Origin of the sequence: Paenibacillus sp. FSL K6-1096, from assembly GCF_037977055.1 — a bacterium.
Taxonomy (GTDB): Bacteria; Bacillota; Bacilli; order Paenibacillales; family Paenibacillaceae; genus Paenibacillus_AQ.
The window spans coordinates 6631215-6688885 of sequence record NZ_CP150274.1; the positions used below are offsets into that span (position 1 = coordinate 6631215).

General features: G+C 55.7%; 54 protein-coding genes and 1 other annotated feature. Of the genes, 43 read left to right on the plus strand and 11 right to left on the minus strand.

The window, feature by feature from the left end:
- The first annotated feature begins 129 nt into the window (after positions 1-129).
- Positions 130-1077: an aldo/keto reductase gene (locus tag MHI24_RS29050; protein WP_340023035.1), complete on the plus strand. Its 948-nt coding sequence runs from the start codon at positions 130-132 to the stop codon at positions 1075-1077.
- Positions 1078-1111: 34 nt separating this feature from the next.
- Here MHI24_RS29050 and metG read toward each other — a convergent pair whose 3' ends face one another.
- The gene (metG, locus tag MHI24_RS29055) at positions 1112-2824 is read right to left on the minus strand and encodes a methionine--tRNA ligase (protein WP_340023036.1); all 1713 of its coding nucleotides are present in this window, start codon (positions 2822-2824) and stop codon (positions 1112-1114) included.
- Between the two features lie 4 nt (positions 2825-2828).
- Positions 2829-3095: a binding site (T-box leader), on the minus strand.
- A gap of 169 nt (positions 3096-3264) precedes the next feature.
- Between metG and MHI24_RS29060 the strand changes: the two genes are divergently transcribed.
- The 6 genes from MHI24_RS29060 (at position 3265) to MHI24_RS29085 (ending at position 6575) form a co-directional block, all read left to right on the plus strand.
- Positions 3265-4302, plus strand: coding sequence for a site-2 protease family protein (locus MHI24_RS29060; protein WP_340026830.1), 1038 nt, complete (start codon positions 3265-3267; stop codon positions 4300-4302).
- Positions 4303-4376: 74 nt separating this feature from the next.
- Positions 4377-4586 carry a hypothetical protein gene (locus MHI24_RS29065; RefSeq protein WP_340023037.1) on the plus strand — a complete coding sequence of 70 codons (210 nt, stop codon included), beginning with the start codon at positions 4377-4379 and terminating at the stop codon, positions 4584-4586.
- A gap of 90 nt (positions 4587-4676) precedes the next feature.
- Positions 4677-5120 (plus strand): GNAT family N-acetyltransferase, encoded by a 444-nt coding sequence (locus MHI24_RS29070; protein WP_340023038.1) that lies wholly within the window; start codon positions 4677-4679, stop codon positions 5118-5120.
- A gap of 89 nt (positions 5121-5209) precedes the next feature.
- Entirely contained in the window at positions 5210-5446 is a 237-nt protein-coding gene (locus MHI24_RS29075) for a DUF3892 domain-containing protein (protein WP_340023039.1), read from the plus strand.
- A gap of 167 nt (positions 5447-5613) precedes the next feature.
- Positions 5614-6168, plus strand: a complete 555-nt coding sequence (locus tag MHI24_RS29080) for a copper amine oxidase (protein ID WP_340023040.1) — start codon at positions 5614-5616, stop codon at positions 6166-6168.
- 83 nt (positions 6169-6251) lie between these two features.
- Positions 6252-6575, plus strand: a complete 324-nt coding sequence (locus MHI24_RS29085; RefSeq protein ID WP_019911532.1) for a DUF1292 domain-containing protein — start codon at positions 6252-6254, stop codon at positions 6573-6575.
- 116 nt (positions 6576-6691) lie between these two features.
- Here the strand turns inward: MHI24_RS29085 and MHI24_RS29090 are convergent, their stop codons facing one another.
- Positions 6692-8167: an aminotransferase class I/II-fold pyridoxal phosphate-dependent enzyme gene (locus MHI24_RS29090; protein WP_340023041.1), complete on the minus strand. Its 1476-nt coding sequence runs from the start codon at positions 8165-8167 to the stop codon at positions 6692-6694.
- Positions 8168-8312: 145 nt separating this feature from the next.
- Here MHI24_RS29090 and MHI24_RS29095 point away from each other — a divergent pair, with 145 nt between their 5' ends.
- The 4 genes from MHI24_RS29095 to MHI24_RS29110 all read left to right on the plus strand — a co-directional run bounded on the left by MHI24_RS29095 (position 8313) and on the right by MHI24_RS29110 (position 12797).
- Positions 8313-9602 carry an MFS transporter gene (locus MHI24_RS29095; RefSeq protein WP_340023042.1) on the plus strand — a complete coding sequence of 430 codons (1290 nt, stop codon included), beginning with the start codon at positions 8313-8315 and terminating at the stop codon, positions 9600-9602.
- 237 nt (positions 9603-9839) lie between these two features.
- Entirely contained in the window at positions 9840-10436 is a 597-nt protein-coding gene (locus MHI24_RS29100) for a hypothetical protein (protein ID WP_340023043.1), read from the plus strand.
- Between the two features lie 266 nt (positions 10437-10702).
- The gene (gene gndA, locus MHI24_RS29105) at positions 10703-12115 is read left to right on the plus strand and encodes an NADP-dependent phosphogluconate dehydrogenase (protein WP_340023044.1); all 1413 of its coding nucleotides are present in this window, start codon (positions 10703-10705) and stop codon (positions 12113-12115) included.
- A 175-nt stretch (positions 12116-12290) separates the two neighbouring features.
- A complete protein-coding gene (locus MHI24_RS29110) occupies positions 12291-12797 on the plus strand; it encodes a shikimate kinase (protein ID WP_340023045.1) in 507 nt (168 codons plus the stop codon).
- A gap of 44 nt (positions 12798-12841) precedes the next feature.
- On the opposite strand, the gene MHI24_RS29115 is transcribed toward MHI24_RS29110, so the two are convergent.
- Positions 12842-13144, minus strand: coding sequence for a rhodanese-like domain-containing protein (locus MHI24_RS29115; RefSeq protein ID WP_340023046.1), 303 nt, complete (start codon positions 13142-13144; stop codon positions 12842-12844).
- Positions 13145-13283: 139 nt separating this feature from the next.
- On the opposite strand from MHI24_RS29115, the gene aroA reads away from it, so the two are divergent.
- The 9 genes from aroA (at position 13284) to MHI24_RS29160 (ending at position 23918) form a co-directional block, all read left to right on the plus strand.
- Positions 13284-14576 (plus strand): 3-phosphoshikimate 1-carboxyvinyltransferase, encoded by a 1293-nt coding sequence (gene aroA / locus MHI24_RS29120; protein ID WP_340023047.1) that lies wholly within the window; start codon positions 13284-13286, stop codon positions 14574-14576.
- Positions 14573-15136, plus strand: coding sequence for a GNAT family N-acetyltransferase (locus tag MHI24_RS29125; RefSeq protein ID WP_340023048.1), 564 nt, complete (start codon positions 14573-14575; stop codon positions 15134-15136). The genes aroA and MHI24_RS29125 overlap by 4 nt, the downstream gene beginning before the upstream one ends.
- Positions 15137-15236: 100 nt before the next feature.
- The gene (locus tag MHI24_RS29130) at positions 15237-15671 is read left to right on the plus strand and encodes a CoA-binding protein (RefSeq protein ID WP_340023049.1); all 435 of its coding nucleotides are present in this window, start codon (positions 15237-15239) and stop codon (positions 15669-15671) included.
- A gap of 206 nt (positions 15672-15877) precedes the next feature.
- Positions 15878-16549: a hypothetical protein gene (locus MHI24_RS29135; protein ID WP_340023050.1), complete on the plus strand. Its 672-nt coding sequence runs from the start codon at positions 15878-15880 to the stop codon at positions 16547-16549.
- A gap of 274 nt (positions 16550-16823) precedes the next feature.
- Positions 16824-17927: an IS4 family transposase gene (locus MHI24_RS29140; protein ID WP_340020563.1), complete on the plus strand. Its 1104-nt coding sequence runs from the start codon at positions 16824-16826 to the stop codon at positions 17925-17927.
- Between the two features lie 261 nt (positions 17928-18188).
- Positions 18189-20075: a glucose PTS transporter subunit IIA gene (locus MHI24_RS29145; protein ID WP_340023051.1), complete on the plus strand. Its 1887-nt coding sequence runs from the start codon at positions 18189-18191 to the stop codon at positions 20073-20075.
- Positions 20072-21835, plus strand: a complete 1764-nt coding sequence (gene ptsP, locus MHI24_RS29150; RefSeq protein ID WP_340023052.1) for a phosphoenolpyruvate--protein phosphotransferase — start codon at positions 20072-20074, stop codon at positions 21833-21835. Before MHI24_RS29145 ends, ptsP begins: the two co-directional genes overlap by 4 nt.
- A 156-nt stretch (positions 21836-21991) precedes the next feature.
- Positions 21992-22516: a sigma-70 family RNA polymerase sigma factor gene (locus MHI24_RS29155; RefSeq protein WP_340023053.1), complete on the plus strand. Its 525-nt coding sequence runs from the start codon at positions 21992-21994 to the stop codon at positions 22514-22516.
- Position 22517: 1 nt separating this feature from the next.
- A complete protein-coding gene (locus MHI24_RS29160; protein ID WP_340023054.1) occupies positions 22518-23918 on the plus strand; it encodes a DUF4179 domain-containing protein in 1401 nt (466 codons plus the stop codon).
- Positions 23919-23983: 65 nt separating this feature from the next.
- On the opposite strand, the gene MHI24_RS29165 is transcribed toward MHI24_RS29160, so the two are convergent.
- Positions 23984-24508, minus strand: a complete 525-nt coding sequence (locus MHI24_RS29165; RefSeq protein ID WP_340023055.1) for a type 1 glutamine amidotransferase domain-containing protein — start codon at positions 24506-24508, stop codon at positions 23984-23986.
- 184 nt (positions 24509-24692) lie between these two features.
- Between MHI24_RS29165 and MHI24_RS29170 the strand changes: the two genes are divergently transcribed.
- From MHI24_RS29170 to MHI24_RS29180, 3 genes are all read left to right on the plus strand, one after another.
- A complete protein-coding gene (locus MHI24_RS29170; RefSeq protein WP_340023056.1) occupies positions 24693-25178 on the plus strand; it encodes a hypothetical protein in 486 nt (161 codons plus the stop codon).
- 222 nt (positions 25179-25400) lie between these two features.
- Positions 25401-26411, plus strand: coding sequence for a catabolite control protein A (gene ccpA / locus MHI24_RS29175; protein WP_238649723.1), 1011 nt, complete (start codon positions 25401-25403; stop codon positions 26409-26411).
- 85 nt (positions 26412-26496) lie between these two features.
- The gene (locus tag MHI24_RS29180; RefSeq protein WP_340023057.1) at positions 26497-27192 is read left to right on the plus strand and encodes a 5'-methylthioadenosine/adenosylhomocysteine nucleosidase; all 696 of its coding nucleotides are present in this window, start codon (positions 26497-26499) and stop codon (positions 27190-27192) included.
- Positions 27193-27200: 8 nt separating this feature from the next.
- On the opposite strand, the gene MHI24_RS29185 is transcribed toward MHI24_RS29180, so the two are convergent.
- The gene (locus MHI24_RS29185) at positions 27201-27833 is read right to left on the minus strand and encodes a GNAT family N-acetyltransferase (RefSeq protein WP_340023058.1); all 633 of its coding nucleotides are present in this window, start codon (positions 27831-27833) and stop codon (positions 27201-27203) included.
- A 174-nt stretch (positions 27834-28007) separates the two neighbouring features.
- Here MHI24_RS29185 and acsA point away from each other — a divergent pair, with 174 nt between their 5' ends.
- Positions 28008-29732, plus strand: coding sequence for an acetate--CoA ligase (acsA, locus tag MHI24_RS29190; protein ID WP_340023059.1), 1725 nt, complete (start codon positions 28008-28010; stop codon positions 29730-29732).
- Between the two features lie 68 nt (positions 29733-29800).
- Here the strand turns inward: acsA and MHI24_RS29195 are convergent, their stop codons facing one another.
- Complete coding sequence (locus MHI24_RS29195; protein ID WP_340023060.1) at positions 29801-32824, minus strand: transglycosylase domain-containing protein; 3024 nt, start codon at positions 32822-32824, stop codon at positions 29801-29803.
- Positions 32825-32971: 147 nt separating this feature from the next.
- The gene (gene rpsD / locus MHI24_RS29200; protein ID WP_340023061.1) at positions 32972-33571 is read right to left on the minus strand and encodes a 30S ribosomal protein S4; all 600 of its coding nucleotides are present in this window, start codon (positions 33569-33571) and stop codon (positions 32972-32974) included.
- 383 nt (positions 33572-33954) lie between these two features.
- Here rpsD and MHI24_RS29205 point away from each other — a divergent pair, with 383 nt between their 5' ends.
- From MHI24_RS29205 to MHI24_RS29225, 5 genes are all read left to right on the plus strand, one after another.
- The gene (locus tag MHI24_RS29205) at positions 33955-35961 is read left to right on the plus strand and encodes a sensor domain-containing diguanylate cyclase (RefSeq protein ID WP_340023062.1); all 2007 of its coding nucleotides are present in this window, start codon (positions 33955-33957) and stop codon (positions 35959-35961) included.
- A gap of 110 nt (positions 35962-36071) precedes the next feature.
- Entirely contained in the window at positions 36072-36929 is an 858-nt protein-coding gene (locus MHI24_RS29210) for a hypothetical protein (RefSeq protein ID WP_340023063.1), read from the plus strand.
- A 104-nt stretch (positions 36930-37033) separates the two neighbouring features.
- On the plus strand, positions 37034-38149 hold the full coding sequence (locus MHI24_RS29215; RefSeq protein ID WP_340023064.1) for an aminopeptidase: 1116 nt from the start codon (positions 37034-37036) through the stop codon (positions 38147-38149).
- 132 nt (positions 38150-38281) lie between these two features.
- A complete protein-coding gene (locus tag MHI24_RS29220; RefSeq protein ID WP_238649783.1) occupies positions 38282-38524 on the plus strand; it encodes an HPr family phosphocarrier protein in 243 nt (80 codons plus the stop codon).
- 181 nt (positions 38525-38705) lie between these two features.
- The gene (locus tag MHI24_RS29225; RefSeq protein ID WP_238649784.1) at positions 38706-39008 is read left to right on the plus strand and encodes a YlaN family protein; all 303 of its coding nucleotides are present in this window, start codon (positions 38706-38708) and stop codon (positions 39006-39008) included.
- A gap of 79 nt (positions 39009-39087) precedes the next feature.
- On the opposite strand, the gene cax is transcribed toward MHI24_RS29225, so the two are convergent.
- On the minus strand, positions 39088-40158 hold the full coding sequence (gene cax / locus MHI24_RS29230; RefSeq protein WP_340023065.1) for a calcium/proton exchanger: 1071 nt from the start codon (positions 40156-40158) through the stop codon (positions 39088-39090).
- Positions 40159-40312: 154 nt separating this feature from the next.
- Here cax and MHI24_RS29235 point away from each other — a divergent pair, with 154 nt between their 5' ends.
- A complete protein-coding gene (locus tag MHI24_RS29235; protein ID WP_238649786.1) occupies positions 40313-40678 on the plus strand; it encodes an Asp23/Gls24 family envelope stress response protein in 366 nt (121 codons plus the stop codon).
- An 84-nt stretch (positions 40679-40762) separates the two neighbouring features.
- On the opposite strand, the gene ftsW is transcribed toward MHI24_RS29235, so the two are convergent.
- On the minus strand, positions 40763-42010 hold the full coding sequence (gene ftsW, locus MHI24_RS29240; RefSeq protein ID WP_340023066.1) for a putative lipid II flippase FtsW: 1248 nt from the start codon (positions 42008-42010) through the stop codon (positions 40763-40765).
- 5 nt (positions 42011-42015) lie between these two features.
- Positions 42016-42363, minus strand: a complete 348-nt coding sequence (locus tag MHI24_RS29245) for a YugN family protein (RefSeq protein ID WP_340023067.1) — start codon at positions 42361-42363, stop codon at positions 42016-42018.
- Between the two features lie 238 nt (positions 42364-42601).
- Between MHI24_RS29245 and MHI24_RS29250 the strand changes: the two genes are divergently transcribed.
- From MHI24_RS29250 to MHI24_RS29310, 13 genes are all read left to right on the plus strand, one after another.
- A complete protein-coding gene (locus MHI24_RS29250; protein ID WP_340023068.1) occupies positions 42602-43786 on the plus strand; it encodes an amidohydrolase in 1185 nt (394 codons plus the stop codon).
- Positions 43787-43864: 78 nt separating this feature from the next.
- Positions 43865-44296, plus strand: a complete 432-nt coding sequence (locus MHI24_RS29255) for a CBS domain-containing protein (RefSeq protein ID WP_340023069.1) — start codon at positions 43865-43867, stop codon at positions 44294-44296.
- 98 nt (positions 44297-44394) lie between these two features.
- Positions 44395-46116 (plus strand): DNA repair helicase XPB, encoded by a 1722-nt coding sequence (locus MHI24_RS29260; protein WP_340023070.1) that lies wholly within the window; start codon positions 44395-44397, stop codon positions 46114-46116.
- The gene (locus tag MHI24_RS29265; protein ID WP_340023071.1) at positions 46107-48047 is read left to right on the plus strand and encodes a helicase-associated domain-containing protein; all 1941 of its coding nucleotides are present in this window, start codon (positions 46107-46109) and stop codon (positions 48045-48047) included. The genes MHI24_RS29260 and MHI24_RS29265 overlap by 10 nt, the downstream gene beginning before the upstream one ends.
- A 45-nt stretch (positions 48048-48092) precedes the next feature.
- Entirely contained in the window at positions 48093-48530 is a 438-nt protein-coding gene (locus MHI24_RS29270; RefSeq protein ID WP_340023072.1) for a YlbF family regulator, read from the plus strand.
- Positions 48531-48574: 44 nt separating this feature from the next.
- Positions 48575-48838 (plus strand): YlbG family protein, encoded by a 264-nt coding sequence (locus tag MHI24_RS29275; RefSeq protein ID WP_340026831.1) that lies wholly within the window; start codon positions 48575-48577, stop codon positions 48836-48838.
- A gap of 89 nt (positions 48839-48927) precedes the next feature.
- The gene (locus MHI24_RS29280) at positions 48928-49425 is read left to right on the plus strand and encodes a MarR family transcriptional regulator (protein WP_340026832.1); all 498 of its coding nucleotides are present in this window, start codon (positions 48928-48930) and stop codon (positions 49423-49425) included.
- A gap of 185 nt (positions 49426-49610) precedes the next feature.
- Complete coding sequence (locus MHI24_RS29285) at positions 49611-50963, plus strand: MFS transporter (protein WP_340023073.1); 1353 nt, start codon at positions 49611-49613, stop codon at positions 50961-50963.
- Positions 50964-51089: 126 nt separating this feature from the next.
- The gene (locus MHI24_RS29290) at positions 51090-51998 is read left to right on the plus strand and encodes an EAL domain-containing protein (protein ID WP_340023074.1); all 909 of its coding nucleotides are present in this window, start codon (positions 51090-51092) and stop codon (positions 51996-51998) included.
- Positions 51979-52947: a GGDEF domain-containing protein gene (locus MHI24_RS29295; RefSeq protein ID WP_340023075.1), complete on the plus strand. Its 969-nt coding sequence runs from the start codon at positions 51979-51981 to the stop codon at positions 52945-52947. The genes MHI24_RS29290 and MHI24_RS29295 overlap by 20 nt, the downstream gene beginning before the upstream one ends.
- Positions 52948-53055: 108 nt before the next feature.
- Positions 53056-53502 (plus strand): hypothetical protein, encoded by a 447-nt coding sequence (locus MHI24_RS29300; protein ID WP_340023076.1) that lies wholly within the window; start codon positions 53056-53058, stop codon positions 53500-53502.
- 78 nt (positions 53503-53580) lie between these two features.
- Positions 53581-54483: a LysR family transcriptional regulator gene (locus tag MHI24_RS29305; protein ID WP_340023077.1), complete on the plus strand. Its 903-nt coding sequence runs from the start codon at positions 53581-53583 to the stop codon at positions 54481-54483.
- 64 nt (positions 54484-54547) lie between these two features.
- Entirely contained in the window at positions 54548-55453 is a 906-nt protein-coding gene (locus tag MHI24_RS29310; RefSeq protein ID WP_340026833.1) for a PHP domain-containing protein, read from the plus strand.
- 204 nt (positions 55454-55657) lie between these two features.
- On the opposite strand, the gene MHI24_RS29315 is transcribed toward MHI24_RS29310, so the two are convergent.
- The gene (locus MHI24_RS29315) at positions 55658-57544 is read right to left on the minus strand and encodes an NFACT RNA binding domain-containing protein (RefSeq protein ID WP_340023078.1); all 1887 of its coding nucleotides are present in this window, start codon (positions 57542-57544) and stop codon (positions 55658-55660) included.
- Positions 57545-57671 lie beyond the last annotated feature (127 nt).

Genomic DNA, 57671 nt, shown 5'->3' on the forward strand with positions numbered 1-57671 from the left:
CTTACAGATCTGCTTCTCCCTGGTAATAATCTTACTAGCATGAACGTACTGTGGCTGCTCTGCGGCTGGGCAGTTAGAATAAGAACATGTTTACAAGATCTTTTACAGGGGAAAGAGGGAGACCATCTTATGCAAACCAGAACACTAGGCAGTACAGGACTGAACGTATCGGCGATGGGGCTTGGAACGATGATGATGCCGGATAATGAGGAGTCGGTTCAGACCATTCATGGCGCTCTTGACCTGGGAGTAACTCTGCTGGACACAGCGGATATCTATGGTGAGTTCCTGCAGCAGCGCTTCGGGGGCAATGAGCGGCTCGTCGGACGGGCGCTTAAGGGCCGGAGAGATCAGGCGGTGGTTGCAACCAAATTCGGTATCACACATACACAAGGACCCAAGGGAGATCCCGCCTATATCAAAAAATCAGTAGACGCCAGCCTCTATCATCTAGGTATGGACTACATTGATCTGTACTATCAGCACCGGCCTGACCCGAATACTCCAATTGAGGACACCGTGGGGACATTGGCTGAACTCGTCAAGGAGGGTAAAATCCGCTATATCGGCTTATCCGAGGCGTCGCCTGATCTGATCCGCCGTGCTCATGCCGTACATCCGGTCACTGCGCTGCAGACGGAATTTTCACTCTGGAGCCGTGAGGTGGAGGACGAAATTCTGCCGCTGGTCAAGGAGCTGGGCATCGGCTTTGTGGCCTATAGTCCGCTGGGCCGCGGGTTCCTGACCGGTCAGATCAAGAGCTTCGATGACCTGCCGGAGGATGACTACCGGCGCTACTACCCGCGGTTCCAGGGAGAGAACTTCACCCGGAATCTGGAGGTTGTCTCACTGATTGAGCAGATGGCAGACGAGAAGAGCTGTACTCCGGCCCAGCTTGCGTTAGCCTGGCTTCTGGCCCAAGGCGAGCAGATTGTGCCCATCCCGGGAACGAAGCGGCTCACGCGGGTAGAAGAGAACCTGGGAGCGCTGCAGGTTACCCTGACAGCGGAGGAGCTCGCCCGGATTGAGCGGATCTCCCCGCAGGGTGTTGCAGCCGGAGAACGTTACCCCACTTGATCTTTTGGATTAACGCAATCCTCCGGTAAGCCTGTCAGTTCTGCCCCGGATCGGCTTGCAGCCGCTCTATCTCCTCCTGAATCCGTTCTACATCGATCCGCTCGAACAACAATTCCAGCCTCGTTACGGGCTGGTGCGCAGGCACAGTGACCGGATGCCACACAGGTTCACCGAGGGACAGGAACTCTCTGATCTTCCCGCAGGAGAAGGGGATGAACGGGTTCAGCAGGTTAGCCAGGTTGCCGATGATCTGTACACAAGTATAAAGCGTGTGGCCGGCAGCAGTCTTGTCTTGCTTCACCTGCAGCCACGGCTGCTGCTGGTCGAAATACTTATTGGCCTCGCGGATGCGGGAGAAGATGAATTCAAGGGCTTCCTTGAAATGACCGGCTTCAATCAGCCGTCCGGCTTCCTTATACAGCTCATCCAGGCTGCCGGCCCAGGCTTCGTCCAGTGTACCGTCTGGAACACTGCCCTCCCAGAACTTGTTCACGAACGCCAGGCTGCGGTTCACGAAGTTGCCGAAGGCGCCCAGCAGCTCGCTGTTATGGCTGTAGATGAATTCTCTCCAGGAGAAATCGGCATCCCGCTTCTCCGGGCCATTCGCAATTAGGAAATAGCGGATCGAATCGGGATCATACCGGCTGAGGATATCCGGCACCCAGACGGCCCAGTTGCGGCTGGTCGAGAACTTCTCCCCTTCCAGGGTCAGATACTCAGAGGCGAAGATCCGGTCCGGCAGATGCAAGCCTTCAGCACCTAGCAGGAGGGCCGGCCAGATCAGGCTGTGAAAAGGGATGTTGTCCTTCCCGTGTACATAGTAAGCGGTTATTGAAGGCTCAGCGGAATCCGCTTGCCCGGCTGAATCAATCCAGAAATCCTCCCAACATCGTCCGGTCTCTGCGGCCCACTGCTTGCTGGCTGACAGATAACCGCTGACGGCCTCGATCCATACATAGATTTTTTTGCCTGCGAAGCCGTCAGCGGGAACCTCCACACCCCAGTCCAGATCCCGCGTGGCGGCACGGTCCTGCAGCCCTTCCTGCAGATATCTCCGGGTCAGCCGGACCGCGTTATCCCGCCAGCCCTGTGCCGAATCCGCATATTCTGTGAGGGCGTTCTGGAAGCTGGACAGCGACAGATAGTAATGCACCGTAGAGCGCAGTACAGGCGGGGCCCCGCAGAGGGCACAGGTGCGCTCCAGCAGGTCGACCGGATCAAGAATGGTTGAGCAATAATCGCATTGGTCTCCCCGGGCCTGTTGTCCGCAGACCGGACAGATTCCCTTCACGTAACGGTCCGGCAAGTAACGCTGGTCCTGCTCACAATAACATTGCAGCGTGGATTTCTGGTACAGATACCCGTGATCCAGCAGCTTCAGGAACAGCTCTTGCACCGTGCTGTGGTGATGCGGCTGATCCGTCCGCGTATACAGGTCATACGTGAAGCCAAGGGCACGGAAGCAATCGGCGAATTCCTCATGATACCGGCTGGCGAATTCACCGGGAGAGACCCCTTCCTTCGATGCCTGCACAGCGACAGGTGTGCCATGGCAGTCGCTGCCCGATACATAGAGCACAGCATCTCCTTTAGCGCGGTGGTAGCGGGCCAGAATATCTCCCGGCAGAATGCTGGCCAGCCTGCCCAGATGCAGGGAACCGTTGGCATACGGCCAAGCCCCTCCAATAAAAATGTTTGTCATCTCTTTATCCTCCTTTATGATGTGGAACGCAAAAAAGGCACTCATCCCCTATAGGGACGAGAGCCTGTGCTCACGTGTTACCACCCAAATTCATCAATGCCTTGCGGCATTCACCTCTTCAGGTACTTCCGCAAAAATAGCGGGTATACCCTAGCACGTTAACGGATGCGGGTTCCGGCACAGCCTACAGCCCGTTCATGGGCTTCGGTGCGCAGCTCTGAGACCATATTCCCGAGGGTTTTCTTTACTCCTTTTCAGCATCCGGAGCTCTCTGTGAAAGAATTGCCAGGGTACTCTTTCTCTTCATAGCCATTGTGGTTATCCTAATTACTGGATATCATATACGGCAGGTGAGGTCTATGTCAACACCCTCCCGATATTTGCCAAACACCATGTTTATGTGCGACAGTAGAGAGGAAGAGACAATAAGGAGATTGAGACTATTGCCGGACAATAAGCAGGAACAAAAGAAAAGCTCAGGAGCCATGGGCTGGCTGGGCAGCGGAGCAGTGCTGCTGCTGCTCAAGGGGAAAGCGTTGCTGTCTCTGCTGAAGCTGGGGAAAATCGCGGGGCCGCTGATCTCCATGCTGGTATCGATCTGGGCCTACGCCCTGGTCTCACCCTGGGAATTCGCCGCAGGCTTCGTGGCCTTATTATTTGTGCATGAAATTGGGCATGTGATTGCTGCCAAGCGGATCGGACTGCCGGTGAGCGCACCGCTGTTTATCCCGTTCATGGGCGCGCTGATTACGATGAAGAAGCAGCCGCTGGATGCCAGGGAGGAAGCTTATGTGGCTTTTGGCGGACCGGTGCTGGGGAGTATTGGCGCAGCGGTTGTCTTTGGAGCTGCCTATTATTATCATAGCCCGCTATTATATTCACTCGCCTACATCGGGTTCTTCCTGAATCTGATCAATCTGCTGCCGATCCACCCGCTGGACGGGGGGAGAATTGCGACGGCGGTCTCGCGCTGGCTGTGGCTGGTCGGACTGGTGGGAGGCTTCGTGGTCATACTGTATCTGAAGTCGGTGCTGTTCTTCATTATCTGGCTGCTGTTCGCTTATGATCTGTACAAGAAATACATCAGCCAGCGGAAGAGGAATCAGGGTCATGCGGTGTTAAAAAGCTTCCTGATTCCGATCGAGAATCTTCAGGAGCAGGGCTATCTGATCCCGGGGCCTGAGCATAGACGGGACTTGCCTTTTACCACCTACAGCGATCTGGAACGCCAGCAATATGTAGGTGTGCACTGGGAGAACCTGGACTATTACGGGACGACAACGATGCCGGTGCAGTCCCTGATCCGCAAGGTCAGGATTGCGCAGCTGGAGCAGATCTATGTGGATATGAAGCTGCATCTGAAGATGCAGTGCGAGATCAGCTTCACGGTGTACGACAACGAGAAATATTATGAGGTGCCGGCAGCCTCGCGCTGGAGATACGGGATTGCCTATTTTGCTCTGGCCGGAATTCTCGGGGGCATGATGTATCTGGTTCATGTTGTGGGGAATGTAAATTTATAAATATTCGTTTATGAGCCTCCCGATTCGTCAAAGCTGGATAGCAGCGGAATGAAGAAGGGGGCATTACAATGCGCATGACAAAATTAGCTCTTCTGTCGATGGGGGCCTGTCTTCTAATTGGATCAGCAGGCTGCGGAGGCGGCAAGGAGCTTCCTGAATATACGGGAGTTCAGCTTATGCCGGGGCTGGATGGAGGATTGGGCCTGCAGGATCGCCTGAATTCGCCGGTGCTGCGGGATGTGTATGACGGCTCGATTCCAGAAGAGGTCTACGATACGCCGTAAAAGGCTCAGAGGCTTCAGGCTCTATACAGAATATTAATAATTCTGTATAATCCTCAATATTGATTGGAGCTACAGAGAGGAGCCGGAAGGATGGCAGCAGAGATCGTTCATATCACAACTGAGGAACAGCTTAAGATGGCACTGGATATCCGCAAGCAGGTGTTTGTGGAGGAACAGAAGGTGCCGGTGGAAGAAGAAATTGACGAATATGATGTAATCAGCGATAACGTGCATCATTTCCTGCTCATGGATAACGGGCAGCCGGTAGCGACCGGACGGCTGATCTACTATAAGGCGGGAACCGCCAAAATGCAGCGGATTGCCGTCCACCGTGACTACCGTACCAAGGGATACGGCCGGATTCTGCTGCTGGCGATGGAGGAGCGGGCCAGTGAGCTGGGACTTGCGGCTTCGGTCCTTGACGCGCAGTGTCAGGCGGAGGCTTTTTACCGCAAGCTGGGGTATGAGGTGATTTCCCAAGAGCCCTTCTATGATGCGGGGATTCTCCATGTAAGAATGCAGAAGGCCCTGTAATCGGCCGGGGTACATACTCTTTCAACCTTATGGACATGCTAGAGGTGAGCCTGATGGAGGCTAATCCAAGTGTGAAGGAGAGATTCTGCGTGATGAATAATCAACGGGAACGCTTTACTGCCGCTAAGCGCAACGGTGACGGAGACCTGACCCAGTTCCAGACCTCGTCCGGCCGTGTGCTGGATTATCAGCAGGCGCTTCAGGAGGTTCAGTCCGGAAGCATTGAAGGAGTTAATGTGTTCAAAGGCAAAGACGGCGAAATGTATATCCGCGGTGATGCCGACGGTGATCCGACGAACAATCTGGATCAGCTTCCGTCCTTTTAGCCGGGCATAAATAACAGCAAACAGCCGGACAGGCGTCTTACTGACGCTGTTGTCCGGTTTTTTTAATTCTCCTTCTGCAAAAAGAAATAATTCCCTGAATTCTGCGCAACTTGTCGCCCGGTTCGCAGTATACATTAACAGCATGAATTACTTGGAGGGGCATTACAATGAGATGGAGAAAAATTGCACTGTGCGTAATCGTATTTTCCATGATGGGCGGGTCATATTTATTCGCTGACGCGGTGAATCAGAGGATCAAAGTGTCCAGTAACGGCAGAGAGCTGGCTGACGGCGGTTATCTGATTGACGGCAAGGCCTATATTCCGGCGCGGGAAGCAGGCGGCATCGTCACCTGGGACGGCTCTGGCCGGGTGACAATTATGAAGCCTAATGTTCATATTGTGCTGTTCAAGGGCGACACCGTATTCGGCAATGTTAATACCGGCAAGCTGAAGATGAAGATTCTGACCCAGGTGGACAGCCTGAAGGAGAGCATCTCGGCTGTGAAGGTAGCGATCACCGATCCGTCAGGGAATGTGAAGGATATTCTGGAGGATTCCGGCGGGTCCAAGAATGAGGATTTCTGGTTCTCCACTCCGGAATTCACCTATGACTTCAAGGAATCCGGCAAGTACAGTGTAGGCTTCTTCATGAAGGCCTCGAAGAACGGAGATTACATTCTTGTGTCCGAGAAGGTCGTTACGGCCTCATCGAAGAATTAAGCCGTCTTCCGCAAATTGACCTGCTTTATCTTACGTGTTACGATACCAAATGTAGGATAATTCAATCAAAGTGAGGTATTTCAATGAGCGATCACAAACATGAGCATGGCCATGAACATGGTGAAGCATGCGGTTGCGGACATGATCACGACCATGAGCACGAGGAGTTTGTGCTGACCTTGACGAACGAGCAGGGCGAAGATGTGGAAATGGTACTGGTGGAAACGTTTGATGTAGGTGAGAAGTTGTACGCCCTGCTGCTCGAACGCGAGAATCCTGAAGCCGACGGGATCATTCTTCGTATGGAAGAAGAGGACGAAGAGATGGTTCTGTACAACATTGAAGATGAAGCTGAATGGAAAGCTGTCGAAGAAGCTTATAACGAGCTGCTTGCCCAGCAAGAATAGATCCCAGTCACTCCTTCATTTGGGTGTGTGCCGGACAAGCTGCCGCCCCAAAGGCAAAACCCCGATCCGCTTAGGCGGATCGGGGTTTTGTATTGCGCTTGCCGGGGTTGTCCCGCTTAAGAGATCGGTTCAGCCTCGACAATGACTTTGATATTGGTAATGCTGCGGTCCTCGGGCCCCTTAACCGGCAATCCGATTTCTACATGGTCAATGATATAGTCAATGTTATCCTGGGTAATTACTTCTCCAGGGAGAAGAATCGGAATTCCCGGCGGATAGACATAGATGAACTCAGCAATAATGTAGCCGGCTGATTCGCGGAACGGAACGAGCTGGGTATCGGCGTAGAAGGCATCTCTGGGAATTAGCGCCAGCTGCGGAATATTCGGCACCTGCACCTTGAGCTCATAGATTTCGCCCTTGCTGTAATGAATCGCCGAGAGCACCCGCAGCGCCGCGATCAGCTTATCTACGGACTCCTGGGTATCTCCGGGGGTAATCAGGCACAGAATATTATACATGTCGCTCATTTCGACTTCGATGTTGTACTTCTGGCGTAGCCAGTTCTCGGTCTCATAGCCGGTGACTCCCAGATGGCGGACATGGATACTCAGCTTCGTCGGGTCCAGATTAAATGTGGCTTCCGTGCCGAGAATTTCTTTGCCGAAGCTGTACAGGCCGTCGATTTCGTTAATCTCCTTGCGGGCATAGTTGGACAACGCAATGGTTCTCGCCGCCATCTCATGGCCGTGCAGGGCCAGGTTGCGTCTGGAGGTATCCAGCGAAGCAAGCAGAATATAGGAAGTTGACGTTGTGGTGAGCATGCTGAGCATGGTCTGTACCCGCTGCGGGTTGACCAGACCGGTCTTAGCATTAAGGTTCAGTACCGAGCTCTGCGTCATCGAGCCGCCCAGCTTGTGGACGCTGGTTGCCGCCAGATCTGCGCCGGCCTGCATGGCCGACACCGGTAAGTCCTCATGAAAATGAATCAGTACTCCATGTGCCTCGTCCACCAGCACGGGAACCCCGTAGCTGTGGGCCAGATCGACAATCGCACGCAGGTCGGCGCATACGCCGAAGTACGTGGGGTTGATGACAAGGACACCCTTGGCATCCGGATGGCGCCTTAACGCCTTTTCCAGCGAGCTGGTAGTAATGCCGTGGTCTATCCCAAGATTCTCATCCTGTACAGGAGAGACAAATATAGGCTTGGCTCCGGAGAAAATAATGGCCGACATCACGGATTTGTGAATGTTGCGCGGCACAATAATTTTGTCTCCTTCTGAGCAAACAGAGAGGATCATTGTCATGATGGCATTGCTCGTGCCTTGTACACTGAAATACGTGTAATCGGCGCCGAAGGCCTCTGCAGCCAGCTTCTGAGCTTCAAGGATCACCCCGTTGGGCTGATGAAGGTCATCAAGCGGTGCAATATTGATCAAATCTATGGATAGAGCGTTATCGCCGATAAACTCACGGAATTCGGCATCGGTTCCGAGCCCCTTCTTATGCCCCGGAATATGGAACTGAACTGGATTTCCGGCGGCGTGCTTTTTGAGAGCGGTGAAGAGGGGAGTAGCTTTCTGATTCATTTAATGCTGTCACAACCTTTCGCGAAGAGTGAATTTATGCTTCCCGCTGAAACGGAAACCTTCCCCCGGGGGTCAGGTTAACCATTTCTACTTGAGCAAGCATCAGTATAACAAATCAATCACCATAATACTAGGATGTGATGAAATGACTGGCAAAGCGGCGCAACGTATGCATATTAATTTAGCCACACCGTTCATTTTGGAAATGTGGATTATTATTTTTCTGGTGGAATTCGTCAAAGGCTCGCTGCTTGTAGCCCTGCTGCCGGTCTACATGGAGAATATTCTCGGGCTCTCCGTCACGGTGGTCGGCTTCGCCTTCGCGCTGCAATATCTGGGCGACAACCTGTTCCGCAGCCCCTTCGGCTGGGTGATGGAGCGGATCGGGTTCCGCTGGACGATGACCGGGGCGCTGCTGCTGCTGGTCGTGGCGGTGGGCCTGATTATCTATGCCAAGGATGCGGTAACCCTGTCCATCGCCTGTCTGATCCTGGGGATCGGCACTTCTCCATTGTGGCCTTGTACGATGACCGGCATTACCGAGCTGGCCGGCTCCACCAGCAGCGGCAGCAGCGGGGCGGCAATGGGGGCGGTGGAGATGGCATCGCTGGCCGGAACCGGGGTCGGTCCGATTATCGTCAATTTCATGATGGACCATGGCGGACAGGGCTACCGCACCGTTTTCCTGGTGCTGATGGGCTTCGCGGCAGCCGTTGTGGCTGTGGCGCTGTTCCTTCCCTCACGCATCGGCGGCCATGCGCCGCGTGTGGTCCGTGAGCTGAACCCTGACGGCACGGCCGTTCCGCGGAAGCCATTCCAGCCGCTGCGGAGCCTGAAGACGACCTGGACCCAGGTGACCTCTTCCCTGAAGGTGAGCCGCCTGTTGTTCCCGGCGCTGTTCCTGCAGGCCTTCGCGATCGGGCTGATGACCCCGGTGGTTACGCTCTTCGCCCGGTCTGAGCTGCATGTGACCCCCAACCAGTTCAGCCTGCTGCTGATTGCCGGCGGAGGGATTACCGTGCTGGCGCTCATTCCGGCCGGCAAGCTGGTCGACAAGATCGGCACCACCGTATTTCTGAATATCGGCTTCCTCCTGGCTGCCTGCTCGCTGACCTTCTTCTCGCAGGTCCGCTGGCTGCCGCTGGCCTTCGCAGCGGTCGCGCTGGTCGGCATCAGCTATGCGCTGATACTCCCGGCCTGGAATGCCTTTGTGGCCAAGCAGGTGCCTAAGGGGGAAAGGGGGACGGTCTGGGGGCTATTTCTGACCCTTCAGGGCTCAGGGATGGTGGCCGGGCCGGTGCTGTCCGGCAGGCTGTGGGATAGGGTCAGCCACAGCGCACCGTTCCTGGCCAGCGCCGGTGTCATGGTTCTGCTCTTCGGCCTGCATCTGCTGATTGTCCGCCGGACGAAGCTGAAGCACGGCAACGCCCATTAATTACACAGGCAGGCCCCGGATGATGCCGGGGCCTGCCGCTTTTATGTTTGGAAAAGCCAGGAAACGGTTAAAAATAGTCAATAAACCAAGTTACCGTTACATAAAATGAAGTATAAGATAATTGTAAGCCGAACACATCATATCACAAGCTGTAAGCGAGGTCCGGCAGTCTGTTCTGCTCTGAAGTTAAGCCTTGAAGCTGACTATGCTTAAACCAAGCAGTTAGGGGGGAGTGCCGTGAACAAAAACGATGAAGTGGAGTACTGCAATCTGGAGCTCCGGTTTGACAGACAACATATCCAGGATCTAATCAAGGATCTGATTAAGGAAGGCTATTCCCTGTACTGGAGTGAGAATGAGACTGTATTTCTGATCTCGGTGCGCACCGGCCGCAAGCTGGTGAAGCTGCGCTTCCAGCGGATTAAGGACGGCTACAAGCTTGTGGGGGATTATATGATCCGCGATGCACGGCTTGCAGAATGGATGGAGAAGCTGATCGGTGATATGAGAGGGCACGCCGTGGTCAAACGCTTCCGCGACCGTCAGATCATTATAGAGAATATCCTGTTCGGTGAAGTCATCCGGCTGGTGGAAATTTCCGGCTACCAGCAGCGGGTATTGTACCAGAAGGGTCCGGTGCTGTCGGATCAGGAGCTGACGAAGCTGTTCTACTCCACCTATGGCGAGGAGCGCATCCTTGACCGCAGGCTGGCGGTGGATGAGCAGCTGGACCGGCTGAATGAGGCCATGCGGAGCAGGGATGCTGAAGCGGCGGCCGCCTGTACGGCCAGGCTGCAGCAGCTGGCCCGGGAGCTGGCTGCACTGGAATGGTGATTACGTAAGCCGAACATCAGGTATGAAGGGCATCCCGTTGCGGGGTGCCCTTCCTTCTGATATTCAACTTGTGGACAGGGGTTCACTTCTGCGCGCAAAACCGTTAAAATAATCATTGTGAGAATTTCCTTGATGCTTGATGGTTTGTCAATGAAATTAATCTCTCTTTCGCAGGCAGAACTTTGCTGTCTCTGACAAAGGGTGGTATTCTTATACTGCGAGAATGGATTTCACAAAAATACAGGGTGCAAAGGGTGGAGAACCAGATGTCAAAACAACAAATTGGCGTAATTGGCTTGGCGGTAATGGGCAAAAATTTGGCTCTTAACATCGAGAGCAAGGGCTTCAGCGTATCCGTGTTTAACCGTTCACCGGAGAAGACACATGATCTGGTGGCCGAAGCAGCAGGCAAGAATCTGGTAGGTACGTTCTCTGTTGAAGAATTCGTACAATCGCTGGAGGTTCCGCGCAAGATTCTGATTATGGTTCAGGCCGGTAAAGCAACCGATGCTACGATTGAGCAGCTGCTGCCATACCTGGATCAGGGCGATATCATTATCGATGGCGGTAACGCTTATTTCCCTGACACTGTTCGCCGCAGCAAATATCTTGAGGAAAAAGGCTTCCGCTTCGTAGGCACCGGCGTATCCGGCGGTGAAGAAGGCGCGCTGAAGGGCCCTTCGATCATGCCTGGCGGCCAGGAGAGCGCCTATAAGCTGGTTGAACCTATTCTTACGGCCATTTCGGCCCAAGTGGGCGGAGAGCCTTGCTGTACATATATCGGACCGGACGGTGCCGGACACTATGTCAAAATGGTGCACAACGGCATCGAGTACGGCGACATGCAGCTGATCGGTGAAGCCTACCACCTCCTGAAGGATGTTCTGGGCCTGGATGCCAAGGAGCTGCACAGCACCTTCGCGGAATGGAACAATGGCGAGCTGGACAGCTATCTGATCGAGATTACCAAGGATATCTTCGCACAGTATGACGAAGAGACCGGCAAGCCGATGGTGGATGTAATCCTGGATGCGGCCGGACAGAAGGGTACCGGCAAGTGGACAAGCCAGAGCTCGCTGGATCTTGGCGTGCCGCTGTCCATGATTACCGAATCTGTCTTCTCCCGCTTCCTCTCCGCCATGAAGGAAGAACGCGTAGAAGCCAGCAAAGTGCTGAGCGGCCCTGAGACGGTAGCCTTCGACGGGGACAAGGCTGAATTCATCGAGAACGTGCGCAAGGCCCTGTTCGCCAGCAAGATCGTATCCTACGCCCAGGGCTTCGCGCAGCTGCGTGTAGCTTCTGACGAATACGGCTGGAACCTCAAATACGGCGAGCTGGCCAAAATCTGGCGCGGCGGCTGCATCATCCGCTCCCGGTTCCTCCAGAACATCACGGATGCCTATGCGAATAATCCGGACTTGAAGAACCTGCTGCTCGATCCGTTCTTCAAGAATGTCATGGATAACTACCAGTCCGCATGGCGTAAAGTTATTGCTTCGGCGGTAACACTGGGGATTCCGGTTCCCGGCTTCGCAAGCGCCCTGGCTTACTATGACAGCTACCGCACGGAGCGTCTTCCGGCGAACCTGCTGCAGGCGCAGCGCGATTATTTCGGCGCTCACACCTTCAAGCGTGTTGACAAGGAAGGCGTGTTCCACCACAACTGGCTGGCAGAGTAACGGACAGCCGTTCTGCCTGCGCAATAGAGGCCCGGTGTGCTTCCCGCTTCCTGCGGAGAGCGCACCGGGCTTTTTTTAATATGCTGCGGGGTAAGATGGAGGCGCCGCTGCCGCCTCTGTGCAAACTTTTCACCCTGTGTTATGATATGACAAATGTCGCGGCTTGGAGGTAGGTATGAACGAACGAAATATCATCCTGGTCGGAATGATGGCTACGGGGAAATCCACGGTAGGCGCTATTCTGGCCGAGGAGCTTGGCTATGAATTGATTGATCTGGATGCATGGATTGTTGAGCGGGAAGGGCGCAGCATTGCGGAGATCTTCGCCGATGGCGGGGAGCAGATGTTCCGGAAGCTGGAATCCGCTGCTCTGAAGGAAATGCTGCAGGGAGAACGTAGGGTGATCTCTACCGGCGGGGGCGCCGTGCTTGCACCGGGTAATGCGGAGATGATGCTGGAGCACGGTTACGTGGTAGCCCTTACGGCCAGCGAGGAAGTGATTATTGAACGGGTTAGCGGGGATGAGAACCGGCCGCTGCTCGCCGGCAATGCCGCAGAAAGAGTACGCTCCATTATGGAGCAGCGCCGTGAGGCATACCGCTTCGCGCATTGCACGGTCGATACAACCGGGCTGAATGTGGCTGAGGTCTCGCAGTATATTTTAATACGTTACCGCGATTGAGCTTTTAAGCATGTTGGCGTACGATGCCTGGCAGCGGGAACCGCTTACTCGGTCTCGTTCCATTCGATCATGCCGCCGCTCAGGTTGGAGCCTTGGATACCGAATTGCTGCAGATATTCACAGACACGCTGGCTGCGGCTGCCGGAGCGGCAGATGAAGATAATCTCTGTATCGGCCGGAAGCGTCTCAGTGTGCTGCGGAATCTGGCCCATCGGAATATGCTGTGCGCCGGGAATCATGCCGGAGGCTACCTCGTCCTCTTCACGGACATCGATCAGTACAAGCTCCTCCCCTGATGCCAGCCGCTTACGCAGCTCCTGTGGTGTAATTTGCGGAATCTCATTCATGGCAGTACCCTCTTTTCTGTCCAGGTTTATTGTAAGGATCTTGTGTAGAATGAAATAATGATAACACAACTGCGGATTACCCTGTCAAACGGGACCGTACATACACTTCACTACTTTTAGGATAAGGAGCGCTTATATTATGGACGTTATTGTTAGGCCAACACCGGAGCTGCAAGGGGAATTCGGAGCTCTGTCCTCCAAAAACTACACCACCCGCTACCTGCTGGTAGCTGCCTTGTCTGAGGGCGTGAGTACGATCTACTATCCTGCACACAGCGAGGACAGCGATGCGATCCGCAGATGTATCGCCGATCTCGGCGCGGTGCTGACCGAGGATGAGGAGAAGATCGTAGTCCAAGGCTTTGGACGCCATCCGCGTGACGTCAAAGAGCTGAATGTCGGGAATGCCGGGGCGGTCCTCCGTTTCCTGATGGCGGTGGCTGCGCTAAGTCCCGAGGTGACCTTCGTGAATACGTACCCGGATTCCCTGGGCAAGCGGCCTCACGACGACCTGATCCTGGCGCTGGGCCAGCTTGGCGTGGAGGTGGAGCATAACAACGGAAGGCTGCCGATCACGATTCGCGGCGGCAAGCCGCAAGGCGGACGCATTACGGTCTCGGGTAGCGTCAGCTCGCAGTATCTCAGTGCCCTTTTGTTCCTGACGCCGCTGCTTGAAGAAGACAGTGAGATCATCGTGCTGGATGATCTGAAATCCAAGGTCGTGATCGGCCAGACGCTTGAGGTGCTGGAGCAGGCCGGAATCGTTGTACATGCTGCTGACGATTATATGTCCTTCCGGGTGCCGGGCCGCCAGGCCTACGCCGCCAAGACCTATACGGTGCAGGGCGACTATCCGGGATCGGCTGCTGTGCTTGCTGCTGCAGCGGTAACGAAGTCGGATGTGACGATTCACCGTCTGGCTGAGCGCAGCAAGCAGGGCGAGCGGGCGATTGTCGATGTGCTGCGGATGATGGAGGTGCCGCTCACCCATGAGAACGGATCGGTGCATGTGCAGGGAAACGGCCGCCTGAAGGCGGTAGAATTCGACGGTGACGCGGCCACTGATGCTGTGCTGGCTATGGTAGCGGCTGCTGTATTCGCCGAAGGGACCTCTCGCTTCTATAATGTGGAGAATCTGCGCTATAAGGAATGCGACCGCATTACGGATTATCTCGCCGAGCTGACCCGGGCCGGGGCGAAGGTTGAGGAACGGCGGGACGAAATTATCGTACACGGCACCCCGGAAGGCGTGGAGGGCGGCGTAACGATCAACGCCCATTATGACCACCGCGTCATCATGGCGCTGACCGTTGTGGGCCTGAGAGCCCGCCAGCCGCTGCGGATCAAGGATGCCCACCATGTGGCCAAGTCATATCCGCAATACTTCGATCATTTGCGTCTGCTTGGCGCGAATGTGGAGTGGGTGGAATGAGCCGTATAGATTTATTAAGCATCACACCGCTTGCCCCTGAAGACATTCCTTCCGTATCAAATGTGTTCAGGATTACGATTAAGGATGCCTTCGAGCGCGAAGGACTGGGGCACCTGCAGGACGACCTCCGGCAGGAGATTGAAGCCAAGAACCGGATGGCTCAAGATTCATTGTATCCGCAGAATACAGCTGTGTATTTCTGGGTTGCCAGAGCCGGCGGAACGATCGTTGGCACTATCTCTTATTCACCTTGCGGAGAGGATGTCCGGAAATGCACGGATAACCGGCTTGCCGCTGTGGGGGAGCTGGGAAGCTTGTATGTGCTGCCTGAATATCAGGGTAAGGGTGTAGGCTCGGCGTTAATTGAGGAGGTTATGAATTTTCTCATGAAGCGGGGGATACCGGAATTCTGCCTGGACAGCGGATATAAGCGGGCCCAGGCCAGATGGCTGCGCAAGTTCGGAGCGCCCTATGCAGCAGTGCACGATTACTGGGGTCCGGATTCAGTTCATATGGTGTGGCTGTGCAGTGTGAGTGACCTAGAGGATTCTAATGCTTAGAAATGAGTAGAGGGCGGTTGTGCGAGCCGTGGATATTTGGAACTTTGCCTGATGCGCGGTATGATGTACGTATATCTCATAACCGGAAGGGGAAGTACACATGAGCTTTGAGAACCCGAGCAGAGAGCAAATTGGAGATATTCTGGCTGCGGCCGGCAATATTGCTGTTGTCGGCCTGTCCGACAAAACGGACCGCACCTCCTACATGGTTGCAGGCGCAATGCAGAGCCGGGGCTACCGGATCATTCCGGTTAATCCGTCAGTGGACGGGGAGATCCTGGGCGAGAAATGCTACCACAGCCTGGCGGAGATTCCTGAGCCGGTGGATATTGTGAATGTATTCCGCCGCAGTGAATACTGCGCGGCTGTAGCGCAGGAGGCCGCTGATATCGGCGCACGCGTGCTCTGGCTGCAGCAGGGCATCATCAGCCAGGAGGCGGCAGATATTGCCGCCGCGAATGGCATGATCGCGATCATGGACCGCTGCATCAAGGTGGAGGAAGCGATCACGATGAACGGCCGCAGCCGGGGATGAAGCTGGGCTGGAGCAGCTGCATCGGGAGCAGACCATCCCGTGCGGGCGGACCGGAAGTGTAGGCAAACGGTAAAAATCCGCTTTTTGCTATACTGGATACCAGCGAAGGTAACGGCTATAATTGAACCAGACGAAGAACGTCCTTGATTCCGCTGAGGTTGGCGGGAAGGGCGTTCTTTTGTATTTTCCGGGAGGAGGAAGTGAAGATGGACTTTGAGCAGGCGCACAGCAGCTTTGTAGAGGCACATGTTAAAGAGAGAACAGGTGAACGGCGGGGAAGGCTGCTGCGCGGGCATCAATATGCGGAACGGCTGTTTCTGCTGAATGTATGGTGGCCGTTGTTTGAGTCGCTGGAGGATCTGCATCCCGAATATGAGGTATATGACTGGAACCGGAAATCGCAATTTCTCGATTTTGCCTTTCTGCCGCAGAATGGGGCCCGTTTCGGCATTGAATGTGACGGCTATCAGAGCCATATTAAGGATATGGACCGGGAGAAGTTCAACTATGCGCTGAACCGCGACACGTTCCTGACCGGGATGGGCTGGAAGATGCTGCACTTCTCGTTCGACGACATCCAGCAGCGCCCCGAAGTCTGCCGGATGCTGCTGCAGCTGGCACTGGCTCCTTATTTGGCGCGGAGCAGGGGGGCGGGAGTACAATTATTATCTGGTGAGAAAGAGGTGCTGCGATTAGCCTGGCAGATGGGCAGACCGCTCCGTCCTAAGGATGTAACGGATTACTTCGAGATTAACTTTAGAACTGCACGCAAGCTGTTGAGCGCTCTGAGTAATAAAGGACTGCTCCAGCCTGTTGCTGGCGGAAGAGGGATAAGATCCTATGAGGTGAGGCCCATACATCAGGATCAGAGTTGGTGAGGAGCAGGACATCATTGCATACAAGATTCGAATGGTCGTAGCCGCACCAGTGTGAATGTATTTTGTACATTAGAATTTAGTTTGAACCTGTGGTTTCGAGCTTCTGTTGCATTTTATACAGTAGAAATTTGCCTTGCGGTTGGTTATGATGTAATTCTGAGAATTCTAATGTACGAAGTACAGGCCTGTTGATTAGCCAAAAAAAGGTAGCAAAAAGGCCGCTCATTCGGTAAAGTGTTTGTACCCCTACAAACATCCGAAACGAGGCGACCTCATGAAAAAGTCTACTTCAATCTCGAACATTCTGCAATTAGTGATTCCTGAAGAGAAACTCTCACCGTTTCTTCAAGAACTTGAATATGTCGATACAGCAAGAAAGTTTACCGTCTATGACCTCTTTTTATTCTTGGCGGAGGCTTCGTTCCAGCAGTGGGAGGGATATCGGGATGGTGAAGTACGCATGGATTCCAGCGGCCTTAGACCCGTAGACCATTCAACGCTTTCCAAAAAAGCGAAAGATGTTCCCTTCGAGCTTTTTAAGCAATTGCTGAACCTCATGATTGATCTGTGTAATCGCTCGACCCGAAGACATTTAGGGATTCCCAAAGCCTTACTTCTCGTCGATTCCACCAAAATTACCGTCGGGAAAGAACGGCTTCCTTGGGCTCCGCTGAAAGGCGAACGCGCAGGAATCAAATTACACGTGTCGGTGGTGGCCGATGAAGGCCGGCTCTTTAAGGTGACCGAGACCACAGGGAATTCCCATGATTTTAAAAGCTGTCCCGAGCTGATCGACAAACGGTTTATTATCGTAGCCGATCGGGCGTATGGCAGTCACAAACGATTCGATGAGTATCTGGAGCAGCACCAATGCTTTGTCATTCGGCTTCGGGACAACACGCTCTTTCAGTCCCCGGTTGCCCGGATACGAAGCGAACCCTTCACAGGAACTCTCGAACAAGATTTCACCTGCCAATTAGGAAAAGGACAACGGCTTTCCAAGAACCGTTTTCGCGTAGTAATTCTAAGAGACCCACAAGGCAACCCGGTGATTCTTGCTACGAATCTGCACTGGCACTCCGCTGAGCGGATTGCAGAAATTTACAAGAAGCGGTGGCAGATCGAAGTGTTTTTTCGCTGGATTAAGCAGCATTTAAACATTCCAACCTTATTTGGGACCACACCCAATGCTGTGTACGGACAGTTGTATACCGCTTTACTGGTTTATGTGTTATTGAAATTCCTCTTTGACAAAGGAAATGCAGTGGTTCATTGGAGCGCCAAACTAACGTTTGCCGATTTTGACCGCTTATTTACGCTGCAACGATTACCCGTAGAATGGATTACTTTTTTGACTAATAATCTTACATTCCCATAATTTAGCTAATCAACAGGCGTGTACGAAGTACAATAGAACGTGAATATGAGCGGAATTTCGGCTAATCTGTTGTACAAAATACAATCACCGCTCTATTGGTAGGCTGTCTATGCTTAAGCCGGTGCTGAGGTGCTGAGGTGCTGAGGGTGCTGACGGTGCTGTCTTCTCTACACAATTCACCTTCGGCTTCCCGCCGGATTCTTTTGACAAAAACTGCTGCAGCGCGTACCATTCAATATAGAATGAAAGGAGAGGGTCGCCTTGAATTGGCTCGGATCTTTGCAGCAATTGGGCAGAGCCATTATGCTACCTACCATGGTGCTTCCGGCTGCAGCCATCCTGCTGAGTCTGGGCAGCCTGCCGTGGTCTGCATGGGGACTTTCTTCGGTATCCGAAGTGACGACGTACGCGGGGCAAGGAATATTCTATTTCATGCCTTATTTGTTTGCGGTCGGTGTGGCGTGGGGGTTGTCCAATCAAGCCGGACCGGCCGGACTGGCCGCGCTTGCGGGGATGTTCACTTATGACCGGATTGTGTCCAACATGGGAGACGGGGCTGTACAGCCTGCAACATTAATTGGGATTATCCTCGGCATTGTCGCCGGTGTAGCGCATAACCGCTTTAAGAATATCAAGCTGCCGGAGGCGATCCAGTTTTTTGGCGGATCGCGGTTTGTTCTGCTGTTCATGGGGTTATTCTCGGCGCTGTTCGCCTGGGTCATGCTCGGCGTGTCGCCGCTGCTGCAGGAGCTGCTGAACAAGCTTTTCAGTGCGGTGCAGATGACCGGCGGATACGGCGTATTTATCTATGGGGTCTTATACCGGGTGCTGACCGCCTTCGGTCTGCATCATATTCTGAATAATGTGTTCTGGTTCCAGCTGGGCTCCTTCACGACGCCGGACGGCAGTGCGGTCGTGCAGGGGGATTTGCCGCGTTTTTTTGCCGGTGACCCGACAGCGGGGATCTTCATGGCCGGGCTGTTCCCGGTGATGATGTTTGCCCTGCCGGCTATTGCGTTCGCCATTATCCAGGAAGCGCGCGAGGACCTGAAGCCTAAGATCAGAAAGACCTTCGTGCGTGCGGCGCTGGTCTGCTTCCTGACCGGAGTCTCGGAGCAGATTGAGTTCGCCTTCCTGTTCGCTTCGCCTTATCTGTTCGGCCTGCATGTGGTTATGTCCGGCCTGGCGATGGTGCTGACGTATTCGCTGGGGATTCATCACGGCTTCTCCTATTCTGCTGGCGCGATTGACTTCTTCCTCAATCTGCATCTGGCCCAGCGGGCCTGGCTGCTGATTCCGATCGGGATCGGCTACGGGATAGTCTACTATAATGTATTCCGCTGGGCGATCCGCCGCTTCCAGATTCCGACACCGGGCCGCGAAGAAGGCTCTGAGCTGGGCGACTGGGCGGGGAACATCCCGTATCAGGCACCGCTGATTCTGGAGGCACTGGGCGGCAAAGAGAACATCGTACAGGTTCAGGCCTGCATTACCCGGCTGCGGCTGACGGTCCACAATGACCGCTTCATCGATACCGTGGCCCTGAAGGGGCTGGGGTCGGCAGGCATCATCAAGCTGGGCGGCGGCAATGTGCAGGTTGTGTTCGGAACCTATTCAGAGCTGATCCGCGAAGAGATTGACAAGCTGATGCTGCGCGATCTGCCGCAGGTGCTGTTCAGTGCGCCGATCCAGGGGCGGATGATGCCGATTGAAGAGGTGCCGGATCATATTTTTGCCGCGAAGCTGGTGGGGGATGGTGTGGCCTTTGTCCCGGAGAAGGGAGAGCTGGTCTCGCCTGTCTTCGGCAAGGTGATGCACGTGTACCCTACGATGCACGCAGTGGGCATTGCTACGCCCGAAGGGCTGGAGGTGCTGATGCATATCGGGATCGATACTTCGCAGCTTAAAGGGCCGTTTGAGGCGCTTGTAGAAGAAGGGGACAGTGTGGAGCCGGGGCAGCTGCTGGTCCGCTTTGACCTGGCCTATCTGAAGGAGCACGCCGCCTCGCTGGCGACCCCGATGGTGATTACCAATCCGGACCGTGTCAAATCCTGGAGCTACGCTCCGTTCAAAAATGTGAAAAAGGGGCAGTCTTCAGTCATGTCCGTGGTACTACACGAAAGCAATGTTGGAGGGATCGAAGCATGATACAAGGCATAGGCGCTGCAGCAGGTGTTGCCATCGGGAAGGCCTTTGTCCTGCCGAACTGGGAATGGAGTCTGCCGGACACCCAGGTGAATCCGGTGGATCTGGCCAAAGAGTTTGAACGTCTATATGAAGGCATCCGTACCTCCAAGGATGAAATTGAGTTTATCAAAAAGGAATTCCGGGATGTCGTCGGACCGGAGGAATCCAGTATTTTCGACGCCCATCTGGCGATCCTGGATGATCCGGTATTCATGAGCGAAATCCGCGGCATTATCGAACGCCAGTACAAGGCGGCTGAGGTGGCGGTCAAGGAAGCGATCGACCACTTCGTGGCGATGTTCGATCTGCTGGACGATGAATATATGAAGGAGCGGGCGGTGGATATCAAGGATGTCGGCAACCGTCTGCTGAAGCATCTGCTGGGTGCGCCGGAGGTAACCCTGCCGTCCGATACCCAGCCTTACATTCTGGTGGCGAAGGAATTGTCTCCCTCCCAGCTGGCCCATCTCAATCCGGCCTATGTGCTGGGCATCGTGACGATGATGGGCGGCAAAACCTCGCATTCCTCCATCATGGCCCGGGCGCTCGGCATTCCGCTGGTTGCCGGGCTGGAGAACAAGCTTCCGGTTCCGATCCAGACGGGGGATATGCTGGTGCTGGACGGTGATACGGGTGCGATTATGATTCACCCCGATGAAGGAACATTGAAGGAATTCAACACCCGGCGGGCGATTCAGCTTAAGAAGCGGGAGCAGCTGGAGCTGCTGGCTACTGTCGAAGCTGTCACGAAGGATGGCGTCTGTCTGCGGCTGGCCTGTAATATCAGCTCGGTGAAGGAGCTGAATGTGGCGCTGAAATACGGCGCGGAAGGCGTGGGGCTGTTCCGTACAGAGTTCCTGTATATGGACCGCAGCTCCTTCCCTACAGAGGATGAGCAATTTGAGGTGTATAAGCTGGTTGCGGAGCAGGTGGGCAAGGATTCGGTAGTGATCCGTACGCTGGATATCGGCGGGGACAAGCATCTGGATTACTTCCAGCTGCCGGAGGAGCAGAATCCGTTCCTCGGGTACCGGGCCATCCGCATCAGTCTGGACCGTACGGATATGTTCAAGACCCAGATTACAGCGATTCTGCGGGCAAGCCATTACGGCCATGTGAAGCTGATGTTCCCGATGATCTCCTCGATCGAGGAGCTGCTTGAAGCCAAAGCGTTGCTAAATGAAGTGAAAAGCGAGCTGGACGCCCGGGGCGTTCCGTATGACCCGGACATCCAGGTTGGCATCATGATCGAGGTTCCGGCTGCGGTGATGATAGCCGATCTGCTGGCGGAGGAAGTGGACTTCTTCAGCATCGGCACGAATGATCTGGTGCAGTATGTCCTGGCTGTAGACCGGATGAATGAGCAGATTGCCCATATGTATCATCCCTATCATCCGGGAGTGCTGCGCATGATTCGCATGACGGTAGAGGCGGCGCAGCGTGCCGGTATCGATGTCAGTGTATGCGGCGAGATGGCTTCAGACGAGCGTTCCCTCCCGCTGTGGCTGGAGCTGGGCATCAGCGTGCTGAGCATGTCGCCGCAGGCGCTGCTGAAGGTGAAGCACCGCACGCTGAACACGCTGGCTTCCGAAGCGAGAGAGATTGCGAAGGTCTGCCTGCGGAGCCGTACCAGCAGCGAGACGGAGGAGCAGCTGAATGCTTTTGTGAAACGGAGCGTCACACTCGGTGCAGGCGGCGACGCCAGAGGAAGAACGTCATAGCCTTGTGAACTGATATAGTCTGAATATAGAGTCCGGCGCGGGGGAACTGACCCGGTATGCCGGGCTTTTTGCTGTAGCTTCCAAAAAAGTAAAACCGTTTCACGCTCCCGGCAGTCAGTATAGACAGAGGTCAAAAAAGGAGGGGGAGAAAAAGAGATGGAAAGTACCTGGGAAGGTGAGCGTGTGCGGGGGTTAAATGAACAGGAGCAGCTTTTTATCGGGCGGGTGCTCGATCAGAAGAAGATCCTCTATAGCATTGCATACAGTTATCTGCGGAGCGAGACAGAGGCGCTGGAGATGGTCCAGGAGGCTACATACAGAGCCTGGATCAAGCGCGGAAGTCTGAAGGACGGGCAGCGGTTTGCGCCATGGCTCACCAGAATTCTGATTAACTGCTGCAAGGATGAATTGAAGCGGCGCAAGCGGCTGCATGTCACCGCTCGGGTTCAGGAGGGCAGCGGGCTGCAGGAGATGACCAGTGACCGTAAGCTTGATATGGAACGGGCGCTGGAAGCGGTGAAGCCGAAGTACCGGCAGGTGCTGGTGCTGAAGTATTACCGGGATATGACGCTGACGGACATTGCAGAGGTGCTGGGCAAGCCGGAAGGCACGGTCAAGACCTGGCTGAACAAGGGACTCAAGCAGCTGCGGGACAAATTGAGAATTAAAGGGGTGCAATAACATGATGCGAACCGAAGAAGAACTGTTGAAGGAATATTACCACGATCTGTCAGCCGAAGCGGAGGAGGTCGCGGAACTGAAGCTGAACGCGGCGGTGCGCAAGGGAGTAACAAGCCGGCGTAGAGACTCCTTTTCGCTGAAGAACCGTTATACTCTGACCACAGCCGCCATCCTCGCGATCGTCCTGGTGTTCTCCATACCATGGGCGGGGGGAATGCTGGAAAAGCGTGAGGCCGTCCAGGGTGCAGCGGTGACCCGCTCGGCCGGGGAGTTTGATGCCTACCGCCAGCAGGCGGGCAGCAACATTACCGTATCTTCAGCGATTGAAGCCGGGCTAATCCAGCGCATCAGCGGGGTTACGGCTGAGCATGACGGGTATGTGCTGACCGTAGACGGAGTAGCAGCGGATCAGAAGGGGATCATTATCCTGTATTCAATGAAAAATAATACAAAAGCAAACACGAACTGGAACTTATTGACCCTTACGGAAAGCAGGCTGAGACCAGTGAGTACTTGGCGGGGAGAGGGAAGCGAAATTGCCCCCGGCCGAACCACCTATGGATATGAAGTCATGGAGTGGGAGAAGGATTACAGCTCTCTGCCGGATCAAGTTACGCTTGCGATGGAGCTTCATGAGTTTAGGGGCAATACCCTTTCTACCGATGATAGCCTGCAGGCTAAGCTGTCAGTAGCTATTCCGCTGGACCGTAACCACATGGCTAAGGTAGGCGAAACCATCCGTCTGGACAAAACGCTGGCTATAGGGGGGCAAGAAATCAATATCAAAGAAGCATATGTGGCTCCCTCCGGTATTTATCTGGACTATACCGTGAACCCGAAGAATTCGAAACAAATCTTCTCGCTGTATAACCCGCATGTCCTGGTGGGTAGCGGGGGCGAATATACGAATTTGAAACTACTGGGCATCAGCGAAGGGAAGGACAAGACCCGGCTGGTATTTGCAAATGACAGTGGCACGAAGGAATCCGTCCAGTTGAACATCGGCGGAGTGCTGGCCTTGGACAAGAATGCAACCCGTCTGGTTATTGACACAGATAAGCAGAAAGTAATTCAAGGACCGGGACCTAATCTGAAAATATCTACGCATACTACGGCTAAGGACGCTACACTGGTTTTGGAGTATCACCCGGAACAGGGAGCTCAAAAAATCTACAATTCAATAACCAATTCGTTGAAGCTGGACACCAAATTTACTGATGGAACAGGCAAGCTGCACGAATCTGCTACGAGTTTCGCCATCCCTCCATTAACAGAATCGATGCAAAAGGCTAACCTGTATTTCGTAGGCCTGGGCAGCAACAACTATCCCCAGCCGCTGACCTTCACCATAGAATCCTACCCTAACCTGATTAAAGAGAGACTATCTCTTCAGATCCGTTAATCCAATCATCAAAATAAGCCCTGACCCCGTCAGACGACTGGGGCAGGGCTTGTTATGCTTACAGCCTATTCTCCCGCCAGCGCATCGCAAAAGGCCTTGCCGTAAGGCGGCAGGTCCGGCGGACGGCGGGCGGAGATGATATGGCCATCCCTCACGACCGGCTCATCCTTCCAGATCGCCCCGGCATTCTCCATGTCATCACGGATGCCCGGAGTGGAGGTAACCGTTACGCCTTCCAGGATTTTGGCGGAGATTAACACCCACCCGGCGTGGCAGATCTGGCCGATCGGCTTCTTCGCCGCATGGAAATCCTGCACCAGCTTCAGTACTGCGCTGTACCGGCGGATTTTGTCGGGGGCCCAGCCGCCTGGAACCAGGATGCCGTCATAATCTGCGGCATTCAGCTCGTCCCAGCTATATTCAGCTGTGGCGGGTACGCCATATTTTCCAGTGTATGTCTTATCCTTCGTAAGGCCTGCCAAATGAACCTCGGCCCCTTCCTCACGCACGCGGTATACAGGATACCATAGCTCCAGATCCTCGAATTCATCGTCTACAAGCGCAATGACTTTTTTACCGGCCAGTCTCATTCATTACAGCTCCCTTCGGTGTTAGCATTCTCACATCTATGTCATTCTATCAAAAGTAAAACTTCAAGTCACATTAAGTGTGGAAATTAATAGGTGGTGTGCCAATTAAAACATGATATGCAAGCTTGCAGGGATTCCTGCGACATAAGTCGAATATAGTCTAGTAGAAAAGGCAGAACTATGCGTGCCAAAAGATCAATTTGAGGTGTGGGAGATGTATAAGGATAATTTGATGAAGCAGCCGTGCGGGTGCGGCGGGACCATGACCATACATATGCATACGCTGGTATACAGCGCAAAGATCAAAATAACCCATGTTCCTGTGTACACTTGCGGGCAGTGCGGCCGCTATGAGCCGTTGCCGGTGATTAAGCATGACCTCGGTCAGCTGATCCGGGAGCTTGGAGAGCAACCGTCCGGGCGGATGAAGCTGTCCTTTGCGGACCGCAACGAGTGGGCCAGTGTGCTGAAGGATACGTTAGCAAGAGGACACTTTACCGGCGGCTTGCCGGAGCTGGAGGAGTCGGTCCGCTCTGCGCTCCAGGGGCGGGTGGATCTGCTGCTGGATGTATACCGTACGGCGTCGGCTCTGTCTGACCCTAAGTGGATGGAGGATACCGAAGCACGGCTGTCCCAGTTGACGGCGCATTCGGCGAAAAGTGCCAAATAACCGGAGATTTTGACGTTCTGAATATTTTTTCTGCAAAAACAATGAAAAACTTTCAGTGAATGTTGGATTTTTCACGCGTTTTTTGATACGATAGTTATGAAAGAAATTTTGAAAGGATTTTTGAAAGGAAAATGAAGCGTTATCATTGCACAATCGTATAAAGTGTCGTATCATAATTTTAATTAGTCGAACGATAAAATTTATCGCAATGGAGAGAGTAATTTGACGGTAACCATTTACGATGTAGCTCGAGAAGCAGGCGTATCCATGGCTACGGTATCACGGGTTGTGAATAATAACCCCAATGTGAAACCGCAGACCCGGAAGAAGGTTTTTGAGGCAATTGAACGTTTGGGCTATCGTCCGAACGCGGTGGCGAGAGGGCTCGCCAGCAAGAAAACAACAACCGTCGGGGTTGTAATTCCTGATATCTCCAATTCGATTTTTGCGGAAATTGCCCGCGGGATTGAAGATATCGCCAACATGTACCACTATAATATTATTCTGTGTAATGCGGACAAGCGTAAGGAGAAAGAAATCCGGGTCATCAACACCCTGCTGGAGAAGCAGGTGGACGGGCTGCTGTTCATGGGCGGAACCGTTACGGAAGAGCATATCCAGGCCTTCCAGACCTCGGCAGTGCCTATTGTCCTCTGCGCAACCCGCGATGAGAAGGGCACGTATCCTTCCGTAGACATCGACCATGAGACAGCGGCATTCGATGCTGTGAACACGCTGATCCGTCACGGACACCGTGAGATCGCGATGATCAGCGGCACGCTGCAGGACCCGGCGAACGGGTATGCCCGGTTCCAGGGGTATAAGAAGGCGCTGGAGGCGGCAGGGATTGAGTATCAGGAGGATCTGGTCCGCATCGGCAATTACCGTTACGAATCCGGTGTCGAAGCGATGAAGTATTTCCTCGGGCTTAAGAAGAAGCCGACTGCAGTATTCGCTGCAACTGATGAGATGGCGATCGGCGCTATTCACAGCATTCAGGATGAAGGCCTCAGAGTGCCGGATGATTTCTCGATTATCAGTGTAGACAACATCCGCATGGCTTCCATGGTTCGTCCGCTGCTCACTACGGTGGCCCAACCGATGTATGACCTTGGTGCTGTAGCGATGAGACTGCTGACGAAGCTGATGAAGAAGGAGACGGTCGATAATCCGCGGGTCATTCTGCCGCATGAGACGATTCTTCGTCTGTCCGTCAATCATGTCAACAAATAAGCTTGTGATTAGCAGCATAAGAAGCTCCTTCGGGAGCTTTTTATGTTTGTCCCGAAGTACATAAGTGAAGGGGAAGATAAATACAATGAGCGGAATACTGGGCCTGATTGGGGCCATGGATGAGGAAATTAAGCTGCTGCTGCACTCCATGGAGGATAAACAGATGACGGTGAAGGCCGGGATTAGCTTTTATCAGGGGACGGTGTTCGGGAGAAGGGCTGTAGTCTGCAAATCTGGCGTCGGCAAGGTGAATGCTGCGGTAACGACACAGATTCTGCTGGACCACTTCGGAGCGGGACTGATCCTGTTCACAGGTGTGGCCGGAGCGCTGCATCCGGAGCTTGCGATCGGGGATATTGTCATTTCGTCCAAGTGTATCCAGCATGATATGGATGTGAGCGCTCTGGGATTTAGCCGGGGGATCATCCCGTATCAGGAGGTCTCTGTATTCGAGGCCGATCCTGTGCTGGTGAAGCTGGCGGAGCAGGCTTGCCGCGAGCTGGGCCAGAAGTCAGTGACCGGCATTGTGCTGTCAGGTGACCAGTTCATCGCCAGCAGATCGGCTGTAGCTGCCTTGCGGGAGGAGCTGGACGGGGCCTGTGCCGAGATGGAGGGGGCCGCAGTTGCCCAGGTCTGCTACATGAACGGCATCCCGTTTGTGATCGTCCGTTCGATGTCGGATAAGGCCGATGGCTCGGCTCATGTGAATTACACTGCCTTCACGGTCACCGCATCGCAGCGTTCCCATGCCATCCTGGAGCATATGATTAAGGCAATGTGACTTAGAGATTAATACATAAACCGCTGTCTGAAGCGCACCCGGTCGAAGGTCTCGCGCGAGGACAGCGGTACATCCCGGCCCATCCGCACCATCAGACAGTTGGCGGGGTGGGAGCAGATCTCCGGGTCATCCGTCGCATACCACACCATATCCACGGTCTTCATCAGCTTCTCCATCATCTGGCGGTACTCCCACACGGTAAGGCCGCTGCCCTTCAGGTCCCAGTGCCAGTAATACTCTGTTGTGAACACGATGCAATCCTCAAGCTGCCCTTCTTCAAAAGCGGTGGACACCAGCAGCTTCCCGAGTCCGCTCCCCCGGTACCCGTCAGCGACCTCAATAGCTCCCAGCTCTATCAGATCCTCCATTCCGCCCTGTGACCACAGCTCCAGCTCATCCGGATAATGAAAGGTGACATACCCGATGATCATATCTGAGGTGAACGCGGCAATAACCCGTCCTTCCGGCAAGCCGGAGATCTCAATTAAGGCTTCCTTCTGTTCCTGTGGTCTGCGGAAGGCATCCAGATCGGCGTGTATGTCCAGCTTCTGGAGACATTCGGGGGACAGGGGACCTTGGACAGTGATAAGCTGTCCGTTATGCTCAAGGCTATGGGAAACGGGGATTTTGCGGTGCTCCATGATCGGGCTCCCTCCGGTTCACTATAATATGGAATGTAACCGCTTCCTGTGATATACTGATTCCGACACGGAATATTCACAATTGGAACATTGACAGCAGCGCATAACTCTAGCGTATGGAATCAGATTCTTACCCTTAAAGCTTAAAGCAAACCAGTAGGGGAGGCAAGAGGAATGGGGCAAGTCCACAGTGAAATTTTGCCGGGCCGCGCTAAGCAGACGAATATGGCGGAGTATTCCCGGGCAGTTGAGGAATTCCGGTGGGAAGACATCGAGAGACGCTTCTCCTGGTATGAGACCGGCAAGGTGAATATGGCGCACGAGGCTGTAGACCGTCATGTGCAGGAGGGGCGGGGAGGAGCTACTGCGCTGATCTATAGTGATGCTGTGCGCGAGGAGCGCTACACGTTCGCTGACCTGCGGGAGCGCTCGAACAGGTTCGGCAATGTGCTGCGCAAGTACGGCATCGGCAAAGGCGACCGGGTATTCATCTTCATGCCGCGCACACCGGAGCTGTATATCAGTCTGCTGGGCATTCTGAAGACGGGGGCAGTGGCCGGGCCGCTGTTCGAGGCGTTCATGGAGACGGCGGTCAAGGACCGGCTGGAGGATAGCGGCGCGGTCGCACTGGTGACGACGCCGGAGCTGCTGCACCGGGTGAAGCGGGACCAGCTTCCCGGACTGCGCCATATTATACTGGTCGGCGGCTCAGCAGCAGGTGATCCCGGGCTGCTGGATTATGCAGCCGAAATGAATGAAGCCTCCGCTGAGCTGGAGCCGGAGTGGCTGGGTCTCGATGACGGTCTGATTATGCATTACACTTCCGGCTCAACCGGCAAGCCGAAGGGCATCTACCATGTGCAGAGAGCCATGATTCAGCATTATTATACCGGCCAGGTGGTTCTGGACCTGCGCCCGGACGATGTGTACTGGTGCACGGCTGACCCGGGCTGGGTGACCGGGACGTCTTACGGTATTTTTGCACCCTGGCTGAATGGGGTAGCCAATGTCATCCGGGGCGGCCGCTTCAGCCCTCATGACTGGTATAAGACGATTGAACGCTACGGGGTTACCGTATGGTATAGTGCCCCTACGGCCTTCCGGATGCTGATGGGGGCCGGCAGGGAGAGCCTGGAGGGCATTGATCTGAGCAGTCTCCGCCATGTGCTGTCTGTAGGGGAGCCGCTGAACCCGGAGGTCGTACGCTGGGGCGATAAAATCTATAATCAGCGGATTCATGATACCTGGTGGATGACCGAGACCGGCGCTCAGCTGATCTGCAATTATCCGGGGATGGACATCAAGCCCGGCTCGATGGGCCGCCCGCTGCCGGGAATCGAGGCTGCGATTCTCGATGACCGCGGTAATGTGCTGCCGCCTTATTCGATGGGCAACCTGGCGATCCGTACGCCCTGGCCGTCCATGATGGCGAAGGTGTGGAATAACCAGGCCAAGTATGACGAATACTTCCGCATTCCCGGCTGGTATATCTCGGGGGATTCCGCGTATATGGATGAGGACGGTTATTTCTGGTTCCAGGGGCGGATTGATGATGTGATCAATTCTTCGGGGGAACGGATCGGGCCGTTCGAGGTCGAGAGCAAGCTGGTGGAGCATCCGGCTGTTGCGGAGGCAGGGGTCATCGGCAAGCCTGATGTGATGCGCGGAGAGATTATCAAGGCCTTCATCTCGCTGCGCGACGGATATGCCCCTACAGCCGAGCTGAAGGAGGAGATCGCGGCCTTCGTTAAGGCAGGGCTGTCTGCCCACGCCGCCCCGCGGGAGATCGAGTTCAAGGATAAGCTGCCCAAGACCCGGTCCGGCAAAATCATGCGCCGCGTCCTGAAGGCCTGGGAGCTGCATCTTCCGGCAGGAGATTTATCGACGATTGAGGACTAATCCTGTATTCATAACATAGCTAAATTAGCCCGTTCCCTCTTCTGGGAACGGGCTAATTGCTGTGTTGCTTATCTACCGGTGTTAGTGCCGGTGTTGGTGTTGGTCCCGGCCGGTGTCCCGCTGGCGTTGCTGCCTTTGGTCCCGCCCGCATTACCGCCGGCGTTGTTGCCTTTACTGCCGCCGGCGTTACCGCTGGCGTTGCCGTTCACGTTGCCGGTGTTCCCGGCTCCGTTAGTTCCGCCCAGCGGCGTGGAGTCGTTCCCGCCGGGCGGCTGGACAATAATCATTCCCGGATCTTCAGTGTTCTCCGGGAGAATGCCGCCCTCCGGCGCAGGTGTGGTCTCCGGCGTCTGTTCCGGCTCCGGCGTAGGCTCCGGAGTAGGGTTGATGTCGCCGGCCACACTGCCGGAGGCTGCTTCATGCCCCGCTACGTCTACTGCTGCCACGTAGAAGGTGGCACCTGCGCTGGCCGGTGTTCCCGGCCGGAAGACGGTGCTCTCTCCGGCGGAGAGGACAGCCTGTTTCTGGAAGGACCCGCCGCCCAGCGAACGGTACAGCCGGTAGCCGACCACATCGGGCGAGCCGCTTGGGGTGAACGTAACCACAGCCTTGCCTGTACTGTAGGAGACCATCACCTCACCGGGAGGCGTCGGCGCTTTGCCGTCATCCACCCGCGGATCGACCTCGGTCGGGTAATCTGTCTTGGCGTCTGCCGGCATGTAGTAGGCCAGCGGCTCATGCGTCTTCATGGCGGGGAAGGCAGCCAGCAGCTCTTTGACCAGCTCCTGAATCGGCTTCTCCCGCTTGACTACGATTTTCTCTTTCAGGAAGTCTTCAGGAGTTCCCTCCAGAGGAATATAATTCACTCCGTTATAAGTGATATATTTGGCCTTGGAGATGCCGTCATCACTCTCAGTAGGGACATACTTGGCGTTGAACAGATCGGTGGTGTACTTATCTGTCAGCGCAGACGGCTTCTTGCCGCTGTATGCAGACACCGTCGCTTTGACAATGCCTTCCGGCTTGGCGAATTCCTTGGTTGTGAACAGCTCAGGGCGCTTATCGATTACGGTATTCATTACCTTGGTCCACAACGTCTGCGCCTGGCGTTTTTGCGTATCGCCCTGCAGCGTGTTGATCTGCTCCTTATAGCCGACCCACATGCCCAGCGTAACATCAGGAGTGTAGCCCATGAACCAGACATCCCCGTAGTTCTGGGTCGAGCCGGTTTTGCCGACAATCGGCACATCCTTGAAGTGCTTGTAGTTTCGCTTGACAGTGCTTGCGGTCCCGTCCGTGATAACCGTGCGCATCATATCGGTCATCAGATAAGCGGTCTGCTTAGAGAAGACCTGCTCGGGATTCACTTTATGCTGATAGACGATTTTGCCCTGGTAGTCAACAATCTTCTCGATCATATAGGCGTCATTGAAGGCGCCCTGATTGGCAATGGAGGAATAGGCATTGGTTAATTCTTCAACCGTAACCCCGTATCGCAGTCCCCCGATAACCCCGGTCTTGGCATTGTAATCATCATCCTGCAGAGTGGTGATGCCCAGCTTCTTGGTGAAGGCCCAGGCCTTCTCAATGCCAACCTTTTCATTAAAAAGCTTCAGGGCAGGCAGGTTCAGAGACTTGTTCAGCGCATAACGGGCAGTGACCAGACCCTGATAGCGGTTGTTGGCATTCTTGGGGATATGGTAGCCCTTGCCACCGTCCTTCATGACAATCGGCGCATCATCCAGAATGCCGGCGGGCTGAATCAATCCTGCGTCCAGCGCAGGCAGATAGGCTGCAATCGGCTTCATGGTGGAGCCGGGCTGACGGATCATCTGGGTAGCATAGTTCATCTGCTCAATATTGAAGTCGCGCCCTTCGATCATGCCGAGGATAGCTCCGGTCTTGTTGTCAATCAGCATCCCGGCCGTCTGCTCCACACCTCTGGCCTTGCTGTCCTTGGTGAAGTTGCTGCTGTCCTCGGAGATGCTGTGCATCGCACTGTACACTTTCTTGTCAATGGTCGTGTACACCCGGTAGCCGCCGGTCATCAGCTGCTGGCGGGCTTCCTCCAGACGCTGGGCCGAGTCGGTCGAGCTGCCTGCCGTGCCTGCCGTCTCTTCGTTAAGCTTCAGCAGAATCTCGGATGCCTTGCGTTCGGTCTCCATCATGAGATAAGGGAAGGTGGCATAGGCCTTCTTCGTATGCGGAGCCAGTGAGCTCTTGATATCGAAGTTCAGGGCTTCATTGTACTGGGAGGTAGTGATCTTATTCTCTTCCAGCATCCGCCGCAATACCAGCTTCTGGCGGTTAATGGCCCGCCCGAAGGCAGCCTCATTGAATTCGCCCAGGCCGTTGAACGCGGAATATTTGGAGGGGAGCTGCGGCAGGCCTGCCAGATAAGCCGCCTGGGCCACATTCAGCTTCTCCAGATCATCCAGGCCGAAGATACCCTTGGCGGCGGCCTTGATGCCGAATACATTATAGCCGTTGGAGCCGTTCCCGAAAGGAACCTTATTCAGATAGGCGGTCAGGATCTCCTGTTTGGACAGGAAGCGCTCCAGCCGCAGTGACAGCAGAATCTCCTTCACCTTGCGGTCTTCCGTGACATCGAGATTCAGGAACACGCGCCGGGCAAGCTGCTGGGTCAGGGTACTGCCCCCGGTCTGCACGGATTCGTTCAGCAGCTTCTGCTTAACGGCCCGCAGGGTGCCGCTGACATCTACACCCTTATGCTCATAGAAATCATTGTCCTCTATCGCGAGGACAGCATCAATCACAAGCTGCGGTATATCGTTGAATTCAATTAACCTGCGGTCTTCTTCAGTCCGGAGCTGTCCGATTGGCTGTCCGTCGCTGAAATAAGCAAAACCGGTAATGGCGTTGAGTCCCACCTGCTGCTGGATGAATTCCTCGGTGCGCACCGGATCGTCCTTCACAATGGAAGTGACATAGCCTGCAACGGCGCCGCCGGCAAACAGCAAGCCGAGTATACCGAGTATGAACATCCATTTCACAACTGAACCGAACCTGCGGAGCCAGGATCTGCGAGGTGGACGCTGTTTTGCGGTCTTCTTTTTATTCTCCTCAACCATCGACGATAATCCTCCTTTTAACGGAACTATTATAGCACAATTTGGCGATTTTGAATGCGCTTCGCCAAAGAGGATTTTAGTCAGGGCATAAGAAAAAGCTCCCGGAACAATCCGGGAGCTTGGAGCGATTCGGCGCAAGGCCAAATCTTAACGGTTGTAGAACTCGACGATCTGCTTCTCATCGATATCCTGGGACAGCTCAGCGCGTTCAGGCAAACGGATGTATTTGCCTTCGAACGATCCTTCTGCATATTCCAGGTAAGCTGGAAGGTGATTGCGGTTCTCCAGAGCTTCTTTGATCGAAGTCATGCTGCGGCTTCTTTCGCGAAGTCCGATAACGTCGCCCACGCTTACGCGGTAAGAAGCGATGTCAACCTTTTTGCCGTTAACGGTTACGTGGCCATGGGATACCAGCTGACGTGCGCCTGCACGGGAGTTGGCGAATCCAAGACGGTAAACCAGGTTGTCCAGGCGGCTCTCAAGCAGGAACATGAAGTTTTCGCCCGCGATACCTTGAAGCTTCTGTGCTTTGGTGAACAGCGTTTTGAACTGCTTTTCGCCAAGGCCGTACATGTGGCGCAGCTTCTGCTTCTCGAGCAGCTGCATTCCGTAGTTACTTACTTTTCTGCGTTGGTTAGCGCCGTGTTGTCCTGGTGGGAAAGGGCGCTTCAGGTCTTTGCCTGTACCGCTCAGGGAAATGCCCAGACGGCGGCTGAGTTTGAACTTAGGTCCGGTGTAACGTGCCATATTATAGTAGACTCCTTGTTAAGAAAATGTAGTGTAGGGCCTATTTGCGCCGCAATTCGTATCCGTGAAAGCTTGTAATGGTTTCACACTGCCGGGGGAGTTCAGCCGCTGCCCTGGCAGTAACGAAATGCGTAGAGGGTGACACAACGTTACGCCCAATGAAGACTTGTTACAGTCTTGTTCAACAATAAATATTATATGAAAATAACAGTCAAAGTCAAGCGCAACTTTCAAGAGTTTTTGTCTAGGTTTGTCGTTAGTTCTTTGGTCCTAAAAAAAATCCCGGTTTTGCGGAAAATATAATGCAATACCTAGAGAAAGGGAGTAAAATATAGCTAATTGGATGTTATCGGAAAAAGAAGTTGCAAAGGAGGTCCTCTTTTATGGCAGAGCAGAGGGCATACGGCGATAAAGACAGGGACGCCCGTATGCTGTTGCAGGTCGCCAGGCCATCCGGCGGTAAGCTTGAAGATCCTGCCGCCTGGCTGAGGGAAACGGACATTGTGCCTCACGATTTCCCCTATGCCGGGGGCTTGATCGCTGAGAGCTTCAGAGAATGGCAGGGACAGGCAGTCTCCTCCTTCGCGAAGTCCTGGAGCTGGTGTGTGCTTGATTATGAAGGGAATTGGCTGGATTCCGCTTCTGAATTCCGGCAGGGGCGCTGGAAAGAGAAGTGGGAGGAAGCGGCAAGAGGCTGCTTGCAGACGGGCAATATAGAGGCGGTTCAGATACTGGATGGCGGGGAAGCGTTGATGCTGCTGGTCCTGCCTGTACATACAAGGAGACACGGGGATGTCTTCGCTGTTCTGGGCTGCCTGATGCCCCTGGAGCAATATGACAAGGGCGGAAGGTATGCCGCAGAAGCGATGGTGCTCCATTTCCAGACCTGCTTCTATAACAAATTCGAGTATGTGTTTGTATCGGACCTTGCAGGCATTCAGCTGCATTCCGAGCGGGAGAGCAGCCGCCGGTCACTGCTTTTTCAGATTGTCCAGCGGATGCATGACAATATTGATGTGGATGCCGTGCTTACGGAGGTTATTGACAGCATTGCGGCGATGTATCCCGGGGCGAAGCTGGATCTGTATATGTCCCAGGACCACCGCAGCTCCCATCCGCAGGTCAAGCCGCTTCCGCTGCAATGGGACGGCGAGGATGTCTGCGCCACAGCCTTCAAGGATGGACGGGTAACCCTTGATCACGGGCATGGGGATAACGGGATCGTCGAGGTAGGCCTCCCGCTGGGCGGCAAGCAGGGAGTCTACGGGGTCTTTCACATGGTGATGGACAAGAACTCCTTTCATGAGCTGGATCTGAGCTTCCTGACCATGGTGGCGGATACGGCGGGAACCGCCTTCGAGAATGCGAAGCTGTATGAGCGCTCCAACCAGCTGATCCGGGAGCTGCGCATGAGCAATGAATTGACCCAGCGGCTCAACCAGAGCCTGCGGCTGGGTGACATCTTCCAGTTCGCCTTCGAGGAGCTGCTGGCAATGTTCGAGGCGGATTATTGCTGCATCCTGCATAAGAATGAAGAGCGGGGCGGACTTGAGGTTATCGCCTGCAACTATATACCGCTGCTGGGCAAGCTGCTGGAGGAAGGGCAGGGGCTGGGCAGCAAGGTCCATATCTCAGGGGAGCCGCTCCTGCTCTCCGATTATAAGTACGCAGCCGGCCAGACCTCGGCGCTTATGGACGCCACCGGTTCACGTTCCCTGATTGCAACTCCGCTTAACGTGGGCGGCGAGGTCCGCGGGGCGATTATGCTGGCCCACAAGCAGCCCCACTTCTTCTCCTATGACAGCTACAGGCTGCTGCAGGCCATGGCCGGTCACATCGGGCTGGCCGTAGGCAATGCCAGGCTTCATGCCGAAGTGCGGCGGCTGGCCAACCGCGACACCCTGACCGGACTCTTCGCCCGGCACTATCTGGATGAAGAGATCAAGCAGCGGCAGTCTACTGACTTCTGCGGGACTCTGGTCGTTGTGGACATTGACCAGTTCAAGATGGTCAACGACACCTATGGCCACCAGAAGGGGGACAAAATCCTGAAGCAGGTCAGCGACATCGTGAAATCCTCGATCCGCCAGGGCGATGTCGCCGCGAGGTGGGGCGGTGAGGAGCTTGCGGTGTATCTGCCCCAGCTTGGCGTCCAGCAGGCGGTCTTCGTGGCGGAGCGCATCCGCAAGCGTGTCATGGGAGAGACGGAGCCCCGCGTGACCGTATCCTGCGGCATTGCCGAGTGGAGCTGGACTGATGAACGGGTGAGCGTAGAGTCCCTGTTCTACCGCGCCGATATGGCGCTCTATGACGCCAAGAATAACGGGCGCAATCAGGTCGTGATCGACAACAAGCTGGCGGAGAATACCGCGAAGAACCCTTGGGCTTAGGCCTTTAGGGTTCTTCTGCCTGTGCATACTCATGAACGTATAAGGCCTGTGTTCAGGGAGACCCTAGGAAGAATGGAAATAACATTTCTTGCGGAAGGGGCCTGATGTTCATGGGTAAATGGGAGTACATACGCACAGGAAGCCTCACTTTACTGCTGGTCTGCGGTATTAGCGGATGCACAATGTTGAAGGACAAGCCGGCAACGGAGGACTTAAGTCTGGTAATGGCCGGGATGGAGGGCAGCGACGGAGTATCCTTTAAAGGGGCGGCTGCATTGCTGGTCGGAGGCAAGACGCTGCCGGAATCTGCGCTGTATTATGGAGGGAAGGTAGCGGATCATAACAGGATCAGCCTGTATTCACTGCTCCCGGATGAAGCCCCTGCCGCCTCTGCGGCAGAGACAGGCCCCCGCCAGCTTAAGCAGGGATCTGCGGATGCACCGGTCTATTATACCCAAATGGTGAAGGAGAACGGAAAGTGGACGCTGGAGCAGACCTCCCCGGTCCTTGAAGGGGGCAATCCGCTGGAGAATCTGAACCCGCTCCGCCATCTGGAGGAGCTGGAGCAGCGGCAGAAGACGGTAACCGAAGAAGCCGGCAGTGCAAGGGGAACCCGGGTGCTGCGGATTGAGCTGACGCCGGAGGAGGCACGCAGCCAGCTGGCTGACGAGCTGGAGCAGGAGATGCAGGCGGTCCGGCCGGCAGCCCCGGACGGCAAGGGCAGCAATTCCAGCGGGCATTCCAAGGCGCTTGAAGCCAAGATGGTCCTGTGGGAACAGAAGCGGGCGGAGCTGCAGCAGCGGCTGGACAAAGCGGACATCCGGACCGTGTATTATCTGAAGGTAGACCCGAAGCGCAATCTGCCTGCGCGGCTGACCTGGAACCGTACGCTGACCTATCCGGGGAAGAACGGAGCCGCCACCGAGGAGACTTATATAACACAGGTCGATTTCTATGATTATAAGTAAACGCCCAGGCTCTGACCGGCTTTTCATGCCGCTTGCACTCCGGGACAGGAGTGCTACAATAGAACGGTATGTTTATTTTCAGCAAGAGGAAGGAAGAGAGAAAGATGAATGATCCCCGAATTCAAAAGCTTGCGGCGAACCTGGTCGGTTACTCCGTAAATGTGCAGCCCGGCGAGAATGTGCTCGTCGAGATGATCGGCAGTGAGCGCGATCTGATCAAAGCGGTTGTGGAGGAAGTCGGCAAAGCCGGCGGTAACGCCTTCGTACAGCTGACCGACCGCACTGTTCTGCGCAGTATGCTTAAATATGCCACACCTGAAGGAATGAAGGCCTGGGCAGAGATCGATCTGAACCGGATGAAGCAGATGGACTGCTATATCGGTATCCGTGCCGGTGAGAATGTCAATGATCTGGCGGATGTGCCGGAAGAGAATATGAAGCTCTACAATTCCCTCTACTCCCACCCGGTACATAGCGAGCAGCGCGTCAAGCACACGAAATGGGTGGTCCTGCGTTATCCTAACGCCAGCATGGCCCAGCTTGCCAATACGAGCACTGAAGCGTTTGAGGACTTCTATTTCGAAGTATGCAACCTCGATTATGCCAAAATGGACAAGGCTCAGGATGCGCTGGCTGACCTGATGCGCAGAACGGACAAGGTGCGGATTACCGGGCCCGGAACAGATCTCAGCTTCTCGATTAAAGGCATCGGTGCGGAGAAATGCTCGGGCCAGAAGAACATCCCGGACGGAGAGGTGTACAGCGCGCCTGTGCGTGATTCCGTTAACGGAACGATCAGCTATAATGCTGCGTCGATCTACAACGGCATAACCTTTGAGAATGTAAAATTCACCTTTGCGAACGGCCGGATCGTTGAGGCCTCCAGCAATGATACGGTGCGGCTGAAGGAGATTCTGGATTCCGACGAAGGCGCGCGCCATATCGGCGAGTTCGCCATCGGCTTCAATCCTTACATTCTGCATCCGATGAAGGATATTCTGTTCGATGAGAAGATCGCGGGCAGCCTGCACTTTACCCCGGGCCAGGCTTATGATGTAACCGATAACGGCAACCGTTCGTCCATTCACTGGGATCTGGTGCTCATTCAGCGCCCGGATTACGGCGGCGGCGAGATCTATTTCGACGATGTGCTGATCCGCAAGGATGGAATTTTTGTCGTGCCGGAGCTGGAAGGTCTAAACCCTGAGAATTTGAAATAAAATAGAAGTATATGCTGTTAAGACCGTGCAGGCTTGTTTTGAAGAAACACCTTGCTGGGTAAGCGGATTCAATGTATCATGGAATTGTTACCAATGAACATTAGTTTATTATCAAGTTGCGGAGGGATTCCTATGTCCAACAATGCGGCAATCGTGGATATTGCACAAACGGCAAGCCAGTTTAATTCATCTATCGTTCTTCAAGCGGACAACAAGTACATTGATGTGAAGAGCATCCTTGGCTTGTTCACTACCCTGGTATCCAGCCAAAGCTATGAGCTGCATGTACACGGCACAGATGCCGAGGAAGCGAAGAAAGCCATGAGCGAAGTATTTGCCAAGCACAATCTGAAATTTACAGTGGTTGCAGAGTAATCATTAATTCCGGGGACGTCCGGCCTTCAGGCTGGGCGTCTTTGCTGTGAATACAGCACTTTTTGCAGCAACTTGGGGAATAACCGAACTGCATTCTTGTATTAGGTCCTAATTTCGACTAATATTAAGAATAATAAGAAAGAAAAGCAGCTGTAACTTTTGGACATGGGGGGGATAATGCATGACTTCATCGGATTTGCAGGAACAGCTTAACCTCAAAGCGATTAATCTTCTACAGGAAGATGCTGATAAAATTCAGAAGCTTATCGAAGTACAGATGGAGAACCTGGCAACCCGTTACTGCCCTCTCTATGAGGAAGTGCTGGATACCCAGATGTATGGCTTCTCCAGAGAGGTTGACTTTGCGGTCAGGGCGGGTCTGGTGCCGGAGCTGACCGGCAAGCAGGTGCTGAGCGAGCTGGAGCGCAATCTTGCTGTACTGTATGAGGCACTGAATAAGAAGGCTGAAGAGCGGGAGATGTAGCTGATTTCCGGCCAGTCATAGAGAACGCACACGAAGACCCGGGAGGTCAGTCATGTGCGTTTTTTTTATAAGCTGCTGTTTATACAAGGTAGAACGATACCCCTAGAATCATGTACACCGCAAGCAGGAGAAGGCCTTCATACCAGTTGGTTGCCCCATCCTGGATAATCGACTTGGCGATGAACACCGATACGGCAATGGCTACGATCTCAATGGTGGTGAAGACGATGGACATTGTGTTGCCCATGAAATAGCTGGCGAAGATCAGCACCGGGGCCACGAACAGGGCGATCTGCAGACTGCTTCCCACGGCAATCTCTACGGCCGCGCCGATCTTGTTCTTCATAGCCAGCATAATCGCTGCGCTGTGTTCAGCCGCATTACCGATGATTGCCACCAGGAATGCGCCGACGAACAGCTCGCTGAAGCCGAACCGTTCCGTAAGGGTCTCCAGTGTGCCGACCAGCCATTCACTGACGAATGCGACCATCACAGTAGCAATAATCAGATAGAGGATGGAGCGGTTCCGGGACCAGACGGGCGCATGTTCATTCGGCAGCTCTTCAGCATTGTCATCCGTGACATCGGCCAGATACTTCTTGTGGGTAATCATGGAGAAGACCAGCCAGGCCATGTATGCGGCAATCAGCAGCCCGGCGACGACAAGGCTCAGCACCTCCGTGTCCTTCTCGGTGATGGAATGGGTGTTGAAGAACATGGCGGGAACGAACAGGGCAATGACCGCGACGATCATCAGCGAGCCGTTCAGGCCGGCAAGGGTCGCATTGAAATTCTGAATCTTGAACTTCATGCCCCCGGCAAAAATGCTCAGCCCGAGCACCAGCAGCAGGTTGCCGATAATCGAGCCGGTCAGACTTGCCTTGACCATGTCGAACAGCCCTTCCTTCACCAGGAAGAAGGCGATGATCAGCTCGGCCGCATTGCCGAAGGTCGCGTTCAGGAAGCCTCCCAGCCGCTGTCCGGCATAGTGGGCTACGCTCTCTGTCGCCCGGCCGAGGAAGCCGGCCACGAAGACGACCGCAATAGCGGACAATATGAACTGAAGGGTATGATCCCAATCAGCATAATGCCCTATGGCGCTGAGGATGAAGGTGACGGCCAGCAGCGCCGGTGAGATCCATTTTTTCAAGGTAGGGCACACTCCAGTCTCTGATATGTAGGTTGAATTCATACTCAATATACCCAAATTGTTCCGGGGTGTAAACGGGCTGTAAGAAAGTCATTTGCTTTTTGGGCTGTTTTGGAATTACAATAATTGATAATGAGAGTAGGGGGGATATGGCATGGCAGAACAGCTTCAACTTGAAAAGGGAAATATACGGATTTCGAATGACGTTGTCTCTAAGATTGCCGGCTTGGCCGCGCTGGAGACTCCCGGAATTGCCGCCATGTCTGGCGGTTTGTCAGAGGGCTGGGCCAAGCGCCTGAGCGGCAAGAATGTGCAGAAGGGCGTGACCGTTGAAGTCGGCCAGCTGGAAGCGGCAGTGGATCTGCGCATTATTGTCCTGTATGAGACGCCGATTCATGAGGTGTGCCGCATGCTTCAGCAGAATGTCCGTGAGGCCGTGGAGAGTATGACCGGACTCCACATCGTAGAGGTTAATGTGAAGGTGGAGGGCGTAGCGTTCAAGAACGACGAGATTTCTTAAGCTAGAAGGCTTTCTAAGCAGAATGACAAAAGGCAGTCCGGATGATTCCGGGCTGCCTTTTTGTTAGAATGGGTCATTGCATTATTAACGGGCACGGCGATTGGCACGAACCTGACGGACGGTGGTCACTGATTTCACCACTTCCTCCTTGGCCGGGCGGTTGGTCTCTCTGGAGATGCTGAGCATAATGCCCATACAGAGCATGGTAACCAGCAGGGAGGAGCCGCCGTAGCTGATGAAGGGCAGGGTCACCCCGGTCAGCGGAATCGTATTCGTGACCCCGCCGATGTTGATGAAGGCTTGAATGGCGATCAGTCCCATAATTCCGATGCCGACCAGGGTGCCGAACGGATCGGTACACCTTAGGGAGATCAGAATCCCTCTCCAGATGAAATACAGGTAGAGGAGCAGGAAGATTGCTGTTCCCACAAAGCCGAGCTCCTCGCCAATGACAGAAAAGATAAAGTCGGTATACGGATAAGGCAGGTAGTGAAGCTTCTGGATACTCTTGCCGAACCCGGAGCCTTGCGTTCCGCCTTCACCCAGGGCGATCAGGGATTGCATGATCTGATAGCCTGTGCCATCGGCGTTCTTCTCGGGGTTAAGGAAGGCTTCAATCCGGCCTTGCCGGTAATCCTGCTTCGCCTCTGCCTTCTCGGTATGCGGTGACAGGGAGTCAATGGCGGTCTTGGCCCCCATGACGAGCGCCACGCCAAGAATCAGCAGGCCGATCGAGCCCATAATATGCTTCATGCTGGCACCGCCGGCGTAGATGACCAGTCCGCTGGTAGCGACAAGAATCATGCAGGAGCCAAAGTCGGGCTGCATCATAATCAGTCCGGCTACGATGCCGACGATGATCATGACCGGGATATACCCTGTCCGCAAATCGCGCAGCCGTTCGCCTTTCTTAGTAATCAGGGCAGCCAGATACAGGATGATCGAGAGCTTGGCCAGCTCGGTAGGCTGAATCCCCAGGGTCCCGATGCTCATCCAGCTCTTCGCGCCGTTAATCCCCTCTGTCGTGGCAACGAACAGCAGCAGGATCAAGGTGATGACGAAGATTGGAGCGTACCATTTCTTGAATTTGCTGTAGTGGATATTCATCACAATGAACATGATGAAGGTTCCCAGCACGGCCCAGACCAATTGGCGTTTGACGAAAAAGAATGCGTTATAGCTGAACAGCTTGTTGGCCAGTGTCAGGCTGGAGCTGGAGCTGAACACCATCAGCAGCCCGAAGCCAACGAACAGCAGGGTCAGAATAAGGAGCTGGAAATCAGGCGTTCCCCGCTTGGGAAGGCTGGATTTGGCAGCGGGCTTTGCCTTCATGGTACTCAAGCTTCCAGCAGCGCTTTCAAATCATTGATATGCTTGTGCGCCGAATCCAGCACCGGCCCGGGAACCGGAGAGTCATACTCCACGCCATGGGGGAAGGTTGCTTTACCCAGATAAACGGCTTCAATAGCCAGCACAGCATCCGCCTTCTCCAGCTTGCCTTCCACCGCGCGGGTGTTGATCCGCAGGAAGTAGTCGCCGCCGTTCTGGCGGTCTTCTATTTTGCAGTCGTAAGTGGCGCGGTAGTATTCCCATTGCCATCTGATGAATCCGGCTTTGGTTGCACTCTCGTCGAGGTATTGAAGGTCGCTCTTCAACCCTTCGAGGCCCGTGTTCTCAAATATCATAGCGCACAACTCCCCTTAATGAATTATAATGAATCATTTGTAATTAAAATTTGCACTTGTTCTACCTCATGATAGTATGTTTCCCGGGCTTGCGCAAGGTAGAGAGGGGTGATCCATACCCACTTTTTTGCGTTTCTGCTACAATGAAAAGAAATATGGCATACTGCAGGCAGGGCCGGGAGGGACAAGCGCCTCCAGGGCTGATCCGGGGCCTGTCTGCCGGAGAAGGGAATGGAGAATGATGGAGAGGTTAACGGCAGAGGAGCTGCTTCCGGATATGGTGAACTGGCGGCGTCATCTGCACCGCCATCCGGAGCTGTCTTACCAGGAGAAAGAGACTTCCGCCTATGTTGCAGCCAGACTGGGTGAGCTGGGAATCGAGGTCAGACGCAGCGGGGCGGGGTATGGGCTGACGGGCATCCTCAAAGGCCGCGGGTCCGGCAGCACAGTAGTCCTGCGCGCGGATATGGATGCACTGGCGATTACAGAAGAGAGCGGCCGGGAATACGCCTCGGAGCATCCGGGCGTGATGCACGCCTGCGGGCATGACGGGCATACAGCCATGCTGCTTGCCGCCGCTGCGTATTACAGCGCCCGCCGGGAGGAGCTGAGAGGCGAGATCCGCTTCCTGTTCCAGCCGGCGGAGGAGGTCTGCCCCGGCGGTGCGGTAGGTATGATTGCCGAGGGCGTGCTGGAGGGGGCTGATGCTGTCTACGGGCTGCATCTGTGGACACCGCTGCCTATCGGGACCGTGGGCAGTGCGCCGGGTCCGCTGATGGCCTCCGCCGATGAGTTCTTCATTGAGCTGACCGGGAAGGGCGGACACGGCGGGATGCCTCACCGCACTGTGGACAGTATTGTGGCCGGAGCGGCGCTGGTCACCGCGCTGCAGAGCATTGTCAGCCGCAATGTCGACCCGCTGCGGCCGGCGGTAGTCAGCGTAGGCACGATACAGGGCGGCTCGGCCCAGAATATTATTGCCGAGCGCTGCCGCATTACCGGAACGGTGCGGGCCTTCGATGAGGAGACACGGCAGCTGATCCGCCGCAGAATTGAAGAGATTACAGCTTCTATTGCAGCGGCACACGGAGCGGAAGCGAGCGTTGATTACATGATGGGCTATCCGCCGCTCGTGAACGATGAAGCGGAATACAGGCGTTTTGCCCGGGTTGCACCGCAAGCGCTGGGGGAAGGCGCGCAGGTAATCTTAATGGAGAAGATCATGCCTGCTGAAGACTTCTCTTATTATGTGAAGGAGATTCCCGGCTGCTTCATCTTCGTGGGCGCCGGCAATTCTGACAAGAACGCTGTCTACCCTCATCATCACAGCCGCTTTGATTTCGATGAGGATGCCATGCTGAGCGGTCTTAAGCTGCTGATTGCAATGGCTGATTCCCGGCTGAATGAAGACCAGTCCTTATAATACCGGTATAATATGGCTGCCTCCAGGAAAAACTACCCGTAAATAGCATGGCCACATGCAGGGCAGGAGGGTTCATTCTTGAAGACAGTCAAAGAGGTGATGACCGCACATCCGGTGTCGGTTACACTGCTGGACAATATCTATGAGGTTGCCGTCAAAATGAAGGATAGCGGGACAGGGTTTATTCCGGTAGTCGATTCATCTGACGGGGCCACGCTGATCGGAGTCATTACCGACCGCGATCTGGTGATCCGGGGGTATGCGGACAAGCATTCCGGCTCGACCGCAGTGGAAACCGTCATGACCCGGGAGGTTATTTCGGTCGCGGAATCTGCTTCAGTCGATGAGGCTGCCGAGCTGATGGCTTCCCGGCAGATCCGCCGGATTCCGGTGACCAGGGACAAGAAGCTGACCGGAATCGTGTCGCTTGGCGACCTGGCCGTGAAGCGTATCTTCGCGGATGAAGCTGCCGAGGCGCTGAGTGAAATCTCGCAGCGGCCGCTGCATTGATAGCGTGATGGCAGGCTCACATGATTTATTCGCCGCCGCAGACTTAGCCCCACATTGTGGGGTTATTTTGTGCTACCCGGAAATAAGGAGGGAACACGATGAACACTGAAGCTACGGGTTCTTGCATTACCAGGAGCGACCGGACGGTTCTGCTGGAATGCGCCCATCCCGGCTATGAAGAAGCGCGTGCGGTGCTGGGCGGCTTCGCTGAACTGGTCAAAAGTCCGCCCGCTTACCACACTTACCGGATTACGCCGCTGTCTCTGTGGAATGCTGCAGCCGGAGGACAGAATGCGGCGTCCGTGCTCGGGCAGCTGCACAGGCTGTCGCGGTGGGGCGTCCCCTCCGGTCTTGAGGAGGAGATCGAGCTGCTGATGTCCCGGTACGGGAGCTTGCAGCTCTGCATGAATGAGAGCGATCCCGGGCAGGTTACGTTATCCGCTGATACCGCCGGGCTGCTGGATGAATTGGAGGGTTTCCGGGAGCTGAAGGAGCTGGGACTGGTGCGGGCGGGTGAATGCCGCAGCCATTGCCCCAAGGGGAACCGGGGGCTGCTGAAGCAGGAGCTGACGAGGCTCGGGTATCCGGTTCTCGATTATGCGGGATACCGGGACGGGCAGGAGCTGAGGCTGGCCTGGAAAACAGCAGGCGGACAGGAAGCAGGGGGCGGATTCGGCCTCCGCGATTATCAGCAGGAGGCAGTCCGCCGGTTCCAGGGGATTGCCGGAGAAGGCGGCAGCGGTGTTGTTGTGCTGCCCTGCGGCGCAGGCAAGACGATGGTCGGTATGGGTGTTCTGGAGAAGCTGCAATGCGAGACGCTGATTCTTACCTCCAGCACCACCTCCGTGGAGCAATGGCGGGAGGAGCTGCTTCAGCGGACTACGCTTGGCCCGGCTGATGTCGGGAGATATACCGGCGAGGTCCGCGAGGTGCGGCCGGTCACCGTGGCTACCTATCAGATGCTGACCCATAGAAATTCCAAAGGCGGAGCGTTCGTCCACATGAATCTGTTCAACGAACGGAATTGGGGCCTGATTATCTATGATGAGGTCCATCTGCTTCCGGCCCCCGTCTTCCGGGCGACCGCTGACATTCAGGCTACGCGGCGGCTGGGACTGACCGCCACGCTGGTCCGGGAGGACGGGCGGGAGGGGGATGTATTCTCCCTGATCGGCCCGAGGTGCTACGAGCTGCCCTGGAAGGTGCTGGAGAAGCAAGGGTGGATTGCCGCCGTCGATTGCATCGAGCTGGTGATCCCGATGCCGCCGGACCTGCGCCGGCGGTACATCTATGCCGGTGCGAAGGAGCAGTTCCGCCTGGCGGCGGGGAATCCCGTGAAGGCGCAGGCAGCCGCGCGGATCGCAGCCGCTCATCCTGCGGCAAGGGTGCTGGTGATTGGCCAGTATCTTGACCAGCTGGAGGCGCTGGCTGCGGAGCTGGGTGCTCCGCTGATTACAGGCCGAACCCCGCAGAAGGAGCGCAGCGCGCTGTACGCCGCCTTCAACGAGGGGCGTCTGCCGCTGCTGATCGTCTCCAAGGTGGCTAATTTCGCCGTGAATCTGCCGGATGCATCGGTGGCGATTGAGGTCTCCGGGGCCTTCGGCTCCCGCCAGGAGGAAGCGCAGCGGCTGGGCCGCATCCTGCGCCCGAAGCCTGGGGAGAACAAAGCTTATTTCTATACACTGGTCACAGGTGACAGCCGCGAGCAGGAGTTCGCTCTGCGCCGCCGGATGTTCCTGACCGAGCAGGGCTATGAATACGGGGTCCGGCTGCTGGAGCCTCAGGAATCCCGGGAAGGAGCTGTTCAGAGATGGGAGTAACACCAGCTGACACATTGCCGAAGCTGACACCCGAAGCCTGTGAAGTGCTGCTGCGCATCTGTGCCGGTTATGCAGCATCGCCATGTCCGGCGGACACCCTGGAACGGCTGCGGCCGGAAACCCTCTGCCGGATGCAGCAGAAGCTGGCTCTGGAGGAGCTGCTGCTTGCCGGGCTGCTGGAGCTGCGGCAGAAGGTGTGGGGCGAGCAGCTGTATCAGATCCCTTGGGAGCAGTATCCTCCCATTCTGCACAGCTTCTGGTCAGATTGCCCGCAGGTCCGGGTGGAGGAGCATGTGCAGGCCACAGCTGAGGCCTGCACGGGGCTAGCCGCCGAGCTGTTCCGTGCCTTGCTGTTCATTTCGGAGGAGGGGCTGCCTCTGACCAGTAAGGGAGTAATCCATAAGAAGCAGCTTAACCGGCTCGCCGGACTGCTGTCGATGAAGGAAGAGTATCTTACAGCAGTGCTGCCGCCGTCTGCCCGGCAGGAGAGCTATCCGCTGCCGGTAACGGTAATTGTGGACCTGATGCTGGCGCTGGGCCTGATCAGCCGCCACAGCAGCGGATACCGGATTGACCCGGAGCTGCTGCAGCAGTGGCTGTCGCTCGGGCCGCAGGAGATGACGGACCTGCTCTATACCCTGGCCATCCGCCGCTACGGCTCCCCTGTGCCTGCGGAGCAGCATTTCAGGCATGTCATCACGGCCGCTGTCTTTCCGGCTGGAGAATGGTTTGCCCTGGCTCCTGTGCTGGAGTGGATGGCGCATAGCGGCCTTGCATCTGCGAAGCCGGAGGCGAAGGGGACAGGCCCGGTGCTGGAGCTGTCCGCGCTTGCCTGGCTTCGCCTGCTGGCCGGCTTCGGCTGGTGTGAGCTGGGTGTCTCGCCAGCAGGGCAGCCCTGCTTCCGCTGGCGGGCCGGGAAGCCGCAGCTGGCCTTAGAAGGTGCGGAGGGACAGGGCTCTGTCCCTGCGGATGCGGCATCCGGCTTCATTGTGCAGCCGGACTTCGAGGTGCTGGTCCCGCCGGAGGTCCCTTATGCGGACCGCTGGACGCTGGCAAGCTTCGCGGAGCTGCTGCATAACGAGGACCTCTGGAGCTTCCGGCTGACCCGGGAGAAGCTGGAGGCGGCAGCTGAACAGGGAGCGGCTCCAGGCGGGCTTATCGCCTGGCTGGATGCGCGCGCTGCCGGGGGGCTTCCGGAGCAGGTGCTGCTGGCGCTCCGGCAGTGGGCCGGCGGGATCGGAAGGACCCGCTTGGCCGAGGTGCTTCTGTTGTCCTGTGCAGGGGAACGGGAGGCGGAGGATATCGCCGCCCACCCCCGGCTGCAGGACATCGTCACCCGGATCGGACCGCTCCATTACACGGTCCGTCCGGAGGCTGCCGGGCAGCTGCGCAAGGAACTGGCTGCTGCCGGCATGACGCCCTCCATCCTGTCCGGGGAAGCAGACAGGATGGAGGGGCGGCAGTCCATGGCCGGGCTGCCGGCCTCGCCTCAACCAGCGCGGCGGTACACGCTCCCGCAGCCGGCCGCGGAGCAGGGGCTGCTTAGCACTGCGCCCCCGCTGGCGCTGCTGCCGCTGGAGCGTGCCATACAGCCGCAAGCTCAGCTGCCGGGCGAAGACGCGGTGCCGCAGATGTGGTTCGGCCAGTGGCGGCAATATCACAGCACCACCGCACAAAAGATTATGGAGCAGGCGCTCGCCTGGGGAATCAAGGTCAGCCTCTCCTATGAGGGCCGCACGGCTGAATTCATTCCGGAGCAGATTCTCGGCCGGCCGTGGAAGGTCCGGGGCATTCTGCTGCTTCCGGATTCCGGGGCGGCAGAAGAGAAGGAGCTGGCGGCGGAAGACTGGCGGGAAATGAGGCTGGTTCATCCGTATCAGACTGCAAATTCTTCTTCTGCTGGAGCGGTCCGTTATGGTATGATGAAGTAGTCTACCGTCCGGGTAGAACTTTAATGCAGGAGAGAGTTGAAGTTCATGAGCGTAGCGCAAGTAAATACGGTTGATATGGCCGAGGTGCTGACATACGCCTATGAATTAGGCGATATGATTAATCAATCCGCTGAAGTGTCGGATTACTTATACTGGAAGGGGCAGGTAGATGCCGACCCCGAGATTCAGGCCATGGTCAAGCGGCTGCAAGCCAAGAAGGATTTGTTCGAGGAGACGCAGCGGTTCGGCCATTTCCACCCGAACTACCACTCGGCGAAGGATGAGGTTGAGGCTGTAGAACGGGAGCTGGAGCAGTTCGAGGCGGTGGTGCGGTTCAAGCAGGCGGAGAAGACGCTCGATGACATCCTTCATTCCATGTCGGAGACGATTGCGTTCTCGGTATCGGACAGCATCAAGGTCCCAAGCAATGACCCGTCCCCGAAGGGCGGATGCGGCAGCGGAGGCAAATGCTCTTGCGGATAAGCTGACCCGTGAAGAGAGACAGAGAAAGAGAGGCGGATGAGCTTATGTTTGCGGAACGGACAGGTTATATCGTATGGGTTAGCGACGTCAAGGCGGCGCGCAACCTGGAGAAATATGGAACACTGCACTATGTCTCCCGTAAAATGCACTATGCGGTTATGTATGTGAACGCGGATCGCGCGGAGGAAGTTATGAAGACTGTCCGCAGACTCTCCTATGTGCGCAAGATTGAGCGTTCATACCGCAATGAGCTGAAGACGGAATATACCAGCAACGGGCAGGACAAGTCCCGGTACTATGGCCTGTGAGGCTTTCATAGCAGTTACTGGACAGGCGCCGCAAGGCGTCTGTTTTTTTGACAGAGAAGGTTAAAGGGATCAGCGGGGGAGGACTGGCGATGAACAAAGAGGAGCAGGTGCTGACGGCGTTCAGAGACTTATTCAATAAAAGAAGCTGGCTCAACAAAACCAAGATGGAGTCCAGCCTGAAGGGCCACAAGCCATCGGAGGTGCATTGTATCGAGTACATCGGGACCCTGACAGACGCTAATGTGACCAGGCTGGCCGAGTCGCTCTATATGACCAGAGGGGCGATCAGCAAAATCACCCAGAAGCTCTTGCGTAAAGGCCTGATCGAGAGCTACCGGAAGCCGGAGAATCAGAAGGAAATCTACTTCAGGCTCACAGAGGAAGGACGGGACATCTGGAGAATTCATGACGAGCTGCACCGGGAGTTCCGCGACCGCGACCGCCCCGTGTTCGAGCACGTAACGGATGACCAATATGACGGTATGCTGAGCTTCATGGAGAAGTACAGCAGGCATCTGGATGAAGAGCTTAAGAAGCAGGGGCTGACCCGCAAGGCGGGAGTGGAAGCTGAGGCTGAAGATGTGTGAATGCTGCTTACAGAAGGTGCACTAGTGCACCTGGATTTCCGTAAAGTTGGTCGAATGGGCTAATGTATTCTCACCCGGAAGGGTGTTTTTTTGTGTTTAAAATTATGTTTCCGAGGAATCAAAAACATGTTATGATCTTATTGTTTCCAAAGAAACATAATTCGATGATCAGGGAGAGTAGCACAATGCCCATATTTACATTCAAAAAGTCACAGCAGCGTAACCAAGCATCACCACCCGATCAATTCCATCCCCCCAACCGGCCGTATCCACCCAATGACAACCAGCCGTCAAAACCAGCCTCACACCAACCGCATCAGTCCGCAGCTGATCCGCCCAAGCACGCCCTAATCTTCGGCCTCATCGCTGTCTTTCTCTGCGGGCTTGGCTTTAGTATTATCGCACCTGTGGTTCCGTTCCTGGTGCGGCCATATGTCAGCGGCCCGGGACAACAGGCTGTCATGGTTACGCTGCTGACTTCGGTATATGCGGCCTGCGTTTTTGTGGCGGCTCCTGTGCTGGGGGCGCTGAGCGATAAGTATGGCCGCCGCCCTCTGCTCTTGCTGTGCCTTCTGGGTTCGGCCCTCGGGTACTTTATCTTCGGGCTCGGCGGAGCGCTGTGGATGCTGTTTGCCGGACGGATTATCGAAGGGATTACCGGCGGGAGCATCAGTACGATTTTTGCTTATTTTGCCGATATCCTTCCGCCGGAGCAGCGGACCAAGTACTTTGGCTGGATGAGTGCGGTGGTGGGGGCGGGCACGATCATTGGCCCGGCGGCGGGCGGATTGCTGGCGAAGTACGGTTATTCCGTCCCGATATATGCGGCTGCCCTCGTCACATTGGTGAATGCGGTGTATGGATTTCTGTTCATGCCCGAGAGCCTGGAAAAGCACAAGCGGCGGCAAGATGTCGCCTGGCTGAAGCTGAATCCATTCTCGCAGCTTGCCGGCCTGCTGTCGGTGAAGAGCCTGAACCGGCTGCTGGTCTCAGCGTTCCTGCTGTGGATACCGGGCGGTGCGCTGCAGGGGATTTTGTCCCAGTTCACGCTGGATCTGTTCAGCTGGAAGCCCGCAGTGACCGGGCTGATGTTCTCGATCATGGGCCTGCAGGACATCCTCTCGCAAGCCTTGATTATGCCGGGGCTGTTAAAGAGATACAGCGACAGGCAGATCGCCGCACTGGGCATATCTACGGAGATGGCGGGTTACACTCTGTTTGCGCTGTCGGCAGGGTGGTCTTCCTCTCTGCTTTTTATCTCGGGCATGTTCGTCTTCGGCTTCGGGGATGCGATCTTCGGCCCGTCCTTTAACGGAATGCTATCGAAGGCGGCTGCTGACGGTGAGCAGGGCAGGGTCCAAGGCGGCAGCCAGTCGGTCCAGGCGCTCGCCCGTATGGCCGGTCCGCTGATTGGAGGACAGCTCTATGTGTTACTTGGCCCTGCCGCACCTGCCGGGATGGGAATTATACTGGTAGCCGCAGCCCTTGCTGTACTGTACCGGATGAACCTGGCCGCTGGCCGGAGCTTGTCGAAATAAGTCGTTTGTGTGAAAAAGCACCCAACATACCCGGGGCTGGCCCACAGTTTATACCTGCTTAATACTTCCAATCTATGCTAAAGCGGGAAGCTTAACATTCTTAATGACAGGTATACGGGTGATGAAATGAACAAAACAGGGACCCTGTCCCGGAGAATCGCGGCCCTGCCGCAATATATCAGGCATATGAGCGGGAGAGTCAGGGATGAAGTGCAGGAGCTGGGCAGGTTGTCTATGCTGCTGAATATAATGAATAACGGGCTGCTCGATACGTACTTTCAGCCGATTCTGGAGCTGCATAGCGGGAGGACCGTTGGCCATGAGGTACTGAACCGCCCTCCGCACTCGCCGCAGTTTCCGACTACGGAGCATTTTTATGATTTTGCCGGACGGACGGCCCAGATGGTCAGATTCGAGCAGTACTGCCGGAGAGTGTCTTTATCCCGGTACGTGGAGCGGGCAGCGGAGGCAAAGGGGGGCAGCGCCAGCCTGGTGTTCGTCAATGTGCATCCAGGTGTGCTGAATGATCCGCGCCACAGAAGCGGGGAATCGCTGGCGCTGCTGAAGGAGCTGGGACTGGCCCCGGAGCGGATCGTCTTTGAGCTGACTGAACGCCAGGCGGTGCAGGATTATGTTCAATTCGAGAAGGTGCTGTCCCATTACCGTGAGCAGGGCTTCCGGATTGCCGTAGATGATGCAGGCTCCGGATACAACAGCCTGAAGACGCTGGTCTACCTGAAGCCGGAATTCATCAAGCTGGACAAGTCGCTCATCCGGGGCATTCATCACTGCCGGGAGCAGCAGGAGCTGCTGGAGCTGATCCGGGAATACGCGGAGCGTTCCTCTACGCGGGTGATTGCCGAAGGGATTGAGACCGCGGCGGAGCTGCATTTTTTACAGTCGGCGGGTGTGGAATGGGGTCAGGGCTATGCGCTGGGGCGGCCGACTGGCCGGCCGTTAGAGGGGGAGTTTCCGGCTTGGGCGCGGCAGGTTGCAATCAGGGGAGGGTATAGGGATGTTTCTTCAGATCGGTGAAATTGCCGGAGCAATTCCGGAGATTTCGGTACATCACAAGTGCGGGATTGTGGACCAGATTTTCAAAAGCAATCCCAAGCTTCAAGGCGTGGCCGTAACGGAGAACGGGCGGCCGGTAGCACTGATTATGCGAATCCGCTTTTACCAGCAGATCGGGACCTTATACGGGTATACGCTCTATATGGGCAGGTCCGTTGAGCTGGTGATGGACCGGGACCCGCTGATTGTCGATTATGCCGCACCTATCATTGATGTCAGCAGGCTGGCGATGGCCAGGCAGGATGAGAACCTGTACGATTACGTGATTGTTACGCATGGAAAATCATTGTTCGGCGCGGTCAGCGTGCGGGATCTGCTGCTTAATTTTGCCGAAATACAGGCCATGGCGGCCAGCTTCCTGAACCCGCTGACAGGGCTGCCGGGAAATATCAGCATCACCGAGTGGATGGTGAAGACGCTGCTGCAGGAGCAGTTCAGTGTGCTCTACATCGACCTTGACCATTTCAAGGCGTATAACGATACCTACGGCTTCAAGGAAGGCGACCGGATGCTCCAGGCCACGGCAGAGATTCTGAAGCAGGAGGCGGTACGGCTGGGCGGGCAGCTGGGGCATATCGGCGGCGATGACTTCATTCTGTTTATCAGTGATTATAATTACGAGGAAGGGTGCAGGAGAATCATCTCGGCCTTCGATGCAACGGTCAAAGCGTTCTATCATACCGCACATCAGGCCCAGAGGTACGTGCTGGCCGAGAGCCGCTCGGGTGTGCTGGAGGAGATTCCGCTGGTCTCGATCTCCATCGCCGTGGTGACGAACCGCAGCCGCCGCTTCGCGTCCGCTGAAGATCTGTCAGCCGAGGCCGCCCGCTTCAAAAAAAGCTGCAAAATGATCCGCGGCAGCACCTACATAGATGATTGTGATCTCCATATGCGCCGTGCAGGCGGCTAGACTCCCTATAGGCTTCAGTTGCGGCCGGAATGCTTGAAAGGCAGGCGTCAATGCGGTAAGATTGACAACAATAAGAGCATAGGCCAAGACCCTTATACGTGGAGTGTGATGACAATGCATGGCAAGGGGATGGAGTCGTGGGGGGTGTACGAGCCCTTTCACATCGTGCTGAATAACTACGGAATTGCCGACATTGTCCTTACCAGTCATGCGAAGAGCCGTTACGCGGACCGGATCGCCCAGGCGGACAGCGGGAACGGTGAAGTAACCGCATGGCTGTGGCAGGCCTTGAAGCAGAACCGGGTGAGGCCTTACTCCAGCAGCGAATACAATGCCTATTTGGTGGATGACGATACGGTGATCGTAGCCGATTTCGCACCGGTAGAGGGGATATCCTCGTTCTCCGGGGAGCCGCTGTATGTGATGGTGATTGTATCTTTTCTCGGCAAAATCTCGGTAACCCCCCAGCTGCGGGATCTCAAAAAGTACTATTCCTGGCTGCAGCATTCCCGCCGGATCAAGCTGTCGAAGAAGCGCCGCCGCAGGCGCAGGTAGGGGACCGGGGAACAAGGAGGGCATGTGGCTGAGCGCTGCGTGCCCTTTGTCAGATTCATACAAAGGAGCAAGCAAGGCATGAATTTTCATCAGCTTCACATTTTCTATACAGTCTCCGAGCGGGGCAGCTTCTCGGCGGCGGCACAGACGCTGCATATGACCCAGCCGGCGGTGACGATGCAGGTTCAGGCGCTGGAGGATTATTTCGGCACCAAGCTGTTCGACCGTTCCGGCAAAAAAATAATGCTCTCCGAAGCCGGGCTCGCACTGATGCCGTTCGCACTGCGCAGCATGCAGCTGGTCCGCGAGACGGATCAGGCGATGTCCGCCTTCACCCATATGCTGGAGGGCCGCCTGCAGCTCGGGGCCAGCCTGACGATCGGGGAATATGTGCTTCCCCGCCTGCTGGGTCCCTTCGGCAAGGAGTATCCGAACATCTCGATCATGATGAAGGTGATGAATACCTCGCAGATCATTGACGAGATCAACCGGCACCAGCTGAATTTCGGGCTGATTGAGGCGCCGGTGTCCCACCCGGATATGGTTGTGGAGCCGGTGCTGGGCGATGAGCTGAAGCTGATCGTTCCGGCGGGACATCCGCTGGCGGATCAAGCGGAGGTGACGCTGGAAGCGGCGATGGACTACCCGTTTGTCCTGCGTGAGCGGGGCTCGGGCACGCGGCGGGTGATGGAGGAGCAGCTTGAAGAGAGAGGGCTTGATCCTGCCGCGATGCGGATTGTGATGGAGCTGGGCAGCACCGGAGCGGTGAAATCTGCCGTCGAGGCCGGGCTCGGCATCACGATTATCTCCACCTCCTCGGTCAAGCATGAGGCGGCGCTGGGGCTTCTGAAGATTGTCGATCTGGCGGATGCTTCCTTCAAGCGGCAGTTCTACGCGATTCATCTGAAATCAACGCTGCTGCCGATCTCGGCGGTAACCTTCCTGGGCTTCCTGCGCAGCCATGCCGGGGGACAGGGATAGACAAGCATTCAAATACGGATATGCATCTGAAGAATGGAGGGATGGCTTGAACGAGTTGGACGATATGAAGCGCAGCAGACCCTTACAGACTGCAGCCGATCCGGCTGATCAGGCTGGGAAGTGTGATCTGCACACGCATACACAGGCCTCTGACGGGATGCTGCCGCCGTCCGCCAATGTGCGGCTCGCTTCAGGGAAGGGGCTGGCTGCGGTAGCGATTACCGACCATGATACGGTCAGCGGGATTGCCGAAGCGCAGGCAGCAGGCCGGGAGTATGGTATTACAGTTGTTCCCGGGGTGGAGATCAGCACACGCGCGGACGGCAAGGAGATTCATATTCTCGGCTACTACATCGACACGGAGCAGGAGCTGCTGCTGTCCCGTCTGGAGCAGCAGCGGGATACCCGGCTGGCGCGCAATGAAGCAATCCTGGAGAAGCTGCGGAGCCTTGGCATCGGGATTACCCTGGAGCAGGTCCAGGCAGGTCTGGGGCGGGAGCTGAAGCCGGATGAGAGCATCGGCCGCCCGCATATCGCTGATGAGCTGGTCCGGCTGGGCGCGGCGTCCGATATGCGCGATGCGTTCGACCGGTATCTGGCGGAAGGTGCAGCGGCTTATGTGTCGCCTCCGCGCATCGCCCCGGACGAGGCCTGCCGCTGGATTCATGAAGCGGGCGGGGCGGCGGTCATGGCCCATCCGGGCATTTACGGCGATGACGCGCTGGTACGCAGCATCCTGGAGCAGGGCGGCCTCGACGGCATCGAGGTCTATCATTCCGACCATGGCCCGGAGGAGCATCAGCGTTACCTGGCCCTGGCTGCGGAATTCGGGCTGGTGGTTACCGGCGGCTCCGACTTCCACGGGGAGCGGCAGGGCGTTGTCTTCCATGGGGACCTGGGCAGCGTGAATGTGCCTGCCGGGGTGCTGGAGCAGCTCCAGGCAGCCCGGGGCAAATACCGGAAGCTGTAAATTGAAAACTCCGTACCCTCGGCGCAGTCGCCACGGGTACGGAGTTTATTTGTTGTTGAGGAAAAGGTATGCGGAAAACCGAACACAATTGGCTAGTGTGACAGATACGGGCGAATTGTATGCGAAAAACCGAATACATTAGGCTCGCGCCAGAGCTCACGGGCCGGATGTATCCCGCCCAGAGAGCGGGGGATAAAGTATAGCTTAGCTCCGCAGCACGTTCGGCAGCTGCCTGATCCGCTCTTCATCCGGAGTGACGTACAGCGTGCGCTGGTGGTCATAGATGACGAAGCCCGGCTTCGCCCCGCTGGGCTTGCGGACGTAACGGATCAGGGTGCAGTCCACCGGCACGCTGCTGGACTGCTTGGCCTGGCTGTAATAAGCGGCAAGCTGGGCCGCTTCCTCCAGGGTGGCGTCGCCGAATTCTTCGCTGCGGATGACCACATGTGATCCCGGAATGTCCTTGGTATGCAGCCAGGTATCATTCGGGGAGGCCAGCCGGTTGGTGACATACTCATTTTGCAGATTATTTTTGCCGACATAGATGTCCACGCCTTCCGAGGAGGTGAACACCTGGAGGGTGGGACGGGCGGCTTTCTTTTTCTTCTTGTTCTTCTTGCTGCGGTCGCGTAAGTAACCCTGGCTGACCAGCTCCTCGCGGATCTCCTCAATGTCATTGAGCGAGGCATGGGCGAGCTGCTGAAGCAGCGTCTCCATGTACGCAATCTCCTCATGGGTCTTCTGCAGCTGCTCACTGATGACCTTCAGGCTGTTCTTGTATTTGTTGTAGCGCTTGAAGTACCGCTGCGCGTTGTCGGTCGGGCTTAACAGCGGATCAAGCGGAATGGTAATCTCCGCCTGGTCCTCATCATAGTAGTTCACTAAGCGGGCTTCCTTGTCGCCCTTGTTCAGGGTGTGCAGGGAGGCGAACAGCAGCTCTCCCCAAATGCGGAACTGGTCGGCATCGCCTGCCTCCGCCAGATCCCGCTCCAGATTGGCCAGCTTCTTGATATTCTTGCTGCGCTCGTTGCCGAGAAAGCGGATGAGGTCGCTGACCCGCTGCTTGACGGTATCCTTCTCCGCCTTGTCCCCGTAGTAATCCTCCAGACACTCGCTGATCGTGCCGTAATGCTTCACTTTCCCGCCCATACTACTAAGCGGAACCGCCGAGAAGATGGGCTTGCTCTTGGCATTCAGGCCGGACACCGGGGTGAAGATCTGCTTCCTGACAGGTTCCATCACCGAATCGAAGGCCTGCCATAGCTGCTCCGGCTTGCCGGTCACATCGCTGAATACCTCTGCCGCTCCTGTCAGCTCTTTGTACCGGTGGATGACTTCACCGGCGATCAGCGGACTCAGGCCGCTGAAGGCATGGACCATCCATCCGGCCGGGTTGGCGGATGGGGCGGGGCCGCCGGAGCCGTCCGGCTTGGCCGGTTCCAGCGAGGCGAGCAGCGACGCGATCTCGCCCTCAATCATATCCTCCTCCGGCTCCTCCGGATGCTCGGCGGCCCGGCGGGCCGCCTCTTCCGCTGAAGCCATCAGAGCCAGGAAATCGGGCTCACTGATCTCCAGCGGATTCAGCTTATGCTGCTGCGGCGGCTCGGTATAGACCGCGCCGGGCATGACCACCCGGTAGCTGCTGATGGACGGGGTGACATGATGAATACCGTCGATAATGCTACCTGTGGCCAGCTCGGTCAGAATGATGTTGCTGTGGCGTCCCATAAGCTCGATGATGATTTTTTTGGCCGAGACATCCCCCAGCTCATCCCGGGTTCTGACCGTGATATGGATAATCCGCTCCAGTCCGACCTGGGTAATGCTCTCGATGGTGCCGCCCTCGCAATGCTTGCGCAGCAGCATACAGAACATCGGTGCTTCCGCAGGGTTGATGCTGCTCCGCTCCGTCAGATGAAGCCGGGGATAAGTCGGATTTGCCGACAGCAGCAGCTTGCCGCCGCCGCCCGCACCGCGCAGGGTGAAGATGAGATCATGTGTGTCGGGTTGATATATTTTGCTGATGCGTGCACCGATGAAGGATTGCAGCTCATGCACGATCGCCCGGGTAACGATGCCGTCTAATGCCATAATTACGTTCTCCTGTCGCCTGAATAATTAAGATACTTCCTCTATGATGCCACACTTTCCCCGGTTCGCGCAAAAGGAGAAGCCCGGATTCGGTGATAATTTGGGACGGCCCTGAATACACTTGGAC

Bases quoted from the DNA above. Each gene is read 5' to 3' on its own strand.
- MHI24_RS29235 (WP_238649786.1), top strand. From the start codon at position 40,313: ATGGCAGAACAGCTTCAACTTGAAAAGGGAAATATACGGATTTCGAAT.
- MHI24_RS29185 (WP_340023058.1), bottom strand. From the start codon at position 27,833: ATGGAGCACCGCAAAATCCCCGTTTCCCATAGCCTTGAGCATAACGGA.
- MHI24_RS29245 (WP_340023067.1), bottom strand. From the start codon at position 42,363: ATGATATTTGAGAACACGGGCCTCGAAGGGTTGAAGAGCGACCTTCAA.
- MHI24_RS29135 (WP_340023050.1), top strand. From the start codon at position 15,878: ATGGACTTTGAGCAGGCGCACAGCAGCTTTGTAGAGGCACATGTTAAA.
- MHI24_RS29155 (WP_340023053.1), top strand. From the start codon at position 21,992: ATGGAAAGTACCTGGGAAGGTGAGCGTGTGCGGGGGTTAAATGAACAG.
- ftsW (WP_340023066.1), bottom strand. From the start codon at position 42,010: ATGAAGGCAAAGCCCGCTGCCAAATCCAGCCTTCCCAAGCGGGGAACG.
- rpsD (WP_340023061.1), bottom strand. From the start codon at position 33,571: ATGGCACGTTACACCGGACCTAAGTTCAAACTCAGCCGCCGTCTGGGC.
- MHI24_RS29080 (WP_340023040.1), top strand. From the start codon at position 5,614: ATGAGATGGAGAAAAATTGCACTGTGCGTAATCGTATTTTCCATGATG.
- MHI24_RS29060 (WP_340026830.1), top strand. From the start codon at position 3,265: ATGGGCTGGCTGGGCAGCGGAGCAGTGCTGCTGCTGCTCAAGGGGAAA.
- MHI24_RS29085 (WP_019911532.1), top strand. From the start codon at position 6,252: ATGAGCGATCACAAACATGAGCATGGCCATGAACATGGTGAAGCATGC.
- MHI24_RS29115 (WP_340023046.1), bottom strand. From the start codon at position 13,144: ATGAATGAGATTCCGCAAATTACACCACAGGAGCTGCGTAAGCGGCTG.
- MHI24_RS29225 (WP_238649784.1), top strand. From the start codon at position 38,706: ATGACTTCATCGGATTTGCAGGAACAGCTTAACCTCAAAGCGATTAAT.
- MHI24_RS29315 (WP_340023078.1), bottom strand. From the start codon at position 57,544: ATGGCATTAGACGGCATCGTTACCCGGGCGATCGTGCATGAGCTGCAA.
- MHI24_RS29280 (WP_340026832.1), top strand. From the start codon at position 48,928: ATGAACAAAGAGGAGCAGGTGCTGACGGCGTTCAGAGACTTATTCAAT.
- MHI24_RS29290 (WP_340023074.1), top strand. From the start codon at position 51,090: ATGAACAAAACAGGGACCCTGTCCCGGAGAATCGCGGCCCTGCCGCAA.
- MHI24_RS29180 (WP_340023057.1), top strand. From the start codon at position 26,497: ATGAGCGGAATACTGGGCCTGATTGGGGCCATGGATGAGGAAATTAAG.
- MHI24_RS29250 (WP_340023068.1), top strand. From the start codon at position 42,602: ATGATGGAGAGGTTAACGGCAGAGGAGCTGCTTCCGGATATGGTGAAC.
- MHI24_RS29310 (WP_340026833.1), top strand. From the start codon at position 54,548: ATGAAGCGCAGCAGACCCTTACAGACTGCAGCCGATCCGGCTGATCAG.
- MHI24_RS29210 (WP_340023063.1), top strand. From the start codon at position 36,072: ATGGGTAAATGGGAGTACATACGCACAGGAAGCCTCACTTTACTGCTG.
- gndA (WP_340023044.1), top strand. From the start codon at position 10,703: ATGTCAAAACAACAAATTGGCGTAATTGGCTTGGCGGTAATGGGCAAA.
- MHI24_RS29130 (WP_340023049.1), top strand. From the start codon at position 15,237: ATGAGCTTTGAGAACCCGAGCAGAGAGCAAATTGGAGATATTCTGGCT.
- MHI24_RS29220 (WP_238649783.1), top strand. From the start codon at position 38,282: ATGTCCAACAATGCGGCAATCGTGGATATTGCACAAACGGCAAGCCAG.
- MHI24_RS29215 (WP_340023064.1), top strand. From the start codon at position 37,034: ATGAATGATCCCCGAATTCAAAAGCTTGCGGCGAACCTGGTCGGTTAC.
- MHI24_RS29295 (WP_340023075.1), top strand. From the start codon at position 51,979: ATGTTTCTTCAGATCGGTGAAATTGCCGGAGCAATTCCGGAGATTTCG.
- MHI24_RS29070 (WP_340023038.1), top strand. From the start codon at position 4,677: ATGGCAGCAGAGATCGTTCATATCACAACTGAGGAACAGCTTAAGATG.
- MHI24_RS29160 (WP_340023054.1), top strand. From the start codon at position 22,518: ATGATGCGAACCGAAGAAGAACTGTTGAAGGAATATTACCACGATCTG.
- MHI24_RS29095 (WP_340023042.1), top strand. From the start codon at position 8,313: ATGACTGGCAAAGCGGCGCAACGTATGCATATTAATTTAGCCACACCG.
- MHI24_RS29275 (WP_340026831.1), top strand. From the start codon at position 48,575: ATGTTTGCGGAACGGACAGGTTATATCGTATGGGTTAGCGACGTCAAG.
- MHI24_RS29305 (WP_340023077.1), top strand. From the start codon at position 53,581: ATGAATTTTCATCAGCTTCACATTTTCTATACAGTCTCCGAGCGGGGC.
- MHI24_RS29140 (WP_340020563.1), top strand. From the start codon at position 16,824: ATGAAAAAGTCTACTTCAATCTCGAACATTCTGCAATTAGTGATTCCT.
- MHI24_RS29265 (WP_340023071.1), top strand. From the start codon at position 46,107: ATGGGAGTAACACCAGCTGACACATTGCCGAAGCTGACACCCGAAGCC.
- MHI24_RS29110 (WP_340023045.1), top strand. From the start codon at position 12,291: ATGAACGAACGAAATATCATCCTGGTCGGAATGATGGCTACGGGGAAA.
- MHI24_RS29270 (WP_340023072.1), top strand. From the start codon at position 48,093: ATGAGCGTAGCGCAAGTAAATACGGTTGATATGGCCGAGGTGCTGACA.
- aroA (WP_340023047.1), top strand. From the start codon at position 13,284: ATGGACGTTATTGTTAGGCCAACACCGGAGCTGCAAGGGGAATTCGGA.
- metG (WP_340023036.1), bottom strand. From the start codon at position 2,824: ATGAGTGCCTTTTTTGCGTTCCACATCATAAAGGAGGATAAAGAGATG.
- acsA (WP_340023059.1), top strand. From the start codon at position 28,008: ATGGGGCAAGTCCACAGTGAAATTTTGCCGGGCCGCGCTAAGCAGACG.
- MHI24_RS29205 (WP_340023062.1), top strand. From the start codon at position 33,955: ATGGCAGAGCAGAGGGCATACGGCGATAAAGACAGGGACGCCCGTATG.
- MHI24_RS29300 (WP_340023076.1), top strand. From the start codon at position 53,056: ATGACAATGCATGGCAAGGGGATGGAGTCGTGGGGGGTGTACGAGCCC.
- MHI24_RS29285 (WP_340023073.1), top strand. From the start codon at position 49,611: ATGCCCATATTTACATTCAAAAAGTCACAGCAGCGTAACCAAGCATCA.
- MHI24_RS29090 (WP_340023041.1), bottom strand. From the start codon at position 8,167: ATGAATCAGAAAGCTACTCCCCTCTTCACCGCTCTCAAAAAGCACGCC.
- MHI24_RS29165 (WP_340023055.1), bottom strand. From the start codon at position 24,508: ATGAGACTGGCCGGTAAAAAAGTCATTGCGCTTGTAGACGATGAATTC.
- ptsP (WP_340023052.1), top strand. From the start codon at position 20,072: ATGATACAAGGCATAGGCGCTGCAGCAGGTGTTGCCATCGGGAAGGCC.
- MHI24_RS29125 (WP_340023048.1), top strand. From the start codon at position 14,573: ATGAGCCGTATAGATTTATTAAGCATCACACCGCTTGCCCCTGAAGAC.
- MHI24_RS29195 (WP_340023060.1), bottom strand. From the start codon at position 32,824: ATGGTTGAGGAGAATAAAAAGAAGACCGCAAAACAGCGTCCACCTCGC.
- MHI24_RS29260 (WP_340023070.1), top strand. From the start codon at position 44,395: ATGAACACTGAAGCTACGGGTTCTTGCATTACCAGGAGCGACCGGACG.
- MHI24_RS29065 (WP_340023037.1), top strand. From the start codon at position 4,377: ATGACAAAATTAGCTCTTCTGTCGATGGGGGCCTGTCTTCTAATTGGA.
- MHI24_RS29050 (WP_340023035.1), top strand. From the start codon at position 130: ATGCAAACCAGAACACTAGGCAGTACAGGACTGAACGTATCGGCGATG.